Source organism: Methylobacterium gossipiicola (genome assembly GCF_900113485.1).
Taxonomy (GTDB): Bacteria; Pseudomonadota; Alphaproteobacteria; order Rhizobiales; family Beijerinckiaceae; genus Methylobacterium; species Methylobacterium gossipiicola.
In genome coordinates this window covers 1-54,666 of the sequence record NZ_FOPM01000022.1, presented here as the reverse complement: position 1 = coordinate 54,666, position 54,666 = coordinate 1, and the positions used below count along the sequence as shown (strand labels likewise).

Below are 54,666 nucleotides of genomic sequence, written 5' to 3'. Positions count from 1 at the left end.
AAGTTCGCGGGCTCGCCCGCCACGGAGGCGAACAGTCCGTTGTCGGTCACGTAGTTCGTGGCGGGAAAGCTCGGCAGGACGGCGTAGCGGTTGAGGCCGGGCGAGCCGGGGGTCGGATCGAAGGCGGCCAGGATCGCGCTCGGGGTCCGCCCACCCTTCGGGTCGTAGCGCAGGCCCGGATTCACCGCCCCCTGGAAAAGAATGCCGAGGTAGAGGTCGGGATCGAGGCCGAACAGCCAGGGGGCTGCGGCGGCGAGCTGCGTCGTGTCGGAATTGGCAGCATGCACGTTGTTGTTCAGGGACGACAGGCCGTGGAACGGCCCCACCGCCTCGCGGCCGCTCCAGCTGTAGGGTTCGCCGTAGGCGGAAAAGCTCGACGGGATCGAGGTCGGGTTCGTCACCCGGTCGGCCGAGGAATCGAAGCTGCCCGGCGGCCAGCTCGCGACCTCGATCTTGGCCGCCGCTTCCAGCCTGTCGCGGTCCGGCAGCACCGCGGTGCCGCCCCCTTGCGTCGCCACGGTCCGCGACGGGTCGCCGGCGAGGGCGGCGAGATCGACGCTGCCGTGCATGAAGTAGGCGGAGGCGTTGGCCGAGAGGGCGAGCAGCAGGCCGGCATTGAGGTCGGTGTTCGGGGCGCCCTCCACCACCTTGCCGGTTTTGGGATCGACCGCTGCGTGGCAGAGGGCGCAGGTGATGCCGAGGCGCAGGTGCCCCCGGTCGTAGAAGGTCTTCAGGCCTATGATGCCGAGCCCCCCTTTCTCGACGTCGAGGCCCGTCGAGACGAGGTCGCCCTTGCGCCATTGCCGGTCGCCGATACGGACATCCTGGGCGACCCGGACCCGGAGGTTGTTCGTCGCCTGACCGCCCAGCATCAGCACGGCGCGGGCGACCTCGTAGGGCGTCAGGGCACCGTCCAGCATCCCCATGACGTCGGTGAGAAAGACCTCGTTGCCGAAGGTCTCGGTGTAAAAGGCCTCGCGTCCCCGCGCGACCACCGCCGCATCGATGGCGAAGGCGCCGTTCTCGGGCGACAGCGTCCGGCGCCCCGCTTCGGTGGCGCGCAGAGCCTGCGCCTCCTCGTGGCCGATGCGGCGCCCGAGGACGTCGTAGGCCGTGCGAATCGGATAGCGGTCGGGGTTCGCGAGGGCGTCGCGTGCCGGGGTCGGTGCGTAGCTGAAGCGGCCGAACCCGGCGACGCCGACGCCGGCGGCGAGGACAGCGAGGGCGCCGACGAGGAGGGAACGGGAACGCATGCCGAGGGAGTGTCTCCGGCCCTCAGGGGCCGGCGGACAACGGATCTTAACGGCAACGGTTCGATGACAGATCCGCGAGGCGAGCCGGACCGTCCCGGCGTGGCTCCCGGATCACACGTCGAGGTTGGCGACGCTGAGGGCGTTGTCCTGGATGAACTCGCGGCGCGGCTCCACCACGTCGCCCATGAGCTTCACGAACAGATCGTCGGCGTCCTGGGTATCCTTCACCTTCACCTGGAGGAGCGAGCGCACCTCGCGGTCGAGGGTGGTCTCCCAAAGTTGCTGCGCCGTCATCTCGCCGAGGCCCTTGTAGCGCTGGAGTTGGAGGCCCTTGCGCCCGAACGCCATCACCGCCTCGAACAGGCCGACGGGGCCGTGGAGCGTCGTCTCGTCGCCCTTGCGGGCATAGGTCACGGGCTCGTGGTAGATCTCGCGCAGGGCCTCGGCCCGGTCGGCGAGGCGCGTCGCCTCCTGCGAGGCGAGGAGGCCGGCATCCAGGGTCGCGACCTGGCGCACGCCGCGTAAGGTGCGGCTCAGGACGTAGCCGCCCTCGCTCACCGCGCCTTCCCAGCCGCGTTCGATCTCGTCGGCGATGCGGTCGAGGCGCCGGGCCGTGCGGTCGGCCAGCACCTCGGCTTCGGCCGCGTTCTCGTCGACATTGATCCGGAACGCCCCGGCGATCATCGCCTGCTCGACGATGGCGCGGTCGTAGCGGGTGTGGAGCGTCTGCATCAGGCCGCGGAACTGGCGCGCCTCCTCCACGAGGGCCTTCAGTTGCTGACCGCCGAACTCGGTGCCGGAGGCGAGGCGCAGCACAGCCCCGTCGACGCCCGCGTCGATGAGGTAATCTTCCAGGGCGCGCTCGTCCTTGAGGTAGATCTCGCGCTTGCCCTTCGAGGCTTTGTAGAGGGGCGGCTGGGCGATGTAGAGGTGCCCGCGCTCGATCACCTCCGGCATCTGCCGGTAGAAGAAGGTCAGGAGCAGGGTGCGGATGTGCGAGCCGTCGACATCCGCGTCCGTCATGATGATGATGCGGTGGTAGCGCAGCTTCTCCGGGTTGAAGCCTTCGCGGTCCGTGGACGAGCGGCCGATGCCGGCGCCGAGCGCCGTGATCAGGGTGCCGATCTGGTCCGAGGACAGCATCCGGTCGGCGCGCACCCGCTCGACGTTCAGGATCTTGCCGCGCAGCGGCAGAACCGCCTGGAAGGTCCGGTCGCGGCCCTGCTTGGCCGAACCGCCGGCGGAATCGCCCTCCACGAGGAGCAGCTCGCATTTCGACGGGTCGCGCTCCTGGCAGTCGGCCAACTTGCCCGGCAGGGAGGCGATGTCGAGGACGCCCTTGCGCGTCACCGTCTCGCGGGCCTTGCGCGCCGCCTCGCGGGCGGAGGCGGCGAGAATCACCTTGCCGACGACGGATTTCGCCTGGGCCGGATTCTCCTCGAGCCAGTTCGACAGGCCCTCGTTGAGGACGTTCTCCACGGCCGGGCGCACGGCCGCCGTGACGAGCTTGTCCTTCGTCTGCGACGAGAAGCTCGGTTCGGGCACCTGCACGGAGATCACGGCGGTGAGGCCCTCGCGGCAATCCTCGCCCGTGAGCGTCACCTTCTCGCGCTTGGCGATGCCGGAGGATTCGGCGTAGCCGGTGACCTGACGGGTCAGCGCCGCGCGGAAGCCCGCCAGGTGGGTGCCGCCCTCGCGCTGCGGGATGTTGTTGGTGAACGGCAGCACGGTCTCGTTGAACGAGTCGTTCCACCAGAACGCCACCTCGACGCGGATGCCGTCGCGCTCGGAGCGCACCATGATGGGTTTGGCCATCCCGTCGATGGGTTTGCGCGAGCGGTCGAGGTAGCGCACGAAGGCTTCGACGCCGCCCTCGTAATACAGCTCCTCGCGCTTGTGCTCGGCATGGCGCGCGTCGGTGAGCACGATGCGCACGCCCGAATTGAGGAAGGCGAGCTCGCGCAGGCGCTTCTCCAGGGTGGCGTAATCGAACTCGATGCTGGTGAAGGTTTCGGTGGCGGCGAGGAAGGTCACCTCGGTGCCGCGCTGGCCGTTGCCGTCGCCCACCACGGCGAGGGGCGCCACGGACTCGCCGTGGCGGAACTCCATGGCGTGCTCCTTGCCGTTCCGCCAGATGCGCAGGCGCAGCCATTGCGACAGGGCATTGACCACGGAGACGCCCACACCGTGCAGGCCGCCGGAGACCTTGTAGGAATTCTGATCGAACTTCCCCCCGGCATGCAGCTGGGTCATGATGACCTCGGCCGCCGAGATGCCCTCTTCCTTGTGGATGTCCGTCGGGATGCCGCGCCCGTTGTCCGAAACCGTGACCGAACCATCGGGGTTGAGGGTCACCGTCACGAGGTCCGCGTGGCCCGCGAGCGCCTCGTCGATGGCGTTGTCCACTACCTCGTAGACCATGTGGTGCAGGCCGGAGCCGTCATCGGTGTTGCCGATATACATGCCGGGCCGCTTGCGCACGGCGTCGAGGCCCTTGAGGACCCGGATGGATTCCGCGCCGTAGGCGTCGGCGGCGAGGTTGTGGGAGGCGTCGGAGCGATGGGGCGAGTCGGACATCAGGTTCCTCGGGCAGGCGGGTCGTCACGGGATCCTTCGTGCCCTGGCGTCAGCCATGGGCACGCCTGCGGTGGGCGTGCACTCGATATAGGCGCTTTGCCTTGAGAATGCATTGCTTTCTCGGGCCGGGACGGGTGCCGGGCGGCCCCCGTCCACGGGTGGCGTGAGGCGTTTGGGAAACGATCAATCCTGCAGGAACGGATTGCTCAGGCGCTCCTCGCCGAGCGTGCTCGTCGGGCCGTGGCCGGGGATGAAGGCGACGTCGTCGCCGAGCGGCAGCACCTTCTCCTTGATGGCGCGGATGAGCTGGTCGTGGTTGCCCCCCGGCAGGTCGGTGCGGCCGACCGAGCCCTTGAACACCACGTCGCCCACGAGGGCGAAGCGCGCGTCCCGGCTCACGAACACCACGCTGCCGGGCGAATGCCCCGGTGCGTGCAGGATATCGAAGGTGAGGTCTCCCACCGTCACGGCGTCGCCCTCCACGAGCCAGCGGTCCGGCGTCACCGCGCGGGCGCCGTCGAGGCCGTAATTGGCGCCGGTCTCGGGCAGGCTGTCGAGGAGGTAGCGGTCGGCCTCGTGCGGGCCCTCGATGGGGACGCCGAGGCGTTGCCGGAGTTCGTCCGCCCCGCCCGCATGGTCGATATGCCCATGGGTGAGGAGAATCTTCTCGATGGTGAGGCCCTGCGCCTGGATCGCCGCCTCGATCCGGTCGAGGTCGCCGCCGGGATCGACCACGGCGCCGACCTTGGTCTCGTCGGACCAGATCAGGGTGCAATTCTGCTGGAAGGGCGTCACCGGAATGATACCGGCGCGGGGCGTGCCTGACATCGCTTCTCTCGCACATGCGCCCCGAGGGCGCGGGAAGCGTCGTGTCTAGCGCGAGACGGCCTGCGGGGCGAATCCGTCGCGGGGGCCGTCGCCGCCAAACTTCGGCCTCGCCCCGGGGCTAGCCGAACCCAACTGCGTCCGGTTTCGTTGTCGGGGCGCCAAGCCTACCTCTCCTCCCCCCAGCCGGGTCTCACGCGCACATGCTGAAAACCGCCTTCGTCGCCGCGCGCGACCGGCAACGCCTCGGCGAGATCGCCGCCGTGCTCATCGGGTACGGGGTCACCAAGGTGGTCGAGCGCCTCGGCATCGCCCAGGTGGCGCGCCTCGCCAAGCGGCGCACGCCCCGGGTCGACATCACCCGCCTGTCGCAGCCCCAGCGGGTGCGCCGAGCCATCGAGGCCCTGGGCCCGACCTTCGTCAAGCTCGGGCAGATCCTGGCGAGCCGGCCCGATCTCCTCACGCCAGAATGGACGGAGGAACTCGAGAAGCTGCACAGCCAGGTCTCGCCGATCCCGTGGGAGCGCATCCGGCCCCAGCTCGAGGAGGATCTCGGCGCGCCCCCCGACGAGGTCTTCGCCGAGTTCGACACGGTGCCGCTGGCCGCCGCCTCCATCGCCCAGGTCTACCGGGCGCGCCTGCATTCGGGCGAGGAGGTGGTGGTCAAGGTCCTGCGTCCCGGCCTGCGCAAGATCATCGAGGCCGATCTGCGGTTGCTGGGGCACGCCACCCGGATCGTCGTCGCCGAGTGGCCGGAATTCGGCCGCTATCAGCCGCAGGAACAGATGCGGCACCTGGCGAGCGGCCTCTACGGCGAGCTCGATCTCATCAACGAGGCCCGCAACTGCGAGACCATCGCGGCGATCTTTTCCGACCGCGACGACATCGTGGTGCCGAAGATCCACTGGGAATGGACCTCCGAGCGCGTCCTCGTGCAGGAATTCATCCACGGCATCCCGCCCAACGACCACGCCCGCCTCGATGCCGCGGGGATCGACAAGGTGCGCCTCGCCCAGAAGGGCACCGACGCCTTCCTGCAGATGGCCCTGATCGAGGGCGTTTTCCACGCCGATCCGCATCCGGGCAACATGCTGATCATGGCCGACGACCGGATCGGCTTCATCGATTTCGGCATTATCGGCCGCCTGTCCGAGCGCCGCCGCAACCAGCTCCTGATGCTCATCGGCGCCATGCTGAAGGAGGATGCTGACGGGCTCATGGCCGTGCTCCTCGACTGGACCGGATCGAGCAATCCGGATCTGACCAAGCTCGAAGCCTCGTCCCAGGCCTTCATCGCCCGCCACACCGGCGCGACGCTGGATTTCGGGGCGCTGCTCACGGACTTCATGACCATGGCCCGCGAGAACGACCTCGCCATGCCCACCGACCTCGCGATCCTGTTCAAGGGGCTGGTGACGGCCGACGGGGTGATGCGCCAGCTCGACCCGAACTTCGACCTGTTCTCGGCCGCCGGCCCCACGGTGAAGCGCAAGCTCGCCGCGCAATTCTCCATCAAGGGCCTCACCCGCAAGGTCGAGGCCGTGGGCGCCGGCCTGTTCGGGGCGGCCTCCGAACTGCCGACCCTCATCCACCTCATGCTGGTGCGCCTGAAGCAGGGGCGCGTCACCGTCGAGATCGAACTCAAGGGTATCGAGAAGCTCACCCGTGGCATCGAGCGGGCCGCCGCCCGCATCGCCGTCGCCCTCATCGTCGCGGCCTTCGCGACGCAGTTGGCGCCGCGCTTCATGGATCTCGGCACCCCGGCCTTCGTCACGGTGGGGGCGATGGTGTGCGTGATCGGGATCGGCTGGCTGGTGCTGCTTGGGCGCAACAAGTAGCGGGTGCTTCCGGGCCTTCGGCGGCGGCGGACAAGCGTCACCTTAAATCAGCCGCGTTGTGCGGCGCATTCTGAGGCTTCCCCGCGCGCCGATCGCGTGCCCGAAGAACCGCTGTCTTTACGGCTTTCATGAACATCATCCTGATCAAGCTGTTCGCGACGGCCTTGACCCTCAGTCAGGTGACGACGCGGCCGGATGCGGTGAAGACGCAGTTCGATCCCGTGGCCGACAGGCTCCAAGTGGTGCAGATCCTGCGCGACGGCTGCGCCCACATGCGCAAGGCCTTCGACATCGAGGACATCAACCTCGACGAACTCATCTCCACGGCCATGGAGGACCCCACCGCCATCGCGGGGGCGAGCGCTCCGAAGCTCCTGCACGGCCTCGACATCGGCGAACTCGCCGTCAGCTACCGTCAGTTCTGCAAGGGCGAGGACCCGGTCAATTCTCCCTTCGATGCCGGCGAGGTCATCGCCTTCTACAACAAGGCCGTTCTCGACCTGCCCTCGGCCGAAGCCCTGAAGGAGCGCAAGCTCCCGGGCGCCAGCCTCATCCTCGACGGGGCGGGTAAGCGCTACGCCGAGGCGTTCGAGGCCAACGGGCGGCGCCTCAGCGTGCCCATCGCGGACGTTCCGACGATGGTGCAGAAGGCGTTCGTGGCGGCGGAAGACAAGCGCTTCGAGACCCATCACGGCATCGACGAGCGCGGCGTGATCCGCGCCTTCATCGGCAACCTCGCCGCCCCCGGCCGCCCGGCCGGCGGCTCGACCATCACCCAGCAGGTGGTGAAGAACCTGTCGGTGGGGGACGATGTCACCTACGAGCGCAAGATCCGCGAGATGATCGTGGCCTCCCGCCTGGAGCACATCCTCGCCAAGCCGCAGATCCTCGAACTCTACCTCAACGGCATCTATCTCGGGCGCGGCGCCTACGGCATCGAGATGGCCGCGCGCAGCTATTTCGGCAAATCGGTCGGCCAACTCACCGTGCCGGAGGCGGCGCTCCTCGCCGGCATGCCCAAGGGGCCGAATTTCTACAGCCCCGACCGGTATCCCGACCGGGCCAAGGAGCGGCGCGCCTACGTGCTTGCGCGGATGAAGGAAGAGGGCGTCATTACCGAGGCCCAACTGACGCAGGCCGCCAACGCGCCCTTGGGACTCAGCCCCATCGAGACGGCGCGGCGCGATTCCGGGTTCTACTTCGTCGATCACCTCACCCGCGAGGCCCGCACCTTCGCGGGAATAGACTCCCTGACCTCGGCCTCGCACACCGTGCGCTCCACCATCAACGCCGGCCTCCAGACCGCCACCGAGACGGCGCTTCAGGACGGGTTGGCCAGCTACGAGCGCGCCACCGGGCGCCAGCACTATGCCGGTCCGGAACTTAACCTCGCCGACGCCGTGCGCAAGCTCGACGCGGCCACCCCCGCTCTCGAAGCCTCGGCCGCCGCTGCGCCGCTCCTCACGGGCGACGCCGGGAAACCCGCCGAGGCGAAACCGCCGACCACGAAGGCCGAGCGCAAGGCGGCGCGGGAAGCCGCCAAGGTGGCCGCCAAGGGGACGCCGTCCAAGCCGGCGGGTCCCAAGCCGACCTGGCAGCGGGCGTTGGAGAACGCTCGCCCGGTCCTCTACGACGTGCACTGGCCCCTCGCCGTGGTGCTCGATCCCGGTCGCGGCGGCACCGCCAAGGCGGGGCTCGCCGATGGCCGCACGATCAGCCTGGAGCCCGGTCCGGCCCGGGGCCGCCTCGCCATCTACGACGTGGTGCGGGTGAAGCTGCGCGATCCCTCGGCCAGGACCCCGCGCGCCGACTTGCGCGTGCGGCCCTCGGTGCAGGGCGCGGCCCTGGTGCTGGAGAACCGCACGGGGCGCATCCTCGCCATGGCGGGCGGCTTCTCCTACCCGTTGAGCCAGCTCAACCGGGTGACCCAGACCGTGCGCCAGCCGGGTTCGACCCTGAAGCCCGTGACCTATCTCGCGGCCCTCAACGCCGGTTTGCAGCCCAACACCCTGGTGATGGATGCCGCCGTGACCCTGCCGCCCATCGGCGGGGTCGGCGATTCGTGGTCGCCGAAGAACTACGACGGCGGCGGGTCCGGAGCCACGACCCTGCGGCGCGGCCTCGAATTCTCGAAGAACCTCGTCACCGCCCGCCTGCTCCAGGGCGGGATCGCCGACAAGGCGCCGGCCAGCCTGCAGAAGGTCTGCGACCTCGCCCTCGAAGCCCAGCTCTACGCCGGGTGCGAGCGCTACTATCCGTTCGTGCTGGGGGCCCAGCCCGTCCGCATGGTGGATCTCGCCGCCTTCTACGCGGCCATCGCCAACGAGGGTGCCCGGCCCGCGCCCTACGCCCTCGAATCGGTGGAGCGCGACGGCAAGAATCTCTACACCCACACGGCTCGCCCGCCCGTGCGTATCGGCTCGGCCGACCGGGTGGCGTTCTACCAGTTGAAGACCATGCTGCAGGGCGTGACCCAGCACGGCACGGCGGCGGCGCTCTCCCGGTTCTCCGGCTCCATCGCGGGCAAGACCGGCACTTCGGAGAACGAGAACGACGCCTGGTTCGCTGGCTTCACCAACGAGATCACCATCGTGGTCTGGGTCGGCTACGACAACGCCGACGGCACCCGCAAGACCCTCGGGCGCGGCCAGACCGGCGGCCACCTCGCCGTACCCATCGCCGGCACGATCCTCCAGGCGGCCTGGGCCAATGGCGTGCCGCGCACCCCCCTCGCCCCGCCCTCGGCCGAAGCACGCCCCTACCTCACCGATCTGCCCATCGACGCCCGCAGCGGCGAGCGGGTCTCGGGCGGCGGCTTCATGGAGCACTTCCGCCTCGCCAACGGGCAGGTGGCCGACACCCAGTACAAGCTCCTGCCGCGGGAGACCCGGGTCGCCCGGCGCCCCGATGCGGAGGACGGTGACCTCGGCGGCGCCGAGGATGGGGCGGACGTGGCCGGCGACCTCTACGGCACCCTGCCGAGCCGGGGCGCCGAGCGCGACCTCCTCGATCCGTTCGGCGAGTCGCGGGCCCGTGCTCCGAGCCGCCGGGCCCAGCGCGATCCCGATCCGCTCTGGCCCGGCACCCAGCGCTCGCCCTTCGGCGACGACGAGGCCTATGCCCGCCCGCGCCGTCGCGACCCGGACTACCTGTTCGGCGACGACCCGCGCTACTGACCCGCCCCCGATCCCGGTTTCGCGCGGACCCGCCCCGTCCAGGGGCGGTGCCCGCCCCCTCGACCAAAGGCTTCGCCGTGCCGATACCCTTCACTCCGCTCCTTCGCCTCGCCGCCCTCCTCGCCCTCGTCGGGCCCGTGCATGCCCAGGAGGGCATGAAGCAGCAGCCCGCGGCCTCGGAGCGGATCAAGGACGTGCCGTCCATCGAGGCCGTGCCCCTCGCGAGCCTGAAACCCGGCACCGTCCTGTTCACGGATCACCGCGACGATCCGGCCAAGCCCGAGAACGGACTCGTGCCCTACCTCGACTGGGGCCGGGTCCGCCCGGCCGAGCAGGCGGCCCTCGCCCCCTACCCCGGCTACGCCGAGCCCGACTACATGCAGACGCTCAACGGCGTGACGAAGCGCCGGCACGAGACCCTGAAGGTCTACGTGGCGCAAGGCCGGTTCATCGTGCCGAAGCCGGCCGAATCCATCGATCTCGCGTCTTACGCCACCCTCGGCTTCGTGGCGAAGATGGACCCGGTCATCAAGCACAAGACCCTGAACCCCGCCGACGTGACCCCGACCAAGGACCCAGCCGCCGCCTTCGCCCGGCGCCCCGACCGGCCCTGGTGCGAGGCCGGCACCGTCTGCATCGAGTCGCGCTACGACCTCGAGGGCAAGCTGCCGCTCGGCGTGAAGCTCGCCAACAAGCTCGAGGACGGCGCCGCGAAGAAGATCGCCGAGTTCGTCTCGTTCCAGAGCGAATTGCGCACCCTTCCCCCCACGGAGGCCGCCGCCCTCGCCACCCTGACGAAGATCGACGCGCCGGTGACGGGCGGCCTCGAACAGACGATCTTCTGGGTCAACCAGATCCTGCGCTTCGGCAAGTTCCTCGCGGTGTTCCAGCCAATGCCGGGAGACTCGGGAAAGACCGTGGTCACCACCTACATGGCGCTGGCCATCAAGGCCGACGTCCTCGACCGCAAGCAGGAATACGCCCGGGTGCCGGTGCTGAAGAACCTGCTGCCGGCCCAGGTGCTCATGGGCAACTCGTCGTTCAACACCGGCACCTCGATCAGCGCCGGCCTGCCGACCTACGCCCGCAACCGCATGACAGCCTTCGCGGACGCCCTCGCCCGCAACTGAAATTAACCTCAAGTTGATTTTTGGCTTCCCGTCCGCGATGATTCCCTAGGATCGGGAGGCTGAGAATCATGGCGACGGTGCGCGAAGACACGATAGACAAGATCCGGGATCTGCCCATCAGGGCGGAGCTGAAGCGGCTGCTGGAACGGGCGGCCGATCGGGCGGGCATCGCCCTGGTGCGGGTCACCTCCGGCGGTCAGGCGGCGAAGGGATCGGGCGGCAAGCGCACCGGCTCGACTCGCCACGACGAGGGATGGGCCGCCGATCTTCAGCTGCTGATCGACGGGCGGCGCGCCCTACACTTCACCGATGCCGACGATCTGCCCATCGTCGAGGCGTTCGTGACGGCCGCCGCCGCCCTCGGTGCCAACGGGATCGGGGCGGGTGTCGATTACATGGGCCCCCGAACCCTCCATGTCGGTTTCGGGACCTCGCCGAGCGATCACACCCGGTTGGTCTGGGGCGCGGGCGGGAAATCGGCCAATGCGCCGAAATGGCTGCGGAAGGCGGCCGAGAAGGGATGGGCCAACCCGGCGGGGTCCGCACGCCCGCAAGCGGTTCCTGCGGCCGAGCCCATCGGCCGCTTCGTCGTCGCCGCCCGCGACGGCCTGCGCCTGCGGGGTGGGCCGGGCCTGGACTTCCCCCATTTTCGGACGGTGGAGGCCGGTACGGAGCTGACGGTGCTGGCCCTCGACGGCGTTCATCGGGACTGGGCGCGGGTCGATCTCAACCACGACGCCCTCATCGACGGGCATGTGCACACCGCCTTCCTGATGCCCGTGACCCTTCCGACGCCGTCCGATGCGGATGAAGGGGTCGAGGAGCTGGAAACGGCGGACGCTTGAGAATCGGTCGCGGGTCCCGGCCGAAGCCGGGACCCGCTCGGGCTCAGTTGCCGCGGCTGGAGATCGAGGGGATCGAGGGCTGGGTATAGAGGCGGTTCACGTCGCGGCGGGTCTGGGTGCCGTTGGTGTCCGACGAGCGGCGATAGTTGCTCGTGTCGAAGGTCTCGGCGAAGCCGCTGCGGGCGTTCGGTCCCTCGGCGCTGTTGCAGGCGCACAGGGTGGCGAGGAGAAGGCTCGAAAGGGCGAGGGGGCGAAGGCGCATCGGTCTGTCCTGACTTTGAGTTCGGCGGAGGTGGGCCCGCCGCGCGCTCCGCGTCAAGCGCCGAAACTGCGGCCCCCGATACTTCCGAGCCGGGATCGGGCGCGGGACAAGGATAACGAACCGTCGCCGCCGCCCCCTAGAGTCGGGTGGCGACGCCACGGAAATGCTCACCACGCCACGCATTGGGGGACGGACAACCCCGGCCATCGGGGGGGAATGCCGCCCACGACGCTTGGCATCCGGCCACTATCCACGCGACACATCGGGGCATGAGCAACGTCATTCCCTTCCGTCGCCGCTCCGCCCCGCCCGTTCAGGCGGTGACCAACGTAGTGGCCGTCGCCGACGACCTCTTCGCGGTCCTCGAGCATCTCCAGGCCGTGGGCGCCCGTGCGGCGGCCATGGATCGCCCCCGGCGCGAGGTCGAGGGCACCATCCGCAACCTCCTCGACGCCGTGGCGTCCGTGGAGCGGGCCCTCGACTGCCTCGGTGAGGGTGACGAGGCCGGTCAGGCCTGAAGCGACGCCCTCCGGACCTGTTCGATGCGTTCGGTCGTACCGAACAGGCCCGGTTCGACCGAACGCTTCTGTTCGAAAACGTGATTCGTCAGCGGTGTGTTTGCGGACGAAAATCGGATTGTGACGCTTGCCGGGCGATGGCATGTTTTCCGAAGCAAAACACGGGAATCATCGTCGCCCTTCATCGAATCGACAAAATCGGGGGCGCTCTGTCTACTAATAGACAGACATTCGGCTGGATCCTGCGATAGGGGCGGCAAGACAGACCGTGAACGCAGCGTCCGCCATGCCCTCGCCCGCCGACCCGCTCTTTCAGGGCAATCTGCTCCTGGGAGCCTTGAAGACCGAGGATCGCGCCCTGCTGGCGCCCCACCTCGAAGGGGCCACCCACGGGCGGGGCGAGGCCCTGTTCACGGCTGGCTCCGACGTCACCGCCATCGCGTTTCCGTGCGAGCAGACCGTGGTCACCCTCATCGTCGCGATGCAGGACGGGCGCAGCGCCGAGACCGCCACCATCGGCCGCGAGGGCGCCGTCGGCGGCGTGGTGAGCCAGGGCTACCTCCCCGCCTCGACGCATGCGGTGGTGCAGATCGGCGGGCCGATCCTGCGGATGGATGCCCTGCGCTTCCAAGAGGCCAAGCGGCGTTCGGAGAGCCTGCGCAACCTGTTCGCGCGCTATGGCGACTGCCTCCTGGCCCAGGTTCTGCAATCGGTGGCCTGCAACGCCCTCCACCCCATCGAGGCGCGCTGCCTGCGCTGGTTGATGACGCTCCGGGACCGGACCGGCAGCGAGAGCCTGCCCGTCACTCAAGAATTGCTCGCCGCGATGCTCGGCGTTCAGCGCACCTACCTCACCCGCGTCCTGCGCACCCTGCAGCAGCAGGGGCTCATCGAGGTCGGTCGCGGCCGGATCACGATCCGGGATCGCGACCGGGTCGAGGCCGCCGCCTGCGAATGCCACGGCGTGGTCCGGCACCATTACGGGACCGTTCTGGGGGCGGGCTACGACGGCCTCGGGCATCTCGACCGCATTGAGCCGCCCGACGAGACGGAGGTCCCCGAACGATCCCGGCCTCGGCGCGAGATGGCCTGACGATCGCCGCAACCCGACCGCCCCGCCCGACCCGGACGCCGCTCCCTCGCCGATGACGAATCCCGCCCATCCCGCGCCATCCGGACGCGCGGCCGGTCCCCCGGTCGAGCTGGCCGTGGCGCCTGCCCCAGACGGGATGCAGCCCGACGTCACGGATCCGCGTGAGAGCGCTGCCCTGCTGCGGCTGGCCGTCGAGGCCACGGGCATCGGCATCTTCGACTACGATCTCACCACCACGGTCCTGCGCTGGGATGCCCGCACGCGTGCCCTGTTCGGCGTGCCGGCCGAGGGGCCGGTGACCTACGCCGAGACTTTCCTCTCGGGGCTGCATCCCGAGGATCGGGCGTGGGTCGATGCCGCCCTGCAGGCAGCCCTCGACCCGGCCGGGACCGGCCTGTTTGCGTGCGAGTACCGCGTCGTTCCGGCGGAAGGGGGGGCGGTGCGCTGGCTCGCGGCGCGGGGTCAGCTCATGGTCAGCGGCGGTCGCGCGCATCGGATGGTCGGCACCGTCCGGGACATCACCCAGGCCAAGCAGGCCGAGATCGCCCTGCGGGCCACGGAGGAGCGCTACCGCCTCGTCATCCGTGCCACCAACGACGCCATCTGGGACTGGGATCTCATCGCCGACACCGTCCTGTGGAACGAGGCCCTCGCCGCCGCCTACGGTTGGACGCCCGACCGCGTCGGGCCGAACGGGGCATGGTGGCTGGCGCAGATCCATCCGGGCGACCGGGCGCGCGTCGAGGCCGACATCCGGGCGGCCATCGCCGACGGGGCCGACGATTGGGTCCACGAATACCGCTTCCGGTGCGCCGACGGCACCTACGCCGAGGTGCTCGACCGCGGCTACATGGTCCGCGACGCCACCGGTTCTCCCGCGCGGATGATCGGCGCCATGCTCGACCTCACCGAGCGGAACCGGGCCTTGGCCCAGTTCCGCGCGGTGTTCGAGGGCGCCAATGTCGGCATCGTCCAGTTCGATCCGCGCACCGCCCGCGCCCTCGCGGTCAACGCCAAGCTCTGCGAGATCTGGGCGGCGCCCGAATCCGAGATCCTCGGCCAGTCCCTCGCCCGCTGGACGCCCCCCGAGGATGACGCGGAGCGCGCCGAGCTGCACCGGCGCCTCGCCGAGGGCGAGCCCATGCAGGTGCGCCTGGAGAAGCGCTACCGCCGCCTCGACGGCCGCATCATCTGGGGCCGGGTCAACCTCGTGTCGCAGATTCTCGGCGACGCCGTCCACGCCACGGCGATGATCGAGGACATCACCAACGAGAAGCGCGCCGACGCGCGGCGCGACGCCCTGATCGCCCTGAGTGACCGCCTGCGCGACCTCGACACCAACGCGGCCGTGGCGACGGCGGCGGCCGAGATCCTCGGACGCACCCTCGGGGTGGCCCGTGCCGGCTACGCCCTCGTCGATCCCACGGGCGGCCTGTCGGCCGTCGCGCCGGACTGGACCACCGCCGTGCCCGCGCCGGAGGCCGGGACGTTGGCCACCATCGCGGCGAGTGTCCCCCGCCTGCGGCGGGGCGAAACCCTGGCGGTGGCCGACATCGCCGCGACGCCCGAACGCGTCGACGACGCGGCCGGTTATGCCCGGATCGGCATGCGGTCGGTGATCAAGGTGCCGATCCTCCACCGCGGACGCCTCGTCGGCATCCTGTACGTCCTCGATATCGCTCCCCGCGACTGGACGCCGGAGGAGAACGCCTTCGCCCGCGAGGTCGCCGAGCGGGCCTGGGGCGGCCTCGTGCGAATCGAGGCGAGCGAGCAGCAGCGCATTCTCAACCGGGAACTGAGCCACCGCCTCAAGAATACCCTCGCGGTGGTCCAGGCCATCGCCTCCCAGAGCCTGCGCAACGTCACCGACGTCGAGGCCGCCAAGGAGGCGCTCGCCGCCCGCCTCATCGCCCTCGGCAAGGCCCACGACATCCTGCTCTCCGGCGAGGTCGAGGGCGCCGATTTCGGGGCGGTGCTGGCGAGCGCGCTTGCCATCCACGACGACCGCCAACCCGACCGCTTCCGAATCTCGGGGCCGCCCATCGAACTCGGCGCCAAGGCGGCCCTGTCGCTCGCCCTGATGCTGCACGAACTTGCGACCAATGCCGTCAAGTACGGCGCCCTGTCGGTGCCGGCCGGTCACGTCACCGTGGTGTGGGATGTCGTGGACGAGGCGGGAGAGCCGACCGTGCGCCTCACCTGGCGCGAGGCCGGCGGTCCGAGGGTCGCGCCGCCTGCGCGAAAAGGGTTCGGGTCACGGTTGATCGAGCGCGGCCTCGTGGGGGCGGTCGGCGGCGTCGTCCGTCTCGAATACGATCCCGCCGGCCTCGTCTGCCGCCTCGTCGCTCCCCTGTCGGGGTTCGGGGGCGAGAGCCCGTAAGGGCTTGCGCGCAACGCCCGCATTGCCGGGACACCGCACCTCGGGCTAAATCCCGCGCCATGTGGACACGCTTCGCCCATCCCGGCCATTTCATGCGGTGGACCGGTCCCCTCATGCCCTGGCTCGCCGGGCTGTCGGGACTGCTCCTGGCGGTGGGACTCTACCTCACCTGGTTCACGGTGCCGCCCGATTACCAGCAGGGCGAGACCGTACGGATCATGTACATCCACGTGCCGGCGGCCTGGCTCGGGGTGTTCTTCTACGGCGCCATGGCGGTCTCGGCCATCGGCACCCTGGTCTGGCGCCATCCCCTGGCGGATGTCGCCCAGCGCGCCGCCGCCCCCATCGGCGCGGCCTTCACCCTCATCTGCCTCGTCACCGGCTCCCTCTGGGGCAAGCCCATGTGGGGCACCTACTGGGTCTGGGACGCGCGCCTGACTTCCATGCTGGTGCTGTTCCTCATCTATTGCGGCATCATCGCCCTGTGGCGGACCATTGAGGACCCGAACCGGGCCGCGCGCGCCATCGCGATCCTCACGCTCGTGGGCGCCGTGAACCTGCCGATCATCAAATTCTCGGTGAATTGGTGGTCGACCCTGCACCAGCCGGCCTCGATCATGCGCATGGGCGGCTCGTCCATCGATCCATCGATGCTCTATCCCCTCCTCGAGATGATCCTCGCTTTCACGGTGCTGGGGATCACCCTGCACCTCGACGCCATGCGGACGGAGATCTTGCGCCGCCGGGTGCGGACGCTGACGATCCGCGAGGCCGAGCGCCTCGATACCGATGCGCCCCGTGGGGCGATCCAGGGCCTGTGACAGCCATGAACCTCGGACCGCATGCGGGCTTCATCCTCGGCGCCTACGCCTTCACGGCCCTCGTCATCGCGGGCCTGATCTGGCAGGCCGTGCGCGACCGGCGGGCCCAGGCCCGCGCCCTCGCGGCGCTGCAGGCGGCTTCCGCGGCCCCGCCCCCGCCGGCTGCGCGTCCGGTTCCGGCCCGGTCCCCGGCGGGAGCGGGCGCATGAGCGCGGCCGAACCGGCCCGGCGCCGCTCCCTCCTCCTCGTCGCGCCCCTCCTCGTCTTCGCGGCCCTGGCAGGCCTGTTCTTCGCGCGCCTGCGTTCGGGCGCCGATCCCTCCGCCGTGCCCTCCGTGATGATCGGTAAACCGGTCCCGGCCTTCACCCTCGTGGCCCTGCCGGGCATGACGGCCGCCGACGGCACGCCCCTGCCCGGCCTGTCGAGCGTCGACCTCAAGGGTCGGGTCACCCTCATCAACTTCTGGGCCTCGTGGTGCGCGCCGTGCCAGATCGAGCATCCGCAGCTCATGCGCCTCGCCCGTGAGCCCGGCGTGACCCTCGTCGGCGTCGCCTACAAGGATGCCCCCGAGAATGCCCGCCGCTTCCTCACCCGCAACGGCGTGCCGTTCCGGGCGGTGGGGCTGGATTCGACCGGCCGCACCGCCATCGATTTCGGGGTGTACGGCGTTCCCGAGAGCTTTATCGTCGGGCCGGACGGGGTGATCCGCGACAAGCTCGTCGGCATCGTCACGCCGGAGAACTATCAGGCCGTGCTCGACAAGATCCGCGCGGCCGGCACGGTGGCGAGCGCCACGCCCTGAGAAAGGCGGCGCGACGCCCCCGGTCCCGGAAGGTTTCCGAATGATCGAAGCGGCGACCGCGTCATAAAGCTCGCGCGGCGCTTGAGCGAAGCCGACCTCCGCCCTTCCGAAGGGGAATCGAACGGAGCTCGCCGGAAACCGCTGCGGCGGACGTTGTCCGAGGGACGCTGAGGGCGATTCCGGCCCTTCGCGCCGAACTGTTCCGCGCGGCCGCTTTCCACAACGGGATTCCAGGGGTGATCGACCGATCGAACGGCGCTGTCCGGGGCCTTGGCGCGACGGTCGCGATCGGGAGGGCGCGGTCGCCTCCGTTTGCCCATGACGCGGCTTCGCGACGGCTCGGCGCAGACACCTTTCGCCCATGATGAGGCCGAATGAATTTCGGTTCGCAACGCGAAAAGCGGCATCTAGAGTTGATTTATAGTATTTAATAGCAATTAAATCTTACGAACTTGAATATCTATCCCGGTTTCAATGCAAATATCTCAAAGGTACGATATCGTACTTATGCGTCAAAGATATTATGTTCACATCTATGTTTTCCAGTGGTATGGCCACTGGAACGCCCGTTGATGACAATCGGTTTCAGGTGTCGAGTGTCAGTTGATTGTGCCTGTAAATCGGCAGCGCCGTGACGTCGTCCATCGTTCAACATGAAGTTCGCAACCGACTCTTGGCGATGCTGCCGCCCGAGGAGTTCTCCCGTCTCCAGCCGGAGTTGGAGCGCTGTTCCTTCGAGCAGGGCCTCGTTCTCGAGGCTCCGGATACGCCCATCGCGAAGGTCTGCTTTCCCGAGCCGGGACTGATCTCGGTCATGGCCCGTACGCCCGTCGGCGTGCAGGCCGAGGTGGGCATCATCGGCCCCGAGGGCATGACGGGGCTTCCGCTCCTGCATGGGCTGACGAACTGGCCCCACGCCACCGTCGTCCAGATCCCGTGTCGCGCCCTGTGCATCGAGGCGACGGCGTTCCGGGCCGCGCTCGCCGAATGCCGCCCCCTGCACGATCGCCTGCTACGGTACGCCCAGGTTTTCGCCGTTCAACTGGCGCAGGGCAGCCTGTGCAATGGCCGCTTCACCATCGAGCAGCGCCTCGCCCGGTGGCTGCTCATGTGCCACGACCGCACGGACCGCGAGGATCTCCCGCTGACGCACGAACTCCTGTCGTCCATGCTCGGCGTGCGCCGGGCCGGTATCACCACCGCCCTGCGCACGCTCAACGATTCCGGCGCCGTCAGGAGCCGGCGCGGCGGCATCGGCATCCGTGACCGGGCTCAGATGCGCGCCATCGCGGGCGACGCCTACGGTGTGCCCGAGGCCGAATACGCGCGGGTGCTCGCCTGACCGGCCAGGCGACGCGCGGGCCGTAAGGTGCCGCTCACGCGGTGCCCGCGTCCTTGCGTTCGTGGCGCATGAGGAGCGGCGTCTGCGCCAGAGCGAACAGAACCGTGAGCGGCATGATGCCGAACACCTTGAAGTTCACCCAGAAATCCTCCGTCTGGGTGCGCCACACCACCTCGTTGAGGGCCGCCAGGACGAGGAAGAACACGCCCCAGCGGAAGGTGAGCTTGCGCCAGCCCTCCTCCGTGAGGGCGAACACGCTGTCGAGCACCACGGAGAGCAGGGACTTGCCGAAGGCGAGGCCGCCGAGCAGGACGAGGCCGAACAGAGTGTTCACGATGGTGGGCTTCATCATGATGAAGGTTTTGTCCTGCAGGGCCAAGGTCAGGCCGCCGAACACCACCACCACCACGCCCGACACCAGGGGCATGACGGGTAGGCGCCGCACCAGGACGAAGTGGATGGCGAGCGCCACCACCGTGGCGGCGATGAACACCCCCGTGGCCACGAACAGTTTTTGGTCGGCGGGCACCCCGAACCGCTCGGCATAGGCGTTGCCGAGGAAGAAGACGACGAGCGGCCCGAGTTCGAGGACGAGCTTGAGCGCGGGCGGCAGGTGGCGGTGCGGGGGAATGGCTTCGATCTGCATGGTGTCCGTCATAAGGGTCCGCGCGCGGCGTGTCGCGGCTTAGAGTGCCTCATAAAACTCCCGATTCCCGGACGGTTCTCGCTCTGTGACCGACGGCGCCACGGGAGCTTCGTGAGAAACACTCGAGGGGACGCGTCCCTCGGCCGCGCTACCCCTTGTCCAGCCCCGCGATGGCGCGGGCGAAGTCGCGGGCTTCGAACGGCTCCAGATCCTCGACACCCTCGCCGACGCCGATGAAGTGCACCGGCAGGCCGAACTTGGCGGCGAGCGCCACCAGAATGCCGCCCCGCGCCGTGCCGTCGAGCTTCGTCATCACGAGGCCGGTGACCTGCGCGGCCTTGGAGAACAGCTCGACCTGACTGATGGCGTTCTGGCCGACGGTGGCGTCGAGGACGAGGAGGACGGCATGGGGGGCCTCGGCGTCGATCTTGCGGATCACCCGCAGGATCTTTTCCAGTTCGGCCATGAGCCCGGCCTTGTTCTGGAGCCGCCCGGCCGTGTCGATGAGCAGCACGTCGGTGCCGGCTTTGCGGGCCGCCTCGTAGGCGTCGAAGGCGAGACCGGCCGCGTCGGCCCCTTGCGCGCGGGCGATGACCGGCGTGCCCGTGCGCTGGCCCCAGACCTTGAGCTGCTCAATGGCCGCCGCCCGGAAGGTGTCGCCGGCCGCCAGCATCAGGGAGTGCCCCTCGGCCTTGAGCTTCAGGGCGAGCTTGCCGATGGTGGTGGTCTTGCCGGCGCCGTTGACGCCGATCATCAGGATGACGAACGGCTTCTTCGTGGCGTCGATGCGGAACGGGATCGCCACGGGGGCCAGCGCCCGCTCCACCTCCGCCGCCAGGATCTCGCGTACGGCCTCGGGGGAGAGACCCTTCTCGTAACGGCCCTTGCCCACGGCCTCCGAGATTCGCATCGCGGTCTCGACACCGAAATCGGCCTGGATCAGGGCGTCTTCCAGTTCCTCCAGGGTATCGGCGTCGAGCTTGCGCTTGGTGAACAGGCCGGTGACCCGCTCCGTCAGCGCCGAGGAGGTGCGCTTCATGCCCCCCGTGAGGCGGCTCCACCAGCCGCGCTTCTCGCCCTCGGGCTCGGCCTCGGGTTCCGGCATGAAGATCTGGGTCGCTTCCGAAGCCGGCTCCGGCTCGGGCGCGTCCAGGGGCGCGAAGGCCTGCGTCGTGGTGGCGGCCGGCTCCGCGCCCCGCTGCGGATCGTCGCCCGCCGTGCCGGCCGGCGGACGCTCTTCGGCGCCCGCGATGGGCTGGAGGTCGGCGCCCTCGATCTCGTCGGGGACGGCGTTGCGGTCGGGATCGGCGGCGGCGGGTTCGCTGACGGGTAAGGGAATGTGGGAAACGTCGTCGGCCGCCGTGGCGAAATCCGGCTGGCCCTCGGAGGCGGAGGCCGGCGAGACCAGGGACTCTGCTTCCGGCGGGGGGGCCGGTTCAGGCTCGGGGGCCGGCACGGGAACGGGTTTCGGATCGGGCGGCTGAACCGGGACCGGCTCCGGCGGCCACGCCTCTTCCTTCTTGCCGAATATCCGCCGCAGCAACCAGCCCGGCCGCTTGTCTTCGCTCATTCCCGCTCGCTTCCCCGGCCCCGGAGCCTCAGGCCCGATCCCTCCGATCGTGCACGGGGTTCCGAGCCCTCAAATCTGGTCGTGCCCCGCCGCGATCAACCGGCATCCGCATCGTGTCGACGCATTCTAAGGGGTCGTGCACGGGCGGTCACCGGTCTCGTGGCAGAAACCTGTGGCGCATCAAAGAACTAGGGCGCGCTCCGCCGAACGGAATGTGGGAACGGTCCTCTCGCGGACCCGCCGTGGCCGGGCGGACCCGGTTTCCCCTTTCGCGCGGCATGCGGTAGCGGAAGGGATATGTCTCCTCCCGACGCCCCCGCTCCCGGACCGCGCCTCCTCTACCGCGATGCCCTCGTCCTCGTCATCGACAAGCCGGCGGGGCTGCCGGTCCATCCCGGCCCCAAGGGCGGCGAGACCCTCACGGACCATCTCGACGCCCTGCGCTTCGGTCTGCCCCGGCGCCCCGAGGCGGCCCACCGCCTCGACCGCGACACCTCGGGCTGCCTCGCCCTCGGCCGCCACGCCAAAGCGCTCGCCCGGCTGAACAAGCTGTTCGCCGCGAGCGGCAGCGTCGGCAAGACCTACTGGGCCTTGGTGGAGGGCGGTCCCGAGGGCGACAGCGGCAGCATCGATCTGCCCCTCGCCCGCCGCTCCGACGATCCCCGCTCGTGGTGGATGAAGGCCGACCCCGCGGGTGATCCGTCCCTCACCCATTGGCGCGTCCTTGGGCGCGGCGGCGGCCTCGCCTGGCTGGCGCTCACCCCCGTCACCGGCCGCACCCACCAGTTGCGGGTCCACTGCGCCGCCTCGGGCTTTCCGATCCTGGGGGACCCGATCTACGGCTCGGGCCAGCGCGACGGGGGGCCAAGCCTGCACCTCCACGCCCGTGCCCTCAGCCTGCCGCTCTATCCGAAGAAGCCGCCCATCCTCGTCGAGGCTCCGGCCCCGGCGCATATGCGGGCGGCCTTGGACGGATGTGGCTACGAGGCGGTCGCTTCGCATCAGCAAGACTAATTCCGGGATTCCGAAGGGATCATCCCTTCGGCGGGTGTCGGGCAGCGCCCGATAAAGGCCCCAGGGCTCTGCCCTGGACCCGCGAAGGACTTGCCCTTCGAACCCGGATTTTTAGGCTGCGATCAGGGCGGTGCCGTCGTGGCCGGCAATGGTCACGTCCCGGAATTCGCCGGCCGGAACTTCGTTCGCCAGGCGCACGGGCGTGAACGCCTCCGTGCGGCCGATGCCGCCGCGCTCGGTCAGCACCCGGTGGGTGTGCCCGACTTGGCCCGCGAGATGGGCCGCGAGGGCCGCCGCCCCCGCCTCCCGCAGCCGCGCGGCCCGCGCCCGGATCACGTTGCCCGGCACGGGGGGCATCCGCGCCGCCGGGGTGTCGGGGCGGGCCGAGTACGGGAAGACATGCAGGTGGGTGAGGCCGCATTCGGCCACGAGGTCGAGGGAGCGGGTGAACTGCGCCTCGGTCTCCGTCGGAAACCCCGCGATGAGATCGGCGCCGAACACGATGTCGGGCCGCAGGCGGCGCACCTCCGCGCAGAACCGGATCGCGTCGTCGCGGCCGTGGCGGCGCTTCATTCGTTTGAGGACGAGGTCGTCACCCGCCTGGAGGGAGAGGTGGAGATGCGGCATCAGCCGGGCCTCGCTCGCCAGGGCGTCCATGAGGGCGGCGTCGGCCTCGACGGAATCGATGGAGGACAGGCGCAGGCGGGCGAGGTCCGGCACGGCCAAGAGGATCGCCTGCACCAGCCGCCCGAGGCTCGATGGCGCGTCCAAGAAATCGCGGCCGTAGGCCGTGAGGTCGATGCCGGTCAGCACCACCTCGCGGCCGCCATGGTCGACGAGGCGGCGGACCTGATCGACCACATTTGCCAGCATGACGGAGCGCGAGTTGCCGCGTCCGAACGGGATGACGCAGAAGGTGCAGCGGTGGTCGCAGCCGTTCTGCACCGGCACGAAGGCGCGGGTATGCCTCGTCAGTGCGGTGAGGCGGGTGGGCGCGGCCGTCCGCACGGCCATGATGTCGTCCACGACCACGCGCTCGGGGGCGACGGAACGCCAGGTTTCCGCGTGGGCTTTGGCGTCGTTGCCGACGAGACGGGCGACCTCCGGCATGGCGGCATAGAGATCGGTCTCGACCTGGGCGCCGCAGCCGGTGACGACGATGCGCGCCTCCGGTCGCGCGCGGGCGAGTTTGCGGATCGCCTTGCGGGCCTGGCGCCCGGCTTCCTCAGTCACCGCGCAGGTGTTGACGATGACGAGGTCGCCCTCCGCATGCGGCTCCGCGTGGGCGCGCATCACGTCGGCCTCGACGGTGTTGAGGCGGCAGCCGAAGGTGAGGGTCTCCACCATCATCAAGCGGTCCCGGCGAAGAGGGCGGGGTCGAAGGTCCCGTCCCATTCCAGCGCCACGGGGCCGGTCATGAGCACGTGGTCGTCGGCGCGCCACTCGATGACGAGGTCGCCGCCCGGCAGTCTCACGGTGGCGGCCCGGCCGATGAGGCGCAGACGCGAGGCCGCCACCACGGTGGCGCAGGCGGCGGTGCCGCAGGCGAGCGTCAGGCCCGCACCCCGCTCCCACACCCGGAGCGTGAGGGTGTCCGGTCCCGTCACCTGAGCCAGGGAGATGTTGGCCCGGTCGGGAAAGATCGGATGGTTCTCGAGGAGCGGGCCGATGCGGGCGAGGTCGTAGGTCTCGGGATCGCCCTCGACGAAGAAGATCGCGTGCGGGTTGCCCATGTTCACCACGGCGGGCGAGTGCAGGACCGGGGCGTCGATGGGGCCGATCTGGAGTTCGATGCGCCGCGTGTCCTGGAACGGCTCGGCCAGGGGGATCTCATCCCAGGCGAGCTTCGGCCGGCCCATGTCGACGGTGAAGGAGCGTTCGGCCATGCGCTTGACGCCGACGAGGCCGCCCCGCGTCTCGAGGGTGAGGCGGCCGCTCTCGGCGGGCCGCGCCATGGCGGGGTCGTCGAACATGGCATAGGCGACGCAGCGCGTGCCGTTGCCGCAGGCCCCGGCCTCCGAACCGTCGGTGTTGTAGATGCGCAGCGCCGCGTCCGTGCCGGGGGTGCGGGGATCGTGGATCACCATGAGCTGGTCGAAGGCGGAGGCCGGGTGAGTCGCGATGGCGCGAGCCTCTGGGGCCGAGACCCGGATGTCGGTCCCGCGCAGGTCCAGCACCACGATGGCGTTGCCGGCGCCGTGCATCTTCAGGAAGCGTCGGTGGGCGAGTGGGCTCATGGTACTCGTGACGATTGTCTCGGCGGAAGGACCCCGCATATAGGTCAAAGGGCCGGGCTGCGCACGCGGGTGTGCCGGGGGGCTGCGTTGCAGAAGCGCCGCGCTCGATCACGTTCGTGCGCGCCGGCGCGCGATCCGCCTCGCGGGACGGGGGCTTCGTCACTACGTTGACGTCCCCTGCCCCGGCCTCCGCATGGAGGCCGCGATCCTCCGGAGCGCCGCCGTGACCCGCTTTCGCCTGACGCTGCTCGCCGGATGCCTCGCGATGGGCGGTCTCGCTCCCCTCGCCCGCGCGCAGGAGGCCGTGCCACCGGCCGTGGCCAATCCCCTGCCGACGACAACGGCGCCGGCCGCCGCCGATCCGACCACGCCCGCCGCCCCGGTGCCGGCCCAGGCTGGGGCCGCCCCGTCCTCCGTCGCGCCGTCCGCCCCGCGAAAAACCCTGGTGGAGACCCCCGGCGACGCCAACGACGTCGATGCCGTGTCCCTGCCGGCCAAGCCCGCCGCCATCCTCGCCGGCCGGGCGAAATGGGAGGACGCCGTGCCGAGCCTGAAGGCGGCATTCCAGCGCATCGAAGCGGATCTGGCCAAGGCCGGCATCACCCCGGTGGGCCGGCCCATCGCGGTCTTCGCCAAGACCGACGACGACGGTTTTCAGTTCGACGCGATGATCCCCATCGCGGCGATGCCCGATCCGAAGCCCGCCGAGACCGACGGCGTGCACTTCGGCACCACCCCGAGCGGCAAGGCCCTGCGGTTCCCGCATCGGGGGTCCTACGACGAGATCGACGGCACCTACGAGACCCTGACCGCCTATCTCGACGCCAAGGACGTGGTGGTGCAGGACCGATTCATCGAGGAATACGTCACGGACCTCAACGACAAGGCCGACGAGAAGCTCGACGTGAATATCTACGCCCTGCCGAAATAGGGGCCATCACAGCAGGTCGAACTGGTCCGCCGGTGCCTCCGGCCCACCTTCGAGGGCGAGCAGGAACCGTTTGGTCTCGAGGCCGCCGGCGAAGCCCGTCAGGGTGCCGTTGGTGCCGATCACCCGGTGGCAGGGCACGACGATGGGGAGCGGATTGGCGCCGTTGGCCGCCCCGACGGCGCGGCTGGCGCTCGGTCGACCGATGCGTCGGGCGAGTGCGCCGTAGGAGATCGTCCGGCCCGGCGGGATGCGGGTCAGTTCGTCCCAGACCGCGCGTTGGAACGGCGTGCCGCGCGGATCGAGATCGAGGTCGAACCGGGTGAGGCGCCCGGCGAAGTAGGCGCCGAGCTGCGCCCGCGCCTCGGCGAAGACGGCATCGTCCCGGAGCCAGTCGGGTTTCGGCGCCACCGCGCCTTTGCCCGCGGGAAAGCCGATGCAGGCCAGCCGCTCGTTCATGCCCGCGAGGAGCAGCGGGCCGATGGGGCTCGGCAGGATCGTGTAGCGGGTGTCCGACATGGCTCTTCGCGGTGGTCCCGAGGGTTGGGCTGCCCTTATGCCGATCGGCGCATCGTCGGGTGGCGCAAGGCCGCCCTCCTGGCGCCGGTCGCGTCGAGATTCCGAAACAGGGCGCCGACCGCAGGCGCCTCCAGGGGGCGGCCGATGTGGTAGCCCTGGGCCTGCGACCAACCGTTGGCGCGAAGCCAGGCGAGCTGTTCCGCCGTCTCGACACCCTCGGCGGTCGTGGTCATCGCCAGTGCCCGACCCATTTCCCCCGCCGCCCGGATGATGGCCTCGGATGGCCGTGACACGCCGATATCTCCGACGAAGCAGCGGTCGAGCTTCAGCTTGTCGAACGGAAAGCGGCGCAGGTACGACAGGGACGAGTAGCCGGTGCCGAAATCGTCGAGGGCGATGCGCACCCCCGCGGTGCGCAGGGCATGCAGGATCGCGAGGTTTCGGTCGCTGTCGTGCAGGAGCACGGATTCGGTGATCTCGATCTCCAACCGGGACGGCGAGACGCCCGCCTTCAGCGCGGCGGCCAGCACCCGCAGGGGCAGGATCTCGTCCCGGATCTGGGCGGGCGAGAGATTGACGGCGACCGTGAGATCGACGGGCCACGAGGCGGCGTGGCGGCAAGCCTCGGACAGCACCCACTCCCCGATGGGAACGATCAGGCCCGTATCCTCCGCCAGGGGAATGAACTCGGCCGGCGAGACCTCGCCCCGCACCGGATGACGCCAGCGCAGCAGCGCCTCGGCTCCGACGATCCGGTCCGAACCCAGATCCAGGAGCGGCTGAAAGACGAGCCGCAACTCGTTCCGCGCCAGCGCCGCCTCCAGATCGAGCTTCATGGACTTACGCGCCTGCACCCGTTCGGCCATGGGCCGGTCGAACGCACGGATCGTTCCCCGCCCGTCCTCCTTGGCGCGGTACAGGGCGATGTCCGCAGCCTTGAACAGGGCCTCGGCCGAACTGGGCGCCTGCGCGGGCGACGCGATTCCGATGCTCGCCGCGAGCTTGATCGCGACCCCGTCGACGAGGAACGAATCGGAGAAGCCGGCCATGAGGCGTTCGGCCAGGGCGCCCGCGCTCGGCCCCGAAGCCTCACGATGGATCACGGCGAATTCGTCGCCGCCGAGCCGGGCCACGAGGTCGCCTTCGCCGACGGCCGATCGAAGGCGAAGCGCCACGCTGCGCAGCAGCGCGTCGCCGACGGGATGGCCGAGGGTGTCGTTCACCTCCTTGAAGAGATCGAGATCGAGGAGGATCACGCTGCTGTTCCCCTCCGCGCCCGGGGCGAACGCCTCTTCCAGGGTCTGGTTGAACCGTGTCCGGTTGGCGAGCCCCGTCAGCGCATCCTCATGCGCGAGGCGCACGAGGTCTTCGCGGGCGCGCTTGGCTTCGGTGATGTCGCGGAAGAAGAGCGCCAGGCCGGTGCTGGACGGACAGGCGTTGATATCGACCCAGACCTTGGTGCCGGGTGCTACCGCCTCGAAACGCACGGGCTCGCCCGAGGCGATCGCCTGCCGATAGTGATGCTCGAATTCGGTGTCGCGGTAATTCGGAAAGACATCCCAGAAGCCGTCACCGACATTCACGTCGATGAAGAGGCGAATATAGCTGGCGGCGCTCTTGTTCATATAAGCGATGCGCCAATCGTGATCGACGACGATGACGAAGTCCGTGGTGCATTCGAGCAGGCTTCTGGTGGAGGCCTCGCTGTGCTTGAGGGCTTCTTCGGCCATCTTGCGATCGTGGATGTCCTCCGTCATGCCGTACCAGCGAACGATGGAGCCATCGGCGGCGAGGCGCGGAGCGGCCCGGGCCCGGAACCAGCGGAACGATCCATCGTGGGTCTTCAGGCGGTACTCGATATCGCAGGACGTGCAGGTCGTGCGTCCGCGCTCCCACTCGACCAAGGTCGGCGCGACGTCGTCGGGATGCAGGGCGGCGATCCAGCCGGCGCCGAGACTCCCTTCGACGTTCAGGCCCGTCCGCGTGACCCAGAGGGGCGAGATTTCGAGGATGTCGCCGTCGGGATCGGCCGTCCACAGCACCTGATGGCTCAGGTCGCGCACGTTTCGGGAATGATCTTCGCTCTCGCGTAGGCGGTCTTGCAGGTCCCCGACGATCTGCTCGAGGGTCGCGATCCGCCGGGCCGCCGCAGTGTCGGTCTCCCGCTTCTGTTCGGGCGTTGCGGAGCGATCCCGGTTCCGCCTGCTGGTCATGGATCGCATCGCGTCAGTGTCACTCACGAGTTCTGGGCGGTGACCGTAAGCAGTGGCCTATGAAGAGTTTCTTGTTCCCTGAGGCCCTTCGGGCAGGCGCGTCGACATGGTTGGGTCGCCGGTCCCACATGGCGGACGACCCCCATGCTGCGGGGAGCGGCGCCGCACCATCGTCCCATCACCGCGCATCATGAAACCAAGGCGCATGCCCTCACGATGGAGGTGCGCTTTTTAATCCCTGGTATATTGCATACCTGGAATTTTTTTGCTCCTTTGAGGTGCAAGGCTGGGATAGCGCCGGATAAGGAATCAGGGATGGAACGTCAGGACTCTTCCGCCGCCAAATGGCGGCAGCTCGCCTTCGGCGTGCTGTGCATGGCGATGATCGCCAACCTGCAATATGGTTGGACGCTCTTCGTCGATCCCATCGACGCGAAGCATCACTGGGGGCGAACGGCCATCCAGTTCGCCTTCACGGTCTTCGTCGCCACCGAGACGTGGCTCGTTCCCATCGAAGCCTGGTTCGTCGACCGCTACGGTCCGCGCATCGTCGTCTGCTTCGGCGGTGTCATGATCGCCCTGGCCTGGGTCTTGAACGCCCACGCCGCCTCCCTGCCCCTCCTCTACCTCGCGGCCGTGATCGGCGGCATCGGCGCGGGATCGGTGTACGGCACCTGCGTCGGCAACGCCCTCAAGTGGTTCCCGCATCAGCGCGGCCTCGCGGCCGGCGCGACCGCGGCGGGCTTCGGCGCCGGCGCCGCCGTGACCGTGGTGCCGATCGCCATGACCATCGCGGCCAGCGGATACGAGACGGCGTTCCTGTACTTTGGCCTCGGCCAGGGTGCCATCGTGGTCCTACTCTCCTTCTTCCTGCGCAAGCCCTCGGTGACGATGCCGGCGCGGCGCAAGAACCTGCGTCTGCCTCAGACCAAGATCGACCGCAGCCCCCGCGAGGCCGTCCGCACCCCGGTCTTCTGGGTGATGTACGCGATGTTCGTGATGGTAGCGGCGGGCGGCCTCATGGCGGCGGCGCAGATCGCGCCCATCGCCCATGACTTCAAGGTCGCGGACGTCCCCGTCAGCCTCTTCGGCCTCCAGATGGCGGCCCTCACCATGGCGATCTCCCTCGACCGGATCTTCGACGGTTTCGGCCGACCCTTCTTCGGCTACGTGTCCGACAACATCGGCCGCGAGAACACGATGTTCCTCGCCTTCTGCATCGCCGCCCTGGCGATCATCTTGCTGCTCATGTTCGGCAAGCACCCGCTCGTCTTCGTGTTCGCCACGGCGATGTATTTCGGGGTGTTCGGGGAAATCTACTCGCTGTTCCCCGCGACCTGCGGCGACACCTTCGGATCGAAATACGCGACCACCAATGCGGGGCTCCTCTACACCGCCAAGGGCACGGCCTCGTTCCTCGTGCCGGTGGCGAGCGTGATCTCGGCGGCCTATGGCTGGTCGGCGGTGTTCACCATCATCATTTGCCTGAACGTGATGGCGGCGTTCCTCGCCATGTTCGTCCTCAAGCCCATGCGGACGCGCTATCTCACGCAAGACGCGCCCGATGCTCCGCTCATGACGGTTCAGCCCATCCGGACTGCCTGAGGAATCCGGGGGGCGGCCGCTTGGGGGCCGCTCCCTTGCCCTCCCCTCGGCGTCGGCAAGGGGACGGCGCAGACGCGAAAAGCCCCGCCCGGATGGGCGGGGCCGCGTCGGCCAAAGCAGGCCGACGAAGATCAGGCGGCGTGCTTCAGGGATGCCGCGCCCACGAGGTTGTCGTTGACGATCACGGATCGGCCAGTCGTGTCGGCGGGCGTGCCGGTCTTCGGGGTCAGGCGGTCGGCCACGAAGGCAACGAGGGAGACGTTGACGGCGGCGGCGGCGGCAACGGAGACGATGAGGAAAGCGGTCATGTCGAGGTCCCGAAAGGCGTTTGCGTTGCAGCATTCATGACAGCCAAAACGCTCATCTGGCATACCAAATATCAAATGCCAGACATGCTCTCGATGCATGGAGGATACCGCCAAGTCCTTAAGACGTGCATTTTATGCAGTATTGTACAAATTCGATGGTGCGCTGCGTTATTTTGCAAATCCCGGCAAACGCGGCAGCCCCCGTCCGGATGACGGGGGCTGCCGGGGCCCCTACTCCGCCGCCTCGTTGTAGGCGTCCAAGGGCGGGCACGAGCACACGAGGTTGCGGTCGCCATAGGCGTTGTCGACGCGGTTGATCGGGGGCCAGTACTTGTCCATCCCGAGGCTGCCGGCCGGGAAGCAAGCGGCCTCGCGGGAATAGGGCCGGTCCCAGGCCCCTAAGAGATCCTGCACCGTGTGGGGGGCGTGTTTCAGGGGATTGTCGGCCCGGTCCATCCGGCCCTCCTCCACGGCGCGGATCTCCTCGCGGATCGCCAGCATGGCGTCGCAGAACCGGTCGATCTCGCCCTTGGTCTCGGATTCCGTGGGTTCGATCATCAGGGTGCCGGCCACGGGCCAACTCATGGTCGGCGGGTGGAAGCCGCAATCGATGAGGCGCTTGGCGACCTCCTCGACGGTGATCCCGGCGCTCTTCTGGAACGGGCGCAGGTCGATGATGCATTCGTGCGCCACCCGGCCGTGCGCGCCGGAATACAGCACCGGATAAGCGCCTTTGAGCCGGGCCGCGATGTAGTTGGCGTTGAGGATGGCGATGCGCGTCGCCTGGGTCAGGCCGCGCCCGCCCATGAGCAGGCAGTAGCTCCAGGAGATCGGCAGGATCGAGGCCGAGCCGTAGGGGGCAGCCGAGACCGCGCCCTCCCCGCCGGTCTCGGGGTGGCCCGGTAGGAACGGGATGAGGTGCGCCTTCACGCCGATGGGGCCCATGCCGGGGCCGCCGCCGCCATGGGGAATGCAGAAGGTTTTGTGCAGGTTGAGGTGGCTGACATCGGCGCCGATGTCGCCGGGGCGGGCGAGGCCCACCATGGCGTTGAGGTTGGCCCCGTCGAGATAGACCTGCCCCCCGTGGAAATGCACGATGGCGCAGAGTTCGCGCACCCGTGCCTCGAACACCCCGTGGGTCGACGGATAGGTGATCATGCAGGCGGCGAGCTTCTCCGAGTGCAGTTCGGCCTTCCTGCGGAAATCCTCGACGTCGACGTTGCCGTTGGCATCCGCCCCCACCACCACGACGCTCATGCCGCACATCTGCGCCGAAGCCGGGTTGGTGCCATGGGCCGAGGACGGGATGAGGCAGACGGTGCGGTGCCCGTCGCCGCGCGACAGGTGATAGGCGCGGATGGCGAGGAGCCCCGCATATTCACCCTGGGCGCCGGAATTCGGCTGCATCGAGATCGCGTCGTAGCCGGTGACGGCGCAGAGCTTTTGCGAAAAGTCGCGCAGGAGTTCGTGGTAGCCCGCAGCCTGATCGGCCGGCACGAAGGGATGAATTTCGGAAAATTCCGGCCAGGAGATCGGCAGCATCTCGGCGGTGGCGTTGAGCTTCATGGTGCAGGAGCCCAGCGGAATCATCGCCCGGTCGAGCGCCAGATCCCGGTCGGCGAGGCGGCGCATGTAGCGCGTCATCTCGCTCTCGGCCCGGTTCATGTGGAAGATCGGGTGGGTGAGGTAGTCGGAGGTGCGCAGACTTGCCTCCGGCAGGCGCGGGGCGGGCCACGCCTCGTCGTAGGCGAGGTGGTCGCCGCCGAAAGCCCGCCACACGGCCTGGACGATGTCGGGCCGGGTGCGCTCGTCGACGGTGATGCCGATGCGGTCGGTCCCGACCTTCCGCAGGTTGATGCCGTTGGCCACGGCGTTGCCGAGGATGAGACCCTGGAACGCCCCGACCCGGACCGTGACGGTGTCGAAGAAGTGCGCCGATTCCACTGTGAAGCCGAGGCTTTCCAGGCCCTGCGCCACCCGCACGGCGTCGCGGTGGACGCGGGACGCGATGGCCTTGAGGCCGCGCGGTCCGTGGAACACCGCGTACATGCCGGCGATGACGGCGAGCAGCACCTGGGCGGTGCAGATGTTCGAGGTCGCCTTCTCGCGCCGGATATGCTGCTCGCGGGTCTGGAGGGCGAGACGATAGGCACGGTTGCCGCGCGCATCCACCGAGACGCCGACGAGGCGCCCCGGCAGGGTGCGCTTGTGAGCATCGCGGGTCGCGAGATAGGCCGCGTGCGGGCCGCCATAGCCCATGGGCACGCCGTAGCGCTGCATCGAGCCCACCGCGATGTCGGCGCCCATCTCGCCGGGGGCTTTCAGGAGCGTCAGGGCCAGGGGGTCGGCGGCCATCACCGCGACCGCACCGGCCGCGTGCAGGCGGGCGATGATGTCGGATACGTCGCGGATGGCGCCGCACACGCCCGGATACTGGAAGATCGCCCCGAACACCGTTGCCGGATCGAGGTCCGTCGCCGGATCGCCGACCACGATGGTCCAGCCCAGCGGCGCGGCGCGGGTTTTGAGCACCGCGATGGTCTGGGGCAGGCACCCGGCGTCGACGAAGAAGGTGTCCCGGCCATTCGTCGCGATCCGCGCGGCCATGCCCATGGCCTCGGCCGCCGCCGTCGCTTCGTCGAGCAGCGAGGCGTTGGCGATGTCGAGGCCGGTGAGGTCGCAGACCAGGGTTTGGAAGTTCAGGAGCGCCTCGAGGCGGCCCTGGCTGATCTCCGGCTGGTAGGGCGAGTAGGCCGTGTACCAGGCCGGATTCTCGAAGATGTTGCGCTGGATCACCGGCGGCATCGTGGTGCCGTGGTAGCCCTGGCCGATGAGGGAGACGAGGAGGCGGTTCTTGTCGGCGATGCCGCGCATGTGCTCCAGCACCCGGCGCTCCGTCATCGACACCCCGAAATCGAGGCGCTCGGCCTGGCGGATGCTCGCCGGCAGGGTCTCGTCCACGAGGCCGTGCAGGCTCGGCGCCTCCACGACGGCGAGCATGGCCTCGATTTCCTGCGTCGTCGGGCCGATATGGCGGCGGTTGGCGAAATCGTAGGGGTCGTAGCGGTCGTTCATCATGGCGGGTCGTCCTCCGGCGGGCGGGACTCTTTCGGCAAAGCCGCGTCGGCGGCTCTCTATTTCGGGAAGGCCGCGTAGGCGGCCTCGTCCATGAGGCCGTCGAGGGCCGAGGGGTCATCGAGGCGCAGGCGGTAGAGCCAGCCCGCCCCCTGCGGATCGCCGCCGACGAGGGCGGGATCGGCCACGGCCGCCTCGTTGACCTCCGTGACCTCGCCCGAAACCGGGGCGTAGACGTCGGACGCCGCCTTCACGGATTCCACCACGGCCGCCGCCTCGCCCTTCACGAGGCGGGCGCCGACCTTCGGCAGTTCGATGAAAACGAGATCGCCGAGTTGCTCGGCCGCATGGGTGGTGATGCCCACGGTGGCGACGTCGCCCTCGCGGGCCAGCCATTCGTGTTCGTCGGTGAATCGCAGCATGGGTCGCTCCTGGGAGTCAGGTTGGGACGGTCGGAAAAGGAAAGGCGGATGCGCTCAGGCGCGCTTGAAGCCGGCCGGCACGAAGGGCAGGCCGTTCACCACCAGGGGCAGGCGCCGGCCCCGCACCTCGGCGAACACGCGGGTGCCGGGTTGCGTCAGGCCGATCGGCATGTAGCCCATGGCGATGGGTGCCCCCAGGCTCGGGCCGAACCCGCCCGAGGTGATCCGGCCGATGGCCTCATCGCCCGCCTGTTCGGCGAACAGGGCCGCGCCCGCCCGCACGGGGGCGGCGCCCTCCGTGCGCAGGCCGACGCGGCGGCGGGCGGGCCCCTCGGCGAGGGCGTCAAGAATCCGCTCGGCGCCGGGAAAACCGCCTTCGCGCGCTCCGCCCCGGCGGCGCACGGCCGAGATCGCCCAACTGAGCCCGGCCTCGACGGGATCGGTGCCGGCATCGATATCCGCCCCGTGCAGGCACAGGCCGGCTTCCAGGCGCAGGGAATCGCGGGCGCCGAGACCGATGAGGCGGACCGTGTCGTCGCTCAGCAGGGCTTCGGCCAGGGCCTCCGCCCGGTCCTCGGCCACGGAAATCTCGAACCCGTCCTCGCCGGTATAGCCGGAGCGGCTGACGAGGGCCGGAAGACCGGCGAGGTCGATGGCGCGCACGTCCATGAACCGCATGGCGGCGACCTCGGGGGCGAGGCGGGCCAAAGCCGCCTCCGCGCGCGGCCCCTGCAACGCCAGGAGGGCGCGGGGCAGCACCACGATCTCGCAGATGCCGGTGAGATGGGCCCGCAGATACGCCTCGTCGGCGACTTTGTTGGCGGCGTTGACCACGAGGACGAGGGTGTCGCCGCATTGCGCCACCATGAGGTCGTCGCGGATGCCGCCGGTCGCGTCGAGGAGGAGGCCGTAGCGCTGGCGGCCGGGGGCTAGGCCCAGCACATCGATGGGCAGCAGAGTCTCAAGGGCATGGGCGGCGTCCACGAGGCTGCCGGTGCGCGGGATGAGCTGGATCTGGCCCATATGCGACACGTCGAACAGCCCTGCTTGGGCACGCGTGTGCAGGTGTTCCTTCAGCAGGCCGTCCGGATACTGCACCGGCATGGCATAACCGGCGAACGGCACCATGCGGGCACCCCGGCTCAGGTGCAGGGCGTGGAGCGGGGTGCGAAGGGCGTCGAGCGGCATCGGGTCATCCCACGGCAGAACGGTCCCGGACCCTCGAACGAGTGATCCGGTTGCCCCCATCTGTCGCGGTTACCTGAGAGCTTCTCCCGCGCGCCGAAGACGCGGCACGGGATTTCTCCTTCGGTGGGCGTCGTCTGACGCCTCTCTCCAGATTGTCGAACGATACGGTGATTGTGCCTGAGAGTTTCCGGGGGTGGTTGCTCCGTCGGCGCCATGATCGAGAACTCTCGACCTGGGCTCTCCCGTATCGCCTTTGCTGACGAGACCAAGGTTACATGCCGGACCGGGCCGCGCAAGCCTGCCCGTGACAAACCCGGAGCTTTCGTCACGCCCCGGAACCGGCGGGAATCCTCGTGGATTCTCGGATCATGACCATCGCATCCGGGCACGACCTCGCCGGCCCTCGCCCCGCCCGCCGCCGTTCATCCGCCTCGTCGGCCCCTTCGGCCGATCCCGACCTGGAGGCGAAGGCGCTCGCGATCCACCAGCGCCTGTGTCCGGTCTATGGCTGCCCGATTCCGTACTTCCACAGCCTCGATCCGTTGAGCGAACTCGTCTCGTCGCTCCTGTCGCACCGGACGCGCAACGCCGATTCGGGCCGGGCATTCAAGGCCCTGCGGGCGCGCTATCCCGACTGGGCGGCACTGCTGGACGCGCCCGTGCCGGAGATCGAGGCCGCCATTGCCGGGGTGACGTGGCCGGAACTGAAAGCCCCACGCATTCAGGCGATTCTCCGCGCCGTGATGGAGCGGCACGGGAGTCTCTCCCTCGACTTCCTCGCCGGCTTGGAGGTGGAGGCGGCCCGGGCCTGGCTGGAGGCGATTCCCGGCGTCGGGCCGAAGACGAGTGCCGCCGTGCTGTCATTCAGCGTCCTGCGGATGCCGGCCCTGCCCGTGGACAGCCATCACCACCGCGTCGCCCAGCGCACGGGCCTGATCGGGCCCAAGGTCGACGTCGGGCCGTCTCACCCGATCCTGCGGGCGCAACTGCCCGCCGATTGGAGCGCCCAGGCCCTCTACGACAACCACGAGATCCTGATGCTGCACGGGCAGGCCGTCTGCCACCACCGCAACCCGGCCTGCGGCGCCTGCGTCCTCCTTGATCTGTGCCCGACGGGACAGGCGCGTCAGGCCGGGACCGCGCCCGCTTGACCGGCCCCGGTGCGCCGTCCAGAACCCGCACGGCGCCGCCTAGGCTCACGACGGGACTCACCACGAGACTCACGGGGAGACTTCGGCCCAACTCCCATCGGCGGGCCAAGAAGGACCACGCGTGATGACCGCGTTCAAGGAACTGGTGTTCTCGGGCGTCCAGCCCACGGGCAACCTGCATCTCGGCAATTATCTCGGCGCCATCAAGCGCTTCGTGGACATGCAGGCCCGCGACGCCCAGTGCCTCTACTGCGTCGTCGACATGCACGCGATCACCCTGTGGCAGGATCCGGCCGCGCTGCGGGGGCAGATCCGCGAGGTCACGGCCGCGTTCCTCGCCGCCGGCATCGATCCGAAGCGCAGCATCGTGTTCAACCAGAGCCAAGTGCCGCAGCACGCCGAACTCGCCTGGGTGTTCAACTGCGTCGCGCGGCTGGGCTGGCTCAACCGCATGACCCAGTTCAAGGACAAGGCCGGCAAGGACCGCGAGAACGCGAGCATCGGGCTCTACGATTATCCCGTGCTCATGGCCGCCGACATCCTGGCCTACCGCGCCACCCACGTGCCCGTGGGCGAGGACCAGAAGCAGCACCTCGAACTGACCCGCGACATCGCCCAGAAGTTCAACAACGATTTTTCGGAGTCGATCGCGGCCCACGGCCACGACGAGGGAGCGGGCTTCTTCCCCATCACCGAGCCGCTCATCGGCGGGCCGGCCGCTCGCGTGATGTCGCTGCGCGACGGCACCAAGAAGATGTCGAAGTCGGACGCCTCCGACAATTCCCGCATCAACCTCACGGACGACGCCGACACCATCGCGGCGAAGGTCCGCAAGGCAAAGACCGATCCGGACGCCCTCCCCTCCGAAGTGGCGGGGCTCGCGGGTCGACCAGAGGCCGACAACCTCGTCGGCATCTTCGCCGCCCTGAAGGACGTGACCCGCGAGGACGTGCTGCGCGATCACGGCGGCGCCCAGTTCTCGGCCTTCAAGGGGGCCCTCGTCGAACTCGCCGTCGAGACCCTGGCGCCGCTTGGCGCCGAGATGAAGCGCCTCGTTTCCGATCCGTCCGAGATCGACGCGATCCTGGCCGACGGCGCCGAGCGCGCCGAGGCCATCGCGGCCCCGACCCTGGATGCCGTGAAGGACATCGTCGGCTTCGTACGCCGGGGGCCGCGCCTGCGCGCCGTGTGACCTCTCTTGAATTCCCGCCTCATCCCAGGGTGAGGCGGGACACGGCCCCTATTCCGGCTCGGATGGCGGCTTGTTGACGGCGACGCACATCTTCACCGCCTCTTCGAGCTTGATGTCGCCGGGATTGCCGATGTTGGCCGTCTCCTCCAGGCATTTGATGAAGTAGTTGCGGTCGAGATCCGGCGACAGGCTGGAGAACGCCTTGCCCATGCGCGTGGCGAAATCGATCTTCTCTTCCGTGGTCGCGCGCGGCCAGCGGGCGACCTTGTCGTCCATGGTCAGCTTGGCGGCCTCCGCATGGCTCACGCTGAAGACCATTGCGAATAAGAAGAGCTTCATAAGTTTATTCATCGCTCAACCCACATCCTCCCATTCTTGTGGGGGAATGGTAGCGGAAGCGCCGTGCCAGAAAAGAAAAAGGCGGCCCGAAAGGCCGCCTTTTTCATGGGATTAAACTTAGAAAGTTCTCAGGCGGCGTCGTCGACCTGCACCGGGCCGGAATCCTTGCCGCGCGCATCGACGTCACGGTCGACGAACTCGATGACCGCGAGGGGAGCGTTGTCGCCGAAGCGGAAGCCGGCCTTCATGATGCGGCAGTAACCGCCCGGACGGGTGTTGTAGCGCGGGCCGATGACGGCGAAGAGCTTGCGCACCATGGCCTCGTCGCGGATCTGCGACATGGCGAGGCGACGGGCATGCAGCGAGTCGGTCTTGCCCAGTGTGATCAGCTTCTCGATGACCGGACGCAGGTCCTTGGCCTTCGGGAGCGTGGTGATGATCTGCTCGTGCTTGATCAGCGCGGCGGACATGTTGGCGAACATCGCCTTGCGGTGCTCGGTGGTGCGGTTGAACCGACGACCGCGGAATCCATGACGCATTGGGCTCTTCCTTTTTTAAATGGCCGCCGTGCCACGGTACGGCCAAGCGCCCCACGACGGGGCTGTTGCTTCCGCATAACCCCGCGGCGGGATTCTTTTGGGACTCGACGTTCCGGTCCGGCCGAGTCGGGGGCGCCGAACTGCGCCGCCAACTCATGCCAGGGGCGGCTCGCCCCCGCCTCAGTAGTGCTCTTCGAAGCGCTTGGCGAGGTCTTCGATGTTCTCCGGCGGCCAGCCGGGGATGTCCATACCGAGGTGGAGGCCCATGGCGGCGAGCACTTCCTTGATCTCGTTCAGTGACTTGCGGCCGAAGTTCGGGGTGCGCAGCATCTCGCCCTCGGACTTCTGGATGAGGTCGCCAATATAGACGATGTTGTCGTTCTTCAGGCAGTTCGCCGAACGCACCGAGAGTTCGAGTTCGTCGACCTTCTTGAGCAGCGCCGGGTTGAAGGGCAGCTGCGGCGCCAGCGGCTGCGCCTCCTCCTTGCGGGGCTCCTCGAAGTTCACGAACACCTGCAGCTGGTCCTGGATGATGCGCGCGGCGTAGGCCAGCGCATCCTCCGGCGTGACCGCGCCGTTGGTCTCGATGGTCATCGTCAGCTTGTCCTTGTCGAGATCCTGGCCCTCGCGGGTGGTCTCGATGCGGTAGCTGACCTTGGTCACGGGGGAGAACAAAGCGTCGACGGGGATCAGCCCGATGGGCGCATCCTCGGGGCGGTTGCGCTCGGCCGGGACGTAGCCCTTGCCGGTGGCGACGGTGAATTCCATCCGGATCTCGGCGCCGTCGTCGAGGGTGCAGATGACGAGGTCGGGGTTGAGAATCTGGACGTCGCCCACGGTGGCGATGTCGCCGGCGGTGACGAGGCCGGGGCCGGTCTTGCGCAGGGTGAGGCGCTTTGGCGCTTCCGTCTGCGAGCGGATCGCGATGGTCTTGATGTTGAGGACGATGTCGGTGACGTCCTCGCGCACGCCGGGGATCGACGAGAATTCATGCAGCACGCCGTCGATCTGTACCGAGGTCACGGCCGCGCCCTGGAGCGAGGACAGCAGCACGCGCCGGAGCGAGTTGCCCAGGGTCGTGCCGAAGCCGCGCTCGAGGGGCTCCGCGACGACGGTGGCGACCCGCTTGGGGTCGTGACCGGTCGAGACCTGGAGCTTGTTCGGCTTGATGAGCTCTTGCCAGTTCTTCTGAATGACCACGATGCTACCTCTCGCGAAGTTCGGCGCGGCCCACGGGGGCGGTCCACGCTCGGGTCCCCACTGCTGCGCCTCAGCGTCGCGGACCCTCAGAAACGATGTCGTTCGCTATGACGCGAACGGTCTAGGAGGCTGCGACCCAAAGTTCGGGGACGAAGCTGTATCCGGCACCGTCCCGGGCGACATAGCCCAGGGCCGGGAATTCGAGATGGGCGCCGGCGATGAAGGTCCGCTCGCTGGCGACCTCGTCGAGGATGCGGCGGCGCACGTGGCGCGCGGCATCGGCATCGACGTCGAACACCAGCCCGGCTTCGGGCTGCTTAAACTGGATCGCCGGCAGATGAACGATGTCGGCCCACATGAGCAGGGACCGGTCACCGGAAACGATCCGGTAACCGGAATGACCCGGGGTATGTCCCGGCAGCGGCACCTGCGTGATGCCCGGTGCCACATCGCCCCCCGAGACCGTGCGGATCCGGCCGCCATACGGCGCCGTCGCCTTCGCGGCGATCTCGAAATAGGGCTTGGCCGCCTCCGGGGCGCGGGACAGAGTGCCATCGCCGAGCCAATGCGCCGCCTCGTCGACATGGACCACGAGTTCGGCATTCGGGAATGCGGCGGCGCCGTCGGCAGTGATCAGGCCACCGGCATGATCTGGATGAAGATGGGTGAGGAGGACGGTTCCGATCTCCTCCGGCCGGACACCCACGGCGGCGAGCGCCGCCGGCAGACGGCCGAGGCTGTCGCCGCCGAACCCGCCCATGCCCGTATCGATGAGGAGGGGCTTGCGGCCCGGACCGGTGACCAAGAAGGCGTTCAGGGTGATGCGCGGATCACGCGCGCGAAAGCCGGCGGCCTGAAGCGCACCGGCCTCTTCCGTCTCGATGCCGACCACGAGATCCAGGGAACCCTGAAGGTACCCGTCATTCATCACCGTGACCGTGAGGTCACCCAAGGTCCACCGCAGCACACCCGGAAGCGGATTCGAACCATTCGTCACGCACGTCTCCGTCGCACACGCCCACATCCGGCCGGGTTGGGTCACAGCCCCCCGGCCGGTCTGACTCAGGTCTTAGACGCGACGACGCTTGCGCGGACGGCAACCGTTGTGCGGGATCGACGTCACGTCGCGGATCGACGTCACGGTGAAGCCGGCGGCCTGGAGGGCGCGCAGGGCGGATTCACGGCCCGAACCGGGACCGGACACTTCGACCTCGAGGGTGCGCATACCGTGCTCGGCGGCCTTGCGGGCAGCGTCCTCGGCGGCGACCTGAGCGGCGTACGGGGTCGACTTCCGCGAACCCTTGAAACCCATGGCGCCGGCCGACGACCACGAGATCGTGTTGCCCTGCGCGTCGGTGATGGTGATCATCGTGTTGTTGAACGACGCGTTCACGTGCGCGACGCCCGAGACGATGTTCTTGCGTTCGCGGCGGCGAATGCGGGTGGTCTCTTTGGCCATCTGTTTTCTCGTCCTTCAAGCGCGCCCGTCATGCCAGGCGCTCGGGATTTCTTCTGGGAGTTGGCGGTACTGCCTAGGATGACGGAACCGCGATACCGGGTCGCCGTGCAGGCACCCCGCTCGACGTTCAGGAGGCCGAGCGAAGCACGGCCTCCTGAACTCAAAGACTTACTTCTTCTTGCCAGCGATGGGCTTGGACTTGCCCTTGCGGGTGCGGGCGTTGGTGTGGGTGCGCTGGCCACGGACCGGCAGGTTGCGGCGGTGACGCAGGCCACGGTAGCAGCCCAGATCCATCAGGCGCTTGATGTTCATCGAGACTTCGCGGCGCAGATCGCCCTCGACGAGGTAGTCGCGATCGATGGTCTCGCGGATCGACAGCACTTCGGCGTCGGTGAGCTGATTCACGCGGCGCTCAGCAGGGATGCCGACCTTCTCGGCGATCTCGCCGGCCTTCTTGGGGCCAATGCCATGGATGTACTGCAACGCGATGACGACGCGCTTGTTGGTCGGGATGTTAACGCCAGCGATACGAGCCAAGGTCTTCTCCATCTGGGCGACGAACCGCATCGGTCCGGCCCGGGTGATCGTGATACGCGTCCGGTGGAGACCGGCCCCTGCGTACCGTCCAAAACGACAAAGCGGCCCGCTGCTGCCTTCATGAAGGCTGCACGGACCCTATCCGCATGAACGAAGACCGGCCCACTAGCGCGGACCGGTCCCCCTGTCAATGCGTTTGCAACGATTCGTGAGCCGTCAGGAGGCCGGCGCCGTGGCATGGCGCTCCAGGGTCGTCATCAACTCGGCGGTCACGACGTCGATGGGCTTCATGCCGTCGAGGGTCTCCAGCATGCCGAGGCTCGCATAATAGGCCGACAGCGGCGCGGTCTGCGCGCGGTAAGCCTCGAGCCGGGTCTTGAACACCTCCGGGGTGTCATCCTTCCGGACGGGTTCGCCACGGGCGGCGGTCTCCGAGGCGCGCTTGGCGATACGGCCGACGAGGGCATCCTCGTCCACGGCGAGTTCCACCACGGTATCGAGCTTCAGGTTCTTGGCCTCCAGCATCCGATCGAGGGCCGAAGCCTGCTCGACGGTCCGGGGGAACCCGTCGAGGATGAAGCCGGCGCGGGCGTCGGATTCCTCGATCCGGTCGGCAACGATGCCGACCACGACTTCGTTGGGTACGAGGCCCCCGCTCTCCATGATCGCCTTGGCCTCGAGTCCGACGGGAGTCCCGGCGGCCACGGCGGCGCGCAGCATGTCACCGGTGGAGAGCTGCGGAATGCCGAACCGCTCGACGATGCGCGCGGATTGCGTCCCCTTACCCGCTCCCGGCGGTCCGAGCAGAATGATCCGCATGGCGTCGTTTCCTCAGGTCCGTTCTTCTTAAGGGCCGGCGGCCCCGCATGGGGCGCCGAGACTCATGGGCCGGTGCGATCGGGCTCAGCGACGGCGGCTGGCGCCGCGCAGTTTGGCCTTCTTGACGAGGCCCTCGTACTGGTGGGCCATCAGGTGCCCGTGGATCTGCGCAACCGTGTCCATCGTCACCGAGACGACGATGAGAAGCGAGGTGCCGCCGAACCCGATGCTCGCCGAAGAGTACGATGCGAGGATTTCCGGCACCAGACAGACGAAGGTCAAATACACCGCGCCGATGAGGGTGATACGGGTCAGCACCTTGTCGATGAAGGCGGCGGTGCGCTCACCGGGCCGGATGCCCGGAATGAAGCCGCCGTGCTTCTTCAGGTTGTCCGCAGTCTCTTCGGGGTTGAACACCACCGCCGTGTAGAAGAACGCGAAGAAGATGATCAGGGCCGCGTAGAGCACCATGTAGAGCGGCCGGCCATGGCCGATATAGGTCGTGATCGTCGCCAGCACGCCGGTGCCACCATTGTTGGCCGAGAAGCTCGCCACGGTGGCGGGCAGGAGCAGCAGCGATGAGGCGAAGATCGGCGGGATGACGCCGGCGGTGTTGAGCTTCAGCGGCAGGAACGAGGTCTGCCCCTCGTACATCTTATTGCCGACCTGACGCTTGGGGTAGTTGATGAGCAGCCGGCGCTGGGCGCGCTCCATGAAGACGATGAAGTAGACCAAGGCGACGGCGGCGACGCCCATCCCCAGGATCACGGCCGAAGACAGGGCGCCCGTACGGCTGAGTTCCAGCGCGCCGACGATGGCCACCGGAAGATGCGCGACGATGCCCGCGAAGATGATGAGCGAGGAGCCGTTGCCGATGCCGCGCGAGGTGATCTGCTCACCGATCCACATGAGGAACAGGGTGCCGCCCGTGAGCGTGATCACCGTGGACAGGATGAAGAACGGTCCCGGCTCGATGGCCGCGCTCGAACTCTGGAGGCCGAAGGCGATGCCCCAGCTCTGCACCAGGGCGAGCACCACCGTGAGGTAGCGCGTGTACTGGTTGATGACCTTGCGGCCAGACTCACCCTCCTTCTTCAGCGCTTCGAGGCTCGGGATAACCGAGGTGAGCAGCTGAATGATGATGGAGGCCGAGATGTACGGCATGATGTTCAGGGCGAAGATCGCCATGCGCTCGACGGCGCCGCCGGAGAACATGTTGAACAGCCCGAGCACGCCGCCGGCCTGCTGCTGAAAGTTCCGGGCGAACTGCTCCGGATCGATGCCGGGGATCGGGATATAGGTGCCGAGCCGAAACACGATCAGCGCACCCAGGGTGAACCAGATGCGCTTCTTGAGCTCGTCGGCCTTGGCGATGGCCCCGAAGTTGAGGTTCGCGGCAAGCTGCTCGGCGGCTGAGGCCATGGCACCGGTTCCTGAGATGGATATGCAAGGGGGCGACCGCCCCCGCTAAAACGGGAACGGCGGCCACGCGCGAGGTCGCACGGGCCGCCGCTCAAGGGTTCGACTTAGAGTCGGACGCGAGGCTACGCAACCACGCGGGCGGGCTTGCCACGGGTCGACACGCCGTCGCCGTACGTAACGGTCACGGTACCGCCGGCCTTCTCCACGGCCTCGACGGCCGATTTGGAGGCGCGGGTCACCTCGAAGGAGACCTTCGCGGTCAGCTCGCCGACGCCGAGGAGCTTGACGCCATCACGGGCCCGGGCGCAAAGGCCGGCGGCGATGAGGGTCTCGATGGTGACAGTGGCACCGGCCTCGAGACGGCCGGCATCGATCGCCTGCTGCACGCGGCCGAGATTCACCTCGTTCAGGTCCGTCGCGTACAGATTGTTGAAGCCGCGCTTGGGCAGGCGACGATGCAGCGGCATCTGACCGCCTTCGAAGCCCTTGATGGAGACGCCGGTGCGGGCCTTTTGACCCTTCACGCCGCGTCCAGCGGTCTTGCCCTTGCCGGAGCCGATGCCCCGGCCGACGCGCATCCGGTTCTTGGTTGCGCCGTCGTTGTCGTGGAGTTCGTTCAGTTTCATGATGCCCTCCCTCAGGCCGCGTCGCCAAGGACGCGCACGAGGTGCTGCACCTTGCGGATCATGCCGCGCACGGAGGGGGTATCCTCCAGCTCGGACACCCGATGCAGCTTGTTGAGCTTGAGGCCGATCAGCGTCGCGCGCTGATCACCCTCACGGCGGATCGGCGAGCCGATCTGCTCGATGCGGACGGTCTTCTGTGCCATCGGACCCTCCCTTACGCCACGGCTGCTTCGGACAGGTCGGACGGATCGGCATCGCGGCGGCGAGCCTGGAGCGCCGACACCTTGAGACCGCGACGGGCCGCGACGGCGCGCGGGCTGTCTTCGTTCTTCAGCGCGTCGAAGGTGGCGCGCACGAGGTTGTACGGGTTCGAGGAGCCGAGCGACTTCGCGACGACGTCCTGCATGCCCAGCGTCTCGAAGACGGCGCGCATGGGGCCGCCGGCGATGATGCCGGTACCCTGGGGGGCGGCGCGCAGGATGACCTTGCCGGCGCCGTGACGTCCGTGGACGTCGTGATGCAGGGTGCGGCCCTCGCGCAGGGCGACCCGGACGAGGCCACGCTTGGCGGCTTCCGTGGCCTTGCGGATGGCTTCCGGCACTTCGCGGGCCTTGCCGTGGCCGAAGCCGACGCGGCCCTTCTGGTCACCGACGACGACGAGGGCCGCGAAGCCGAAGCGACGGCCACCCTTCACCACCTTGGCGACGCGGTTGATGTGGACGAGCTTGTCCACGAACTCGCTGTCGCGCTCCTCGCGCTCCTCGCGGCGGCCGCGGCCCCCGCCTTCACGTTCACGTGCCATGTATCAGTTCCATCTCACTGGCGCGGGTGGCGGACCCGCTCGCTTGACTGTTTCGGATCGGAGGACGGACTGAGCCCGCCCTCCCCCGCCAAATTGGACCCGAGCCCGCGCCGGCCGCGACGGCCGACGCTTCCCGCGGGAGTTGGCTCAGAACTCGAGGCCACCCTCGCGGGCGGCATCGGCGAGCGCCTTGACGCGCCCGTGGTAAAGGTAGCCCGAGCGATCGAAGATCACCTGGGTGACGCCGGCCGCCTTGGCGCGCTCTGCGACGAGCTTGCCGACGGCCTGCGCCGCCGACACGTCGGCGCCCGTCTTCAGGCCGGTACGGAGATCCTTGTCGAGGCTCGAAGCGGCCGCGAGGGTCTTGCCCTGCGCGTCGTCGATGACCTGAACGTAGATCTGCTTGGACGAACGGAACACCGAGAGCCGGGGCCGTCCATTGGCCGCCGCCCGCAGCGCGCGGCGCACACGCGCCTTGCGGCGGACGAGTGCATCGATTTTGCGTGACATGTTGGCAGGCCCTTACTTCTTCTTGCCTTCCTTGCGGAAGATGAACTCGCCCGCGTACTTCACGCCCTTACCCTTGTAGGGCTCGGGACCGCGATAGTCGCGGATCTCGGCGGCCACCTGACCCACCACCTGCCGGTCGATGCCGGAGATGACGATCTCGGTGGGCTTCGGCACCGCGATCGTGATCCCCGCGGGGATCTCGTACTCGATGTCGTGGCTGTAGCCGAGCGAGAGCTTGAGTGCCTTGCCGGCCATCGCGGCGCGGTAACCCACGCCGGTGATCTCGAGCTTCTTCTCGAAGCCCTTGGAGACGCCTTCGACGAGGTTCGCCACCTGAGCGCGGGAAGTGCCCCAGAGCGAGCGGGCCTCCTTCGTCTGGTTCTTGGGCTGCACCGAGACGGCGCCGTCCTCGAACTTCACGTCGACCACATTGGGAACGACGTACTGGAGCTCGCCCTTGGAGCCCTTCATCTTAACCGTCTGACCGGTCACCGTGGCCGTCACACCGGACGGGACGGGAACGGGCTTCTTGCCTACGCGAGACATCGCCTTATTCCTCCAAGTCCAGGATCAGAACACCTTGCAGAGCACTTCGCCGCCGACGTTGCGCTCACGCGCCTCGTGGTCGGCCATGACGCCCTGCGGGGTGGACACGATGGTGACGCCGAGACCGTCGGCAACACGCGGCAACTCGCCGACGGACGAGTAGACACGGCGGCCGGGCTTCGACACGCGCTGGATCGAGCGGATGACGGGCTGGCCGTCGTAGTACTTCAACTCGATGGCGAACTCGGTACGACCGTTGCCGTAATCCGTGGTCGCGTAGTCGCGGATGTAGCCCTCGGACTTGAGAACGTCGAGGACGCTGGCGCGCAGACGCGAGCCAGGGGTCTGGACGACGTTGCGACGGCGCTGCTGACCGTTGCGGATGCGGGTGAGCATATCACCCACGGGATCGTTAACCATGGCGGATGCTCCTTACCAGCTCGACTTGACGAGACCGGGGATCAGACCCTGGTTGCCGAGTTCGCGCAGCGCGATGCGCGAGATGCCCATCTTGCGATAGAAGGCGCGGGGCCGGCCGGTCATGCCGCAGCGGTTGCGGATGCGGGTGGGCGACGAGTTGCGGGGCAGTTCCGCGAGCTTGAGGCGCGCCTCGAAGCGCTCCTCCATCTCGAGGGACTGGTCGTTGGCGGTGGCGAGGAGGGCCTTACGCTTGGGGGCGTAGAGCTTTACCAGCGCCTCGCGGTGCTTGTTCTTCTCAATCGAGCTTTTCTTTGCCATGTCTCTCTCCGGTGTCCGCGTCTGAAGCCCTAGCGGGGCCTCACTGCCGGAACGGGAATCGGAACTGCGTGAGGAGCGCGCGCGCCTCGGCATCGGTGCGGGCCGTCGTCTGGATGACGATGTCCATGCCCCAGGTCGCATCGACCTTGTCGTAGGAGATCTCCGGGAACACGAGGTGCTCCTTGAGGCCCAGGGCGTAGTTGCCGTTGCCGTCGAACGAACGCGGGTTCAGGCCGCGGAAGTCACGCACGCGGGGAAGCGCGATGGTGATCAGGCGATCCATGAACTCGTACATGCGCTGGCGACGCAGGGTCACCTTGCAGCCGATGGGCATGCCCTCGCGGACCTTGAAGGTCGCGATGGCCTTGCGGGCCTTCGTGATGACCGGCTTCTGACCGGCGATGAGGGCCAGATCGCCGGCGGCGACGGAGGCCTTCTTCGAGTCGGCGGTGGACTCGCCGACACCCATGTTGATCACGATCTTGGTGATCGACGGGACCTGCATCGGGTTCGAATAGCCGAACTCTTCGATGAGCTTCTGACGAACGACTTCGTCATAGTGCTTGCGCAGGCGGGGGACGTAGGTGTCCTGGTTCGCATCAGCCATCGATCTGGTCCCCCGTGGTCTTGGCGAAGCGGACCTTGCGGCCGTCTTCGAGGACGCGGAAACCCACGCGCGTCGGCTTGCCATTCGCGTCCTGCAACGCGAGATTCGAAAGATGGATCGCAGCTTCCTTGGAGACGATGCCGCCTTCCTGGTTCTGCGTCTGCTTCTGGTGCTTCTTCACCAGGTTGATACCCCGCACGACGGCGCGATCTTCCTTCGGAAGCACCTGGGTGACCTCGCCGGACCGACCCTTGTCACGACCGGAGAGGACGACAACGGTATCGCCCTTCTTGAGTTTGGCGGCCATTACAGCACCTCCGGCGCGAGCGAGATGATCTTCATGTGGTTGCGGGCGCGGAGTTCGCGCGGCACCGGTCCGAAGATGCGGGTGCCGATCGGCTCTTTCTGGTTGTTGATCAGAACGGCGGCGTTCTTGTCGAAGCGGATCACCGAACCGTCAGGACGCTTCACTTCCTTCGCCGTACGAACGACGACCGCCTTCATGACGTCGCCCTTCTTCACGCGGCCCCGGGGAATCGCTTCCTTGACGGACACCACGATGATGTCGCCGACACCGGCGTATTTACGCTTCGACCCGCCCAGAACCTTGATGCACATCACGCGGCGCGCACCAGAGTTGTCGGCGACGTCCAGATTCGTCTGCATCTGGATCACGGGCAGTGACCTTTCTTTGTTTCAGGCGGGTTTCCGCACACGGACGGTATTGTCCGGCGGACGACGCCTGACGGGGATCTAATGTCCCCGGCTCATATCAAGAACCGCGCAATCGGTGTGGTAAAACACCGGCGCGGTCACCGCGTTCGAAGGGCACTAACACCCTTCTCAACTGTCGCGAAGGCATGCCCATTACACCGGGATGACGCCCTACGCAAGGGGAATCCGCTCGATTGTCATCCGGGCCGGTCGCGCAGCCCATCTCGGATCGAAACGGCATTCCGAGGTACGGCACCGGTACAACACACGCCTTGATACGAAAAAGCGGGCGCAGAATTCTGCGCCCGCTTTTTCCCGTTTCGACCCACGGACCGAACTCACGCCTCGGCGGCGGGAGCCTCCGACCCGGTGCCCGTCACGAGCTGCCAGGTCTTGGTCTTGGAGAACGGACGGCACTCCTCGATCGACACGGTCTGGCCGACCTTGGCGACGTTGGCTTCGTCGTGGGCGTGATAGTTCTTCGAACGACGGACGGTCTTCTTCATCACCGGGTGGGTGAAGCGACGCTCCACCTTCACGACGATGGTCTTCTCGCCCTTGTCGCTGACGACGACGCCCTGCAATACGCGCTTCGGCATGATGGTCTCCTCAAGCCTGCGCGGACTTCAGCGTCTTCTGACGCTGGAGCGTACGGACGCGGGCGATATCGCGGCGGACTTCGCGGACGCGCGCGACGTTCTCGAGCTGGCCGGTGGCGCCCTGGAAGCGCAGGTTGAACTGCTCCTTCTTCAGGTTCAGCAGCTCATCGTTCAGCTGATCGGGCGACAGGGCGGCGAGATCCGACTGTCTTTGCGACGACTTCATGATCCCCTCCCCTTAGTCAGCGATGCGCTGAACGACGCGCGTGCGGATCGGGAGTTTGGCCGCGCCGAGGCGCAGGGCCTCCTTCGCGACGTCCTCGGCCACGCCGTCGACTTCGAACATGATACGACCGGGATGCACGCGGGCAGCCCAGAATTCGGGAGCACCCTTACCGGAGCCCATGCGGACTTCGGTGGGTTTTGCCGTGACCGGAACGTCCGGGAAGATCCGGATCCAGACGCGGCCCTGGCGCTTCATCTCGCGGGTGATCGCGCGGCGGGCCGCCTCGATCTGGCGCGCGGTGATGCGCTCGGGCTCAACGGCCTTCAGGCCGAAGGTCCCGAAGTTGAGGTCGAAGCCGCCCTTGGCCGCACCGTGGATGCGACCCTTGAACTGCTTACGGAACCTGGTCTTCTTGGGTTGCAACATGGCAGCCTCTCAACACCTCTCTAGGGTGACGGGGTCACGAACACGCCCTCAGGCGTGCTCGCGCCGGCCGCGCTCGCGGCCACCCTCACCATCGCGCTCGCGACGGCCGCCCGAACGGCCACCCTCTTCCTGCGCCTTCTTATCCTGGGCCATGGGATCGTGCTCGAGGATCTCGCCCTTGAACACCCAGACCTTGATCCCGCACGTCCCGTAGGTCGTGAAGGCGGTGGCGACACCGTAATCGACGTCGGCACGCAGGGTATGCAGGGGCACGCGGCCCTCGCGGTACCATTCCTGGCGCGCGATCTCGGCACCGCCGAGACGACCGGAGCAGTTGATCCGGATGCCCTCGGCGCCCAGACGCATGGCCGACTGCACGGCGCGCTTCATGGCACGACGGAAGGCGACGCGACGCTCGAGCTGCTGGGCGATCGAGTCGGCCACGAGGGTGGCATCGATCTCGGGTTTGCGGACCTCGACGATGTTGATCGTCACGTCGGCCTTGGTCAGCGAGCCGACGAGCTTGCGCAGCTTCTCGATGTCGGCGCCCTTCTTGCCGATCACCACACCCGGGCGACCCGAGTGGATGGTGACGCGGCACTTCCGGTGCGGACGCTCGATGACGATCTTCGAGACGGCGGCCTGCTTCAGCTGCTTCGTGAGGGCGGCGCGGATCGCGACGTCCTCGTGCATGAGCTTGGCATATTCACCCTTCTGGGCGAACCAGCGGGAGTCCCAGGTCCGGTTGATACCGAGCCGCAGACCGATCGGATTGACTTTCTGGCCCATCAGGTCCTCCTCACGCCGCTTCGGCGGTCGGGACTTCGCGCACCACGATGGTGAGGTTCGCGAAGGGCTTCAGGATACGGGCGCCGCGGCCGCGGGCCCGAGCGTGGAAGCGCTTGAGCACGAGGGCCTTGCCGACGAACGCCTGTGCGACGATGAGGTCATCGACGTCGAGGTTGTGGTTGTTCTCGGCGTTGGCGATGGCGCTCTCGAGGCACTTCTTGACCTCGCGGGCGATCCGCTTGCGGGAGAATTCGAGGTCGGCGAGGGCCGTCTCGACCTTCTTGCCGCGAATGAGCTGCGCGACGAGATTGAGCTTCTGGGGACTGACGCGCAGCATGCGCGCGACGGCCTGAGCCTCGTTCTCGGGGAGCGCGCGGGGAGTGGCGGGCTTGCCCATGATCAGCGCCTCTTCGACTTCTTGTCGGCCGCGTGACCGTGGAAGGTGCGGGTCGGCGAGAACTCGCCGAACTTATGGCCGACCATTTCTTCGGACACGTAGACCGGGATGTGCTTCTGCCCGTTGTGCACACCGAAGGTGAGCCCGACGAACTGCGGCAGGATCGTGGAGCGGCGGCTCCAGATCTTGATGACTTCGTTGCGGCTGGCCCCGCGAGCGGTTTCAGCCTTCTTGAGGAGGTAGCCGTCGATGAACGGCCCCTTCCAGAGCGAGCGTGCCATGATGGTTACTTCTTGCGGTTGTGACGGCTGGACAGGATGAAGACGTCGGTCCGCTTGTTGGAGCGGGTCTTCTTCCCCTTGGTGGGAACGCCCCACGGCGTGACCGGGTTACGACCGCCCGAAGTCCGTCCCTCACCGCCGCCGTGCGGGTGATCGACCGGGTTCATGGCGACACCGCGAACGTGCGGGCGCTTGCCGAGCCAGCGGTTACGCCCCGCCTTGCCGAGCGAGATGTTCATGTGGTCGGGGTTCGACACAGCACCAACGCTGGCGAAGCACTGACCGTGGACCAGGCGCTGCTCGCCCGAGTTCAGGCGCAGGGTGACGTAACCCTGGTCGCGCCCGACGATCTGGGCGTAGTTGCCGGCGGAGCGGGCGATGGCACCACCCTTGCCGATCTTCAGCTCGACGTTGTGAACGATCGTACCCACGGGCATGTTGCCCACGGGACCGGCGTTGCCCGGCTTGATGTCGACCTGCTCGGCAGCGATCACCTTGTCACCCGGCGACAGGCGCTGGGGGGCGAGGATGTAGCTCTGCGTGCCGTCCGGGTAGGCGATCAGCGCGATGAACGCCGTGCGGTTCGGATCGTACTCGATCCGCTCGACGGTGGCGCTCACACCCATCTGCGTCCGCCGTTTGAAATCGACGTTGCGCAGGGTGCGCTTGTGACCGCCGCCCCGGAAACGGACGGTGATACGGCCGAGGTTGTTGCGGCCGCCGGACGACGACTTGCCCTCGGTGAGCTTCTTGACCGGCTTGCCCTTGTAGAGCTCACGGCGGTCGACGAGCACGAGCTGGCGAAGGCTCGGCGTGACCGGTTTGAATGTCTTCAAGGCCATCGGTGGTGATCCTTAACCCGACTTGTCTCAGAGGCCGGTCGTGACATCGATCGTTTCACCCTCGGCGAGGGTCACGATCGCTTTTTTCACGTCCGAACGCTGTCCGCGAAGCCCGCGGAAGATTTTCTTCTTGCCCTTGGTCACGAGGGTGTTCACCGCCGTGACCTTGACGTCGAACAGCTTCTCCACCGCTTCCTTGATCTGCGGCTTCGTCGCCTTCGGGGCAACCCGGAAAACGACCTTGTTCTGCTCGGTGAGGTTCGTCGCCTTCTCCGTGATCACGGGGGAGACGATGATATCGTAGTGGCGCGGATCGGCACTCATTTGAAACGCGCCTCCAGCGCATCGATCGCCGCGCGCGTCAGCACGAGCTTGTCGCGGCGCAGGATGTCGTAGACGTTGATGCCCTGGATCGGAAGCACGTCGATCTGCGGAATGTTCCGGGCGGCGCGACCGAAGTTCACGTCGACCTCGGTCCCGCTGATGATCAGCGCGCTCGACAGGCCCATCTTCTCGAAACGTTCGGCGAGCGCCTTGGTCTTGCCTTCGGCGAGCTTCACGTCGTCGATGACGATGAGGGTCGAATCCTTCACCTTAGCCGACAGGGCGTGCTTGAGGGCCAGGGCCCGGACCTTCTTCGGCAGGTCGTGAGCGTGGGAGCGCACGACCGGACCGAAGGCGCGTCCACCGCCGCGGAACTGCGGAGCGGAGGCGGCGCCGTGACGGGCGTTACCGGTGCCCTTCTGCTTGTACAGCTTCTTGCGGGTCCGGTTGACGTCCGAACGGTTCTTGACCGCGTGGGTGCCGGCCTGACGCTTGGCGAGCTGCCAGCGCACCATGCGCTGGAGCAGGTCGACGCGGGGCTCGAGACCGAAGATGGTCTCGTCCAGATCGACGGAGCCGGCTCCGGCGCCGTCGAGGGTGGTGATATCGAGCTTCATCACGCGTTCTCCTCGGAAGCGGGAGCCTCGGGAGCCGGGGCGTCGGAGACGGGGGCGGAGGCACCCAGCTCGCGGAACTTGCCAGGCTGCGGAACGTCCGCGGGGAGCTTGCGCTTCACCGCGTCGCGGATCTGGATCCAGCCGCCGGCGACGCCGGGAACCGCACCTTCGACCAGGATCAGGCCGCGCTCGACGTCCGTGCGGACGACGCGCAGGTTCTGGGTGGTGACCCGATCGACGCCCATGTGACCGGGCATCTTCTTGTTCTTGAAGGTCTTGCCGGGGTCCTGACGGCCGCCGGTCGAACCGATGGAGCGGTGCGACACGGACACGCCGTGGGTCGCGCGCAGACCACCGAAGTTCCAGCGCTTCATACCGCCGGCGAAGCCCTTACCCGTGGTGGTGCCCGTCACGTCGACGAACTGACCCGGGATGAAGTGATCGGCGGTGATTTCGGCGCCAACCGGGATCAGCTTGTCCTCGGACACGCGGAACTCGGCGAGCTTCTGCTTGGGCTCGACCTTGGCGACGGCGAACCGACCGCGCTCGGCGGCCGACACGTTCTTCACCTTGGCCTTACCGACGCCGACCTGAAGGGCGACGTAGCCGTTCTTCTCGACGGTACGGTGGGCAACCACCTGGCATTGATCGATTTTAAGCACCGTGACCGGAACATGTTCGCCTGCATCCGTAAAGATGCGGGTCATGCCGACCTTCTGTGCGATGACGCCTGAGCGCATAGGTGTCTCCCCTCGCGCGATTTACGGTAAGCTCTAAATCCCCGCGGGACTTAGAGCTTGATCTCCACGTCCACGCCGGCGGCGAGGTCGAGCTTCATGAGCGCGTCCACGGTCTGCGGCGTCGGATCGACGATATCGAGGACGCGCTTGTGGGTGCGCATCTCGAACTGCTCGCGCGACTTCTTGTCGATGTGGGGCGAGCGGTTGACGGTGAACTTCTCGATATGCGTCGGCAGCGGGATCGGGCCACGGATGGTGGCGCCGGTGCGCTTGGCCGTCGAGACGATCTCGCGGGTCGAGGCATCGAGAATCCGATGGTCGAACGCCTTGAGGCGGATGCGAATATTCTGACCGTTCATGACCTGAAACCTTGGCGGGACGAGGATGGGGCGGGCGCGAGGACCCGCCCCTCTGTCGTTCCCTGCAGACGTGACTTGGACGGACGATTACTCGTTGATGGCGGCGACGACGCCGGCGCCGACGGTACGGCCGCCTTCACGGATGGCGAAGCGGAGCTTCTCTTCCATGGCGACGGGGACGATGAGGGTGACGTCCATGGTGACGCTGTCGCCGGGCATCACCATCTCGGTGCCCTCGGGGAGCACGCACACGCCGGTCACGTCCGTGGTGCGGAAGTAGAATTGCGGGCGGTAGTTGGTGAAGAACGGCGTGTGGCGACCGCCCTCCTCCTTGGTGAGGATGTAGGCTTCGGCCTTGAACTTGGTGTGGGGCTTCACCGAGCCGGGCTTGCACACGACCTGACCGCGCTCGACGTCCTCACGCTTGGTGCCGCGCAGGAGCACGCCGACGTTGTCGCCCGCCTGGCCCTGATCGAGGAGCTTGCGGAACATCTCGACGCCCGTGACCGTCGTGGTCTGGGTGTCGCGGATGCCCACGATCTCCACGGTCTCGCCGACCTTGACGATGCCGCGCTCGACGCGACCCGTCACCACCGTGCCGCGGCCCGAGATCGAGAACACGTCCTCGATGGGCATCAGGAACGGCTTGTCGATGGGACGCTCCGGCTGCGGGATGTAGGCGTCCACCGACTCCATGAGCTTCAGCACGGCGTCGTGACCCACGGCCTTGTCGCCGTTGTCGAGCGCCACCTTGGCCGAACCCTTGGTGATCGGGATGTCGTCACCGGGGAAGTCGTACTTCGACAGGAGCTCGCGCACCTCCATCTCGACGAGCTCGAGGAGCTCCTCGTCGTCGACGAGGTCGACCTTGTTGAGGAACACCACCAGGGCCGGCACGCCGACCTGACGGGCGAGCAGGATGTGCTCGCGGGTCTGCGGCATCGGGCCGTCGGCCGCCGACACCACCAGGATCGCGCCGTCCATCTGGGCGGCACCCGTGATCATGTTCTTCACGTAGTCGGCGTGGCCGGGGCAATCCACGTGGGCGTAGTGCCGGTTCGTGGTCTCGTACTCAACGTGCGCCGTCGAGATCGTGATGCCGCGGGCCTTCTCCTCCGGTGCCTTGTCGATCTGGTCGTACGCCGTGAACGTCGCGCCGCCCGTCTCGGCCAGAACCTTCGTGATCGCCGCCGTCAGAGACGTCTTGCCGTGATCGACGTGACCGATCGTGCCGATGTTGCAGTGCGGCTTCGTACGCGAAAATTTCTCTTTGGCCAT

General features: G+C 68.1%; 60 protein-coding genes and 1 riboswitch (1 of these 61 only partly in view). Of the genes, 16 read left to right on the top strand and 44 right to left on the bottom strand.

The genetic code is table 11. The features are described 5' to 3' along the window. From BM249_RS16850 to BM249_RS16840, 3 genes are all read right to left on the bottom strand, one after another. Positions 1–1,253: the 5' portion of a cytochrome C oxidase Cbb3 gene (locus BM249_RS16850; RefSeq protein ID WP_091974190.1), read on the bottom strand. Its footprint begins 700 nt before the window's first position; 1,253 of the gene's 1,953 nt are visible here — the first part of the coding sequence; the start codon lies at positions 1,251–1,253; its stop codon lies off the left edge, out of view. 111 nt (positions 1,254–1,364) lie between these two features. After that, on the bottom strand, positions 1,365–3,830 hold the full coding sequence (gene gyrB, locus BM249_RS16845) for a DNA topoisomerase (ATP-hydrolyzing) subunit B (protein WP_091974188.1): 2,466 nt from the start codon (positions 3,828–3,830) through the stop codon (positions 1,365–1,367). Between the two features lie 183 nt (positions 3,831–4,013). Further along, a complete protein-coding gene (locus tag BM249_RS16840) occupies positions 4,014–4,658 on the bottom strand; it encodes an MBL fold metallo-hydrolase (protein WP_091974185.1) in 645 nt (214 codons plus the stop codon). A 200-nt stretch (positions 4,659–4,858) separates the two neighbouring features. Here BM249_RS16840 and BM249_RS16835 point away from each other — a divergent pair, with 200 nt between their 5' ends. From BM249_RS16835 to BM249_RS16820, 4 genes are all read left to right on the top strand, one after another. Further along, the gene (locus BM249_RS16835; protein ID WP_091974183.1) at positions 4,859–6,493 is read left to right on the top strand and encodes an ABC1 kinase family protein; all 1,635 of its coding nucleotides are present in this window, start codon (positions 4,859–4,861) and stop codon (positions 6,491–6,493) included. Between the two features lie 128 nt (positions 6,494–6,621). Continuing rightward, the gene (locus BM249_RS16830) at positions 6,622–9,669 is read left to right on the top strand and encodes a penicillin-binding protein 1A (protein ID WP_091974181.1); all 3,048 of its coding nucleotides are present in this window, start codon (positions 6,622–6,624) and stop codon (positions 9,667–9,669) included. Positions 9,670–9,824: 155 nt separating this feature from the next. Beyond that, positions 9,825–10,799 carry a hypothetical protein gene (locus tag BM249_RS16825; protein WP_244528834.1) on the top strand — a complete coding sequence of 325 codons (975 nt, stop codon included), beginning with the start codon at positions 9,825–9,827 and terminating at the stop codon, positions 10,797–10,799. A gap of 68 nt (positions 10,800–10,867) precedes the next feature. Then, on the top strand, positions 10,868–11,644 hold the full coding sequence (locus BM249_RS16820; RefSeq protein ID WP_244528831.1) for an SH3 domain-containing protein: 777 nt from the start codon (positions 10,868–10,870) through the stop codon (positions 11,642–11,644). Positions 11,645–11,687: 43 nt separating this feature from the next. On the opposite strand, the gene BM249_RS16815 is transcribed toward BM249_RS16820, so the two are convergent. Beyond that, entirely contained in the window at positions 11,688–11,906 is a 219-nt protein-coding gene (locus BM249_RS16815) for a hypothetical protein (RefSeq protein ID WP_091974179.1), read from the bottom strand. A gap of 269 nt (positions 11,907–12,175) precedes the next feature. Here BM249_RS16815 and BM249_RS16810 point away from each other — a divergent pair, with 269 nt between their 5' ends. From BM249_RS16810 to BM249_RS16780, 7 genes are all read left to right on the top strand, one after another. Continuing rightward, positions 12,176–12,424 (top strand): hypothetical protein, encoded by a 249-nt coding sequence (locus BM249_RS16810; RefSeq protein ID WP_091974177.1) that lies wholly within the window; start codon positions 12,176–12,178, stop codon positions 12,422–12,424. Between the two features lie 286 nt (positions 12,425–12,710). Continuing rightward, positions 12,711–13,517, top strand: a complete 807-nt coding sequence (locus BM249_RS16805) for a Crp/Fnr family transcriptional regulator (protein WP_091974175.1) — start codon at positions 12,711–12,713, stop codon at positions 13,515–13,517. Positions 13,518–13,569: 52 nt separating this feature from the next. Further along, the gene (locus BM249_RS16800; RefSeq protein WP_091974173.1) at positions 13,570–15,897 is read left to right on the top strand and encodes a PAS domain-containing sensor histidine kinase; all 2,328 of its coding nucleotides are present in this window, start codon (positions 13,570–13,572) and stop codon (positions 15,895–15,897) included. 59 nt (positions 15,898–15,956) lie between these two features. Then, a complete protein-coding gene (locus BM249_RS16795) occupies positions 15,957–16,718 on the top strand; it encodes a heme ABC transporter permease (RefSeq protein ID WP_091974171.1) in 762 nt (253 codons plus the stop codon). Positions 16,719–16,723: 5 nt separating this feature from the next. Beyond that, on the top strand, positions 16,724–16,927 hold the full coding sequence (gene ccmD / locus BM249_RS16790; protein WP_091974169.1) for a heme exporter protein CcmD: 204 nt from the start codon (positions 16,724–16,726) through the stop codon (positions 16,925–16,927). Continuing rightward, positions 16,924–17,520: a DsbE family thiol:disulfide interchange protein gene (locus tag BM249_RS16785; RefSeq protein WP_091974167.1), complete on the top strand. Its 597-nt coding sequence runs from the start codon at positions 16,924–16,926 to the stop codon at positions 17,518–17,520. Before ccmD ends, BM249_RS16785 begins: the two co-directional genes overlap by 4 nt. A 679-nt stretch (positions 17,521–18,199) precedes the next feature. Next, positions 18,200–18,862: a Crp/Fnr family transcriptional regulator gene (locus tag BM249_RS16780; RefSeq protein WP_091974165.1), complete on the top strand. Its 663-nt coding sequence runs from the start codon at positions 18,200–18,202 to the stop codon at positions 18,860–18,862. Positions 18,863–18,896: 34 nt separating this feature from the next. Here the strand turns inward: BM249_RS16780 and BM249_RS16775 are convergent, their stop codons facing one another. Continuing rightward, the gene (locus BM249_RS16775) at positions 18,897–19,508 is read right to left on the bottom strand and encodes a septation protein A (protein ID WP_091974216.1); all 612 of its coding nucleotides are present in this window, start codon (positions 19,506–19,508) and stop codon (positions 18,897–18,899) included. A gap of 148 nt (positions 19,509–19,656) precedes the next feature. Then, positions 19,657–21,078 (bottom strand): signal recognition particle-docking protein FtsY, encoded by a 1,422-nt coding sequence (gene ftsY / locus BM249_RS16770; RefSeq protein WP_091974163.1) that lies wholly within the window; start codon positions 21,076–21,078, stop codon positions 19,657–19,659. 297 nt (positions 21,079–21,375) lie between these two features. Here ftsY and BM249_RS16765 point away from each other — a divergent pair, with 297 nt between their 5' ends. Next, on the top strand, positions 21,376–22,092 hold the full coding sequence (locus tag BM249_RS16765) for an RluA family pseudouridine synthase (RefSeq protein ID WP_091974161.1): 717 nt from the start codon (positions 21,376–21,378) through the stop codon (positions 22,090–22,092). Positions 22,093–22,203: 111 nt separating this feature from the next. On the opposite strand, the gene mtaB is transcribed toward BM249_RS16765, so the two are convergent. Continuing rightward, positions 22,204–23,442 (bottom strand): tRNA (N(6)-L-threonylcarbamoyladenosine(37)-C(2))-methylthiotransferase MtaB, encoded by a 1,239-nt coding sequence (gene mtaB, locus BM249_RS16760; protein ID WP_091974159.1) that lies wholly within the window; start codon positions 23,440–23,442, stop codon positions 22,204–22,206. Then, positions 23,442–24,329, bottom strand: a complete 888-nt coding sequence (gene dapF / locus BM249_RS16755) for a diaminopimelate epimerase (protein ID WP_091974158.1) — start codon at positions 24,327–24,329, stop codon at positions 23,442–23,444. The genes mtaB and dapF overlap by 1 nt, the downstream gene beginning before the upstream one ends. 223 nt (positions 24,330–24,552) lie before the next feature. Between dapF and BM249_RS16750 the strand changes: the two genes are divergently transcribed. Beyond that, on the top strand, positions 24,553–25,260 hold the full coding sequence (locus BM249_RS16750; RefSeq protein WP_425284843.1) for a GyrI-like domain-containing protein: 708 nt from the start codon (positions 24,553–24,555) through the stop codon (positions 25,258–25,260). A gap of 6 nt (positions 25,261–25,266) precedes the next feature. Here BM249_RS16750 and BM249_RS16745 read toward each other — a convergent pair whose 3' ends face one another. Together BM249_RS16745 and BM249_RS16740 are read right to left on the bottom strand one after the other, a co-directional pair. Further along, a complete protein-coding gene (locus BM249_RS16745; protein ID WP_091974156.1) occupies positions 25,267–25,776 on the bottom strand; it encodes a methylated-DNA--[protein]-cysteine S-methyltransferase in 510 nt (169 codons plus the stop codon). Between the two features lie 35 nt (positions 25,777–25,811). Next, positions 25,812–27,989, bottom strand: a complete 2,178-nt coding sequence (locus BM249_RS16740) for a putative bifunctional diguanylate cyclase/phosphodiesterase (RefSeq protein WP_177232441.1) — start codon at positions 27,987–27,989, stop codon at positions 25,812–25,814. A 315-nt stretch (positions 27,990–28,304) separates the two neighbouring features. Here BM249_RS16740 and oxlT point away from each other — a divergent pair, with 315 nt between their 5' ends. Beyond that, the gene (oxlT, locus tag BM249_RS16735) at positions 28,305–29,594 is read left to right on the top strand and encodes an oxalate/formate MFS antiporter (RefSeq protein WP_091974154.1); all 1,290 of its coding nucleotides are present in this window, start codon (positions 28,305–28,307) and stop codon (positions 29,592–29,594) included. 131 nt (positions 29,595–29,725) lie between these two features. Here oxlT and BM249_RS21765 read toward each other — a convergent pair whose 3' ends face one another. The 4 genes from BM249_RS21765 to gcvT all read right to left on the bottom strand — a co-directional run bounded on the left by BM249_RS21765 (position 29,726) and on the right by gcvT (position 34,587). Next, positions 29,726–29,902 (bottom strand): hypothetical protein, encoded by a 177-nt coding sequence (locus tag BM249_RS21765; protein ID WP_177232440.1) that lies wholly within the window; start codon positions 29,900–29,902, stop codon positions 29,726–29,728. 231 nt (positions 29,903–30,133) lie between these two features. Then, positions 30,134–32,980, bottom strand: a complete 2,847-nt coding sequence (gene gcvP / locus BM249_RS16730) for an aminomethyl-transferring glycine dehydrogenase (protein ID WP_091974153.1) — start codon at positions 32,978–32,980, stop codon at positions 30,134–30,136. A 56-nt stretch (positions 32,981–33,036) separates the two neighbouring features. Next, the gene (gene gcvH, locus BM249_RS16725; RefSeq protein WP_091974152.1) at positions 33,037–33,399 is read right to left on the bottom strand and encodes a glycine cleavage system protein GcvH; all 363 of its coding nucleotides are present in this window, start codon (positions 33,397–33,399) and stop codon (positions 33,037–33,039) included. Positions 33,400–33,453: 54 nt separating this feature from the next. Further along, a complete protein-coding gene (gcvT, locus tag BM249_RS16720) occupies positions 33,454–34,587 on the bottom strand; it encodes a glycine cleavage system aminomethyltransferase GcvT (RefSeq protein WP_091974151.1) in 1,134 nt (377 codons plus the stop codon). Between the two features lie 50 nt (positions 34,588–34,637). After that, positions 34,638–34,748, bottom strand: a riboswitch (glycine riboswitch). Between the two features lie 207 nt (positions 34,749–34,955). Between gcvT and BM249_RS16715 the strand changes: the two genes are divergently transcribed. Both BM249_RS16715 and trpS read left to right on the top strand, forming a co-directional pair. Then, positions 34,956–35,738: an endonuclease III domain-containing protein gene (locus tag BM249_RS16715; protein WP_091974150.1), complete on the top strand. Its 783-nt coding sequence runs from the start codon at positions 34,956–34,958 to the stop codon at positions 35,736–35,738. A gap of 124 nt (positions 35,739–35,862) precedes the next feature. Beyond that, positions 35,863–36,930, top strand: coding sequence for a tryptophan--tRNA ligase (gene trpS / locus BM249_RS16710; RefSeq protein WP_091974149.1), 1,068 nt, complete (start codon positions 35,863–35,865; stop codon positions 36,928–36,930). Between the two features lie 48 nt (positions 36,931–36,978). On the opposite strand, the gene BM249_RS16705 is transcribed toward trpS, so the two are convergent. The 30 genes from BM249_RS16705 to tuf form a co-directional block, all read right to left on the bottom strand. After that, positions 36,979–37,269 carry a hypothetical protein gene (locus BM249_RS16705; RefSeq protein ID WP_244528830.1) on the bottom strand — a complete coding sequence of 97 codons (291 nt, stop codon included), beginning with the start codon at positions 37,267–37,269 and terminating at the stop codon, positions 36,979–36,981. Between the two features lie 128 nt (positions 37,270–37,397). Further along, a complete protein-coding gene (gene rplQ / locus BM249_RS16700; RefSeq protein ID WP_091974147.1) occupies positions 37,398–37,808 on the bottom strand; it encodes a 50S ribosomal protein L17 in 411 nt (136 codons plus the stop codon). Between the two features lie 180 nt (positions 37,809–37,988). Further along, positions 37,989–39,008: a DNA-directed RNA polymerase subunit alpha gene (locus tag BM249_RS16695; protein WP_091974145.1), complete on the bottom strand. Its 1,020-nt coding sequence runs from the start codon at positions 39,006–39,008 to the stop codon at positions 37,989–37,991. A 121-nt stretch (positions 39,009–39,129) separates the two neighbouring features. Then, the gene (locus BM249_RS16690; protein ID WP_177232439.1) at positions 39,130–40,005 is read right to left on the bottom strand and encodes an MBL fold metallo-hydrolase; all 876 of its coding nucleotides are present in this window, start codon (positions 40,003–40,005) and stop codon (positions 39,130–39,132) included. Positions 40,006–40,077: 72 nt separating this feature from the next. After that, positions 40,078–40,467: a 30S ribosomal protein S11 gene (gene rpsK / locus BM249_RS16685; protein WP_091974142.1), complete on the bottom strand. Its 390-nt coding sequence runs from the start codon at positions 40,465–40,467 to the stop codon at positions 40,078–40,080. Positions 40,468–40,635: 168 nt separating this feature from the next. After that, a complete protein-coding gene (rpsM, locus tag BM249_RS16680; RefSeq protein WP_091974213.1) occupies positions 40,636–41,004 on the bottom strand; it encodes a 30S ribosomal protein S13 in 369 nt (122 codons plus the stop codon). A 216-nt stretch (positions 41,005–41,220) separates the two neighbouring features. Then, positions 41,221–41,823 (bottom strand): adenylate kinase, encoded by a 603-nt coding sequence (locus BM249_RS16675; protein ID WP_091974141.1) that lies wholly within the window; start codon positions 41,821–41,823, stop codon positions 41,221–41,223. Positions 41,824–41,907: 84 nt separating this feature from the next. Next, complete coding sequence (secY, locus tag BM249_RS16670; RefSeq protein ID WP_091974140.1) at positions 41,908–43,245, bottom strand: preprotein translocase subunit SecY; 1,338 nt, start codon at positions 43,243–43,245, stop codon at positions 41,908–41,910. A gap of 122 nt (positions 43,246–43,367) precedes the next feature. Next, a complete protein-coding gene (gene rplO / locus BM249_RS16665; RefSeq protein ID WP_091974139.1) occupies positions 43,368–43,871 on the bottom strand; it encodes a 50S ribosomal protein L15 in 504 nt (167 codons plus the stop codon). A gap of 11 nt (positions 43,872–43,882) precedes the next feature. Next, positions 43,883–44,074 carry a 50S ribosomal protein L30 gene (rpmD, locus tag BM249_RS16660; protein ID WP_056091618.1) on the bottom strand — a complete coding sequence of 64 codons (192 nt, stop codon included), beginning with the start codon at positions 44,072–44,074 and terminating at the stop codon, positions 43,883–43,885. A gap of 11 nt (positions 44,075–44,085) precedes the next feature. Continuing rightward, positions 44,086–44,673, bottom strand: coding sequence for a 30S ribosomal protein S5 (gene rpsE, locus BM249_RS16655; RefSeq protein ID WP_091974138.1), 588 nt, complete (start codon positions 44,671–44,673; stop codon positions 44,086–44,088). A gap of 147 nt (positions 44,674–44,820) precedes the next feature. Next, positions 44,821–45,183: a 50S ribosomal protein L18 gene (gene rplR / locus BM249_RS16650; RefSeq protein ID WP_091974137.1), complete on the bottom strand. Its 363-nt coding sequence runs from the start codon at positions 45,181–45,183 to the stop codon at positions 44,821–44,823. Between the two features lie 12 nt (positions 45,184–45,195). After that, positions 45,196–45,729: a 50S ribosomal protein L6 gene (gene rplF / locus BM249_RS16645; RefSeq protein ID WP_055949306.1), complete on the bottom strand. Its 534-nt coding sequence runs from the start codon at positions 45,727–45,729 to the stop codon at positions 45,196–45,198. Positions 45,730–45,753: 24 nt separating this feature from the next. Beyond that, complete coding sequence (gene rpsH / locus BM249_RS16640) at positions 45,754–46,149, bottom strand: 30S ribosomal protein S8 (RefSeq protein WP_055881679.1); 396 nt, start codon at positions 46,147–46,149, stop codon at positions 45,754–45,756. A 12-nt stretch (positions 46,150–46,161) separates the two neighbouring features. Then, entirely contained in the window at positions 46,162–46,467 is a 306-nt protein-coding gene (rpsN, locus tag BM249_RS16635) for a 30S ribosomal protein S14 (RefSeq protein WP_091974136.1), read from the bottom strand. A 40-nt stretch (positions 46,468–46,507) separates the two neighbouring features. Further along, complete coding sequence (gene rplE / locus BM249_RS16630) at positions 46,508–47,074, bottom strand: 50S ribosomal protein L5 (protein WP_091974134.1); 567 nt, start codon at positions 47,072–47,074, stop codon at positions 46,508–46,510. Further along, a complete protein-coding gene (gene rplX / locus BM249_RS16625; protein WP_091974132.1) occupies positions 47,067–47,381 on the bottom strand; it encodes a 50S ribosomal protein L24 in 315 nt (104 codons plus the stop codon). Before rplX ends, rplE begins: the two co-directional genes overlap by 8 nt. Further along, complete coding sequence (gene rplN / locus BM249_RS16620; protein ID WP_055949294.1) at positions 47,381–47,749, bottom strand: 50S ribosomal protein L14; 369 nt, start codon at positions 47,747–47,749, stop codon at positions 47,381–47,383. The genes rplX and rplN overlap by 1 nt, the downstream gene beginning before the upstream one ends. Before the next feature lie 377 nt (positions 47,750–48,126). Continuing rightward, positions 48,127–48,387: a 30S ribosomal protein S17 gene (rpsQ, locus tag BM249_RS16615; RefSeq protein WP_091974130.1), complete on the bottom strand. Its 261-nt coding sequence runs from the start codon at positions 48,385–48,387 to the stop codon at positions 48,127–48,129. 10 nt (positions 48,388–48,397) lie between these two features. Continuing rightward, complete coding sequence (rpmC, locus tag BM249_RS16610) at positions 48,398–48,613, bottom strand: 50S ribosomal protein L29 (protein ID WP_018044221.1); 216 nt, start codon at positions 48,611–48,613, stop codon at positions 48,398–48,400. A 12-nt stretch (positions 48,614–48,625) separates the two neighbouring features. After that, complete coding sequence (gene rplP, locus BM249_RS16605; RefSeq protein WP_055949287.1) at positions 48,626–49,039, bottom strand: 50S ribosomal protein L16; 414 nt, start codon at positions 49,037–49,039, stop codon at positions 48,626–48,628. A gap of 48 nt (positions 49,040–49,087) precedes the next feature. Beyond that, on the bottom strand, positions 49,088–49,828 hold the full coding sequence (gene rpsC, locus BM249_RS16600; protein ID WP_091974129.1) for a 30S ribosomal protein S3: 741 nt from the start codon (positions 49,826–49,828) through the stop codon (positions 49,088–49,090). A gap of 10 nt (positions 49,829–49,838) precedes the next feature. Then, positions 49,839–50,225, bottom strand: a complete 387-nt coding sequence (rplV, locus tag BM249_RS16595; protein WP_091974127.1) for a 50S ribosomal protein L22 — start codon at positions 50,223–50,225, stop codon at positions 49,839–49,841. A 2-nt stretch (positions 50,226–50,227) separates the two neighbouring features. After that, positions 50,228–50,506, bottom strand: a complete 279-nt coding sequence (rpsS, locus tag BM249_RS16590) for a 30S ribosomal protein S19 (protein WP_091974125.1) — start codon at positions 50,504–50,506, stop codon at positions 50,228–50,230. 5 nt (positions 50,507–50,511) lie between these two features. After that, positions 50,512–51,348: a 50S ribosomal protein L2 gene (gene rplB / locus BM249_RS16585; RefSeq protein WP_091974123.1), complete on the bottom strand. Its 837-nt coding sequence runs from the start codon at positions 51,346–51,348 to the stop codon at positions 50,512–50,514. Between the two features lie 27 nt (positions 51,349–51,375). Next, the gene (locus BM249_RS16580; protein WP_091974121.1) at positions 51,376–51,672 is read right to left on the bottom strand and encodes a 50S ribosomal protein L23; all 297 of its coding nucleotides are present in this window, start codon (positions 51,670–51,672) and stop codon (positions 51,376–51,378) included. Next, entirely contained in the window at positions 51,669–52,289 is a 621-nt protein-coding gene (gene rplD, locus BM249_RS16575) for a 50S ribosomal protein L4 (protein ID WP_091974119.1), read from the bottom strand. Before rplD ends, BM249_RS16580 begins: the two co-directional genes overlap by 4 nt. Further along, positions 52,289–53,029: a 50S ribosomal protein L3 gene (rplC, locus tag BM249_RS16570; protein ID WP_091974118.1), complete on the bottom strand. Its 741-nt coding sequence runs from the start codon at positions 53,027–53,029 to the stop codon at positions 52,289–52,291. Before rplC ends, rplD begins: the two co-directional genes overlap by 1 nt. Positions 53,030–53,079: 50 nt before the next feature. Continuing rightward, positions 53,080–53,388 (bottom strand): 30S ribosomal protein S10, encoded by a 309-nt coding sequence (gene rpsJ, locus BM249_RS16565; protein ID WP_018044230.1) that lies wholly within the window; start codon positions 53,386–53,388, stop codon positions 53,080–53,082. An 87-nt stretch (positions 53,389–53,475) separates the two neighbouring features. Further along, positions 53,476–54,666 (bottom strand): elongation factor Tu, encoded by a 1,191-nt coding sequence (gene tuf / locus BM249_RS16560; RefSeq protein WP_091972263.1) that lies wholly within the window; start codon positions 54,664–54,666, stop codon positions 53,476–53,478.

Bases quoted from the DNA above. Each gene is read 5' to 3' on its own strand.
- dapF (WP_091974158.1), bottom strand. From the start codon at position 24,329: ATGAGCCCACTCGCCCACCGACGCTTCCTGAAGATGCACGGCGCCGGC.
- rpmC (WP_018044221.1), bottom strand. From the start codon at position 48,613: ATGAAGTCGTCGCAAAGACAGTCGGATCTCGCCGCCCTGTCGCCCGAT.
- rpsK (WP_091974142.1), bottom strand. From the start codon at position 40,467: ATGGCCAAAGAGACCACCCGCATTCGCCGCCGCGAACGCAAGAACATC.
- oxlT (WP_091974154.1), top strand. From the start codon at position 28,305: ATGGAACGTCAGGACTCTTCCGCCGCCAAATGGCGGCAGCTCGCCTTC.
- rplC (WP_091974118.1), bottom strand. From the start codon at position 53,029: ATGCGCTCAGGCGTCATCGCACAGAAGGTCGGCATGACCCGCATCTTT.
- rpsC (WP_091974129.1), bottom strand. From the start codon at position 49,828: ATGGGCCAGAAAGTCAATCCGATCGGTCTGCGGCTCGGTATCAACCGG.
- tuf (WP_091972263.1), bottom strand. From the start codon at position 54,666: ATGGCCAAAGAGAAATTTTCGCGTACGAAGCCGCACTGCAACATCGGC.
- trpS (WP_091974149.1), top strand. From the start codon at position 35,863: ATGACCGCGTTCAAGGAACTGGTGTTCTCGGGCGTCCAGCCCACGGGC.
- rplQ (WP_091974147.1), bottom strand. From the start codon at position 37,808: ATGCGTCATGGATTCCGCGGTCGTCGGTTCAACCGCACCACCGAGCAC.
- rpsJ (WP_018044230.1), bottom strand. From the start codon at position 53,388: ATGAACGGTCAGAATATTCGCATCCGCCTCAAGGCGTTCGACCATCGG.
- BM249_RS16675 (WP_091974141.1), bottom strand. From the start codon at position 41,823: ATGCGGATCATTCTGCTCGGACCGCCGGGAGCGGGTAAGGGGACGCAA.
- rpsS (WP_091974125.1), bottom strand. From the start codon at position 50,506: ATGGCACGCTCGCTCTGGAAGGGGCCGTTCATCGACGGCTACCTCCTC.
- BM249_RS16765 (WP_091974161.1), top strand. From the start codon at position 21,376: ATGTCTCCTCCCGACGCCCCCGCTCCCGGACCGCGCCTCCTCTACCGC.
- BM249_RS16795 (WP_091974171.1), top strand. From the start codon at position 15,957: ATGTGGACACGCTTCGCCCATCCCGGCCATTTCATGCGGTGGACCGGT.
- BM249_RS16745 (WP_091974156.1), bottom strand. From the start codon at position 25,776: ATGTCGGACACCCGCTACACGATCCTGCCGAGCCCCATCGGCCCGCTG.
- BM249_RS16840 (WP_091974185.1), bottom strand. From the start codon at position 4,658: ATGTCAGGCACGCCCCGCGCCGGTATCATTCCGGTGACGCCCTTCCAG.
- BM249_RS16820 (WP_244528831.1), top strand. From the start codon at position 10,868: ATGGCGACGGTGCGCGAAGACACGATAGACAAGATCCGGGATCTGCCC.
- rpsH (WP_055881679.1), bottom strand. From the start codon at position 46,149: ATGGTTAACGATCCCGTGGGTGATATGCTCACCCGCATCCGCAACGGT.
- gcvP (WP_091974153.1), bottom strand. From the start codon at position 32,980: ATGATGAACGACCGCTACGACCCCTACGATTTCGCCAACCGCCGCCAT.
- rpsN (WP_091974136.1), bottom strand. From the start codon at position 46,467: ATGGCAAAGAAAAGCTCGATTGAGAAGAACAAGCACCGCGAGGCGCTG.
- BM249_RS16830 (WP_091974181.1), top strand. From the start codon at position 6,622: ATGAACATCATCCTGATCAAGCTGTTCGCGACGGCCTTGACCCTCAGT.
- BM249_RS21765 (WP_177232440.1), bottom strand. From the start codon at position 29,902: ATGACCGCTTTCCTCATCGTCTCCGTTGCCGCCGCCGCCGCCGTCAAC.
- rpsQ (WP_091974130.1), bottom strand. From the start codon at position 48,387: ATGCCGAAGCGCGTATTGCAGGGCGTCGTCGTCAGCGACAAGGGCGAG.
- BM249_RS16775 (WP_091974216.1), bottom strand. From the start codon at position 19,508: ATGCAGATCGAAGCCATTCCCCCGCACCGCCACCTGCCGCCCGCGCTC.
- rplO (WP_091974139.1), bottom strand. From the start codon at position 43,871: ATGAAACTGAACGAACTCCACGACAACGACGGCGCAACCAAGAACCGG.
- rplD (WP_091974119.1), bottom strand. From the start codon at position 52,289: ATGAAGCTCGATATCACCACCCTCGACGGCGCCGGAGCCGGCTCCGTC.
- BM249_RS16580 (WP_091974121.1), bottom strand. From the start codon at position 51,672: ATGAGTGCCGATCCGCGCCACTACGATATCATCGTCTCCCCCGTGATC.
- BM249_RS16800 (WP_091974173.1), top strand. From the start codon at position 13,570: ATGACGAATCCCGCCCATCCCGCGCCATCCGGACGCGCGGCCGGTCCC.
- rplB (WP_091974123.1), bottom strand. From the start codon at position 51,348: ATGGCCTTGAAGACATTCAAACCGGTCACGCCGAGCCTTCGCCAGCTC.
- rplV (WP_091974127.1), bottom strand. From the start codon at position 50,225: ATGGGCAAGCCCGCCACTCCCCGCGCGCTCCCCGAGAACGAGGCTCAG.
- BM249_RS16810 (WP_091974177.1), top strand. From the start codon at position 12,176: ATGAGCAACGTCATTCCCTTCCGTCGCCGCTCCGCCCCGCCCGTTCAG.
- rplX (WP_091974132.1), bottom strand. From the start codon at position 47,381: ATGGCCGCCAAACTCAAGAAGGGCGATACCGTTGTCGTCCTCTCCGGT.
- BM249_RS16825 (WP_244528834.1), top strand. From the start codon at position 9,825: ATGAAGCAGCAGCCCGCGGCCTCGGAGCGGATCAAGGACGTGCCGTCC.
- ftsY (WP_091974163.1), bottom strand. From the start codon at position 21,078: ATGAGCGAAGACAAGCGGCCGGGCTGGTTGCTGCGGCGGATATTCGGC.
- gcvH (WP_091974152.1), bottom strand. From the start codon at position 33,399: ATGCTGCGATTCACCGACGAACACGAATGGCTGGCCCGCGAGGGCGAC.
- BM249_RS16715 (WP_091974150.1), top strand. From the start codon at position 34,956: ATGACCATCGCATCCGGGCACGACCTCGCCGGCCCTCGCCCCGCCCGC.
- BM249_RS16835 (WP_091974183.1), top strand. From the start codon at position 4,859: ATGCTGAAAACCGCCTTCGTCGCCGCGCGCGACCGGCAACGCCTCGGC.
- BM249_RS16785 (WP_091974167.1), top strand. From the start codon at position 16,924: ATGAGCGCGGCCGAACCGGCCCGGCGCCGCTCCCTCCTCCTCGTCGCG.
- rplF (WP_055949306.1), bottom strand. From the start codon at position 45,729: ATGTCTCGCGTAGGCAAGAAGCCCGTTCCCGTCCCGTCCGGTGTGACG.
- gyrB (WP_091974188.1), bottom strand. From the start codon at position 3,830: ATGTCCGACTCGCCCCATCGCTCCGACGCCTCCCACAACCTCGCCGCC.
- rplE (WP_091974134.1), bottom strand. From the start codon at position 47,074: ATGGCTGATGCGAACCAGGACACCTACGTCCCCCGCCTGCGCAAGCAC.
- BM249_RS16805 (WP_091974175.1), top strand. From the start codon at position 12,711: ATGCCCTCGCCCGCCGACCCGCTCTTTCAGGGCAATCTGCTCCTGGGA.
- gcvT (WP_091974151.1), bottom strand. From the start codon at position 34,587: ATGCCGCTCGACGCCCTTCGCACCCCGCTCCACGCCCTGCACCTGAGC.
- rplR (WP_091974137.1), bottom strand. From the start codon at position 45,183: ATGTCACGCAAAATCGATGCACTCGTCCGCCGCAAGGCGCGTGTGCGC.
- rpsE (WP_091974138.1), bottom strand. From the start codon at position 44,673: ATGGCACGTGAACGTGAAGGCGGGGGCCGCGGCCGCCGCGAGGAGCGC.
- rplP (WP_055949287.1), bottom strand. From the start codon at position 49,039: ATGTTGCAACCCAAGAAGACCAGGTTCCGTAAGCAGTTCAAGGGTCGC.
- BM249_RS16815 (WP_091974179.1), bottom strand. From the start codon at position 11,906: ATGCGCCTTCGCCCCCTCGCCCTTTCGAGCCTTCTCCTCGCCACCCTG.
- ccmD (WP_091974169.1), top strand. From the start codon at position 16,724: ATGAACCTCGGACCGCATGCGGGCTTCATCCTCGGCGCCTACGCCTTC.
- mtaB (WP_091974159.1), bottom strand. From the start codon at position 23,442: ATGATGGTGGAGACCCTCACCTTCGGCTGCCGCCTCAACACCGTCGAG.
- rpmD (WP_056091618.1), bottom strand. From the start codon at position 44,074: ATGGCACAGAAGACCGTCCGCATCGAGCAGATCGGCTCGCCGATCCGC.
- BM249_RS16780 (WP_091974165.1), top strand. From the start codon at position 18,200: ATGCTGCCGCCCGAGGAGTTCTCCCGTCTCCAGCCGGAGTTGGAGCGC.
- secY (WP_091974140.1), bottom strand. From the start codon at position 43,245: ATGGCCTCAGCCGCCGAGCAGCTTGCCGCGAACCTCAACTTCGGGGCC.
- BM249_RS16740 (WP_177232441.1), bottom strand. From the start codon at position 27,989: ATGACCAGCAGGCGGAACCGGGATCGCTCCGCAACGCCCGAACAGAAG.
- BM249_RS16705 (WP_244528830.1), bottom strand. From the start codon at position 37,269: ATGAAGCTCTTCTTATTCGCAATGGTCTTCAGCGTGAGCCATGCGGAG.